36 protein-coding genes and 2 pseudogenes (1 of these 38 cut by a window edge) are annotated in these 41462 nt (G+C 65.1%); 29 read left to right on the top strand and 9 right to left on the bottom strand.

Going from position 1 to position 41462, the window contains the following annotated elements; translation table 11 throughout:
- Positions 1-24: 24 nt before the first annotated feature.
- Positions 25-417: a carboxymuconolactone decarboxylase family protein gene (locus tag GCT19_RS19345; RefSeq protein ID WP_152852821.1), complete on the top strand. Its 393-nt coding sequence runs from the start codon at positions 25-27 to the stop codon at positions 415-417.
- A gap of 251 nt (positions 418-668) precedes the next feature.
- On the opposite strand, the gene GCT19_RS19340 is transcribed toward GCT19_RS19345, so the two are convergent.
- The 3 genes from GCT19_RS19340 to GCT19_RS19330 form a co-directional block, all read right to left on the bottom strand.
- Positions 669-1355: an HAD family hydrolase gene (locus GCT19_RS19340; RefSeq protein WP_152852820.1), complete on the bottom strand. Its 687-nt coding sequence runs from the start codon at positions 1353-1355 to the stop codon at positions 669-671.
- Between the two features lie 93 nt (positions 1356-1448).
- Positions 1449-2891 carry a cytochrome-c peroxidase gene (locus tag GCT19_RS19335; protein ID WP_152852819.1) on the bottom strand — a complete coding sequence of 481 codons (1443 nt, stop codon included), beginning with the start codon at positions 2889-2891 and terminating at the stop codon, positions 1449-1451.
- A gap of 90 nt (positions 2892-2981) precedes the next feature.
- Positions 2982-4778 (bottom strand): phospholipase C, encoded by a 1797-nt coding sequence (locus GCT19_RS19330; protein WP_152852818.1) that lies wholly within the window; start codon positions 4776-4778, stop codon positions 2982-2984.
- Positions 4779-5130: 352 nt separating this feature from the next.
- On the opposite strand from GCT19_RS19330, the gene GCT19_RS19325 reads away from it, so the two are divergent.
- The 6 genes and pseudogenes from GCT19_RS19325 to GCT19_RS19300 all read left to right on the top strand — a co-directional run bounded on the left by GCT19_RS19325 (position 5131) and on the right by GCT19_RS19300 (position 9958).
- Complete coding sequence (locus GCT19_RS19325; RefSeq protein WP_152852817.1) at positions 5131-5445, top strand: YXWGXW repeat-containing protein; 315 nt, start codon at positions 5131-5133, stop codon at positions 5443-5445.
- 242 nt (positions 5446-5687) lie between these two features.
- Positions 5688-6281 (top strand): annotated as a pseudogene (locus tag GCT19_RS19320) (RNA polymerase sigma factor); the annotation flags it as partial.
- Positions 6278-6694 (top strand): hypothetical protein, encoded by a 417-nt coding sequence (locus tag GCT19_RS19315; RefSeq protein ID WP_152852816.1) that lies wholly within the window; start codon positions 6278-6280, stop codon positions 6692-6694. The pseudogene GCT19_RS19320 and the gene GCT19_RS19315, both read left to right, overlap by 4 nt.
- Positions 6691-7200: a periplasmic heavy metal sensor gene (locus GCT19_RS19310; RefSeq protein ID WP_152852815.1), complete on the top strand. Its 510-nt coding sequence runs from the start codon at positions 6691-6693 to the stop codon at positions 7198-7200. The genes GCT19_RS19315 and GCT19_RS19310 overlap by 4 nt, the downstream gene beginning before the upstream one ends.
- A gap of 83 nt (positions 7201-7283) precedes the next feature.
- Positions 7284-8804, top strand: a complete 1521-nt coding sequence (locus GCT19_RS19305) for a DUF1800 domain-containing protein (protein WP_152852814.1) — start codon at positions 7284-7286, stop codon at positions 8802-8804.
- A gap of 5 nt (positions 8805-8809) precedes the next feature.
- Entirely contained in the window at positions 8810-9958 is a 1149-nt protein-coding gene (locus GCT19_RS19300; RefSeq protein WP_152852813.1) for a DUF1501 domain-containing protein, read from the top strand.
- A gap of 116 nt (positions 9959-10074) precedes the next feature.
- Here GCT19_RS19300 and GCT19_RS19295 read toward each other — a convergent pair whose 3' ends face one another.
- A complete protein-coding gene (locus tag GCT19_RS19295) occupies positions 10075-10260 on the bottom strand; it encodes a flavin reductase family protein (protein WP_018437989.1) in 186 nt (61 codons plus the stop codon).
- 86 nt (positions 10261-10346) lie between these two features.
- Between GCT19_RS19295 and GCT19_RS42825 the strand changes: the two genes are divergently transcribed.
- A complete protein-coding gene (locus tag GCT19_RS42825) occupies positions 10347-10511 on the top strand; it encodes a hypothetical protein (protein WP_176136064.1) in 165 nt (54 codons plus the stop codon).
- A pseudogene (locus GCT19_RS19290) lies at positions 10484-11057 on the top strand (helix-turn-helix domain-containing protein). Before GCT19_RS42825 ends, GCT19_RS19290 begins: the two are co-directional and overlap by 28 nt.
- A 117-nt stretch (positions 11058-11174) precedes the next feature.
- On the opposite strand, the gene GCT19_RS19285 reads toward GCT19_RS19290, so the two are convergent.
- On the bottom strand, positions 11175-11552 hold the full coding sequence (locus GCT19_RS19285) for a BON domain-containing protein (RefSeq protein ID WP_184128050.1): 378 nt from the start codon (positions 11550-11552) through the stop codon (positions 11175-11177).
- A 615-nt stretch (positions 11553-12167) separates the two neighbouring features.
- The gene (locus GCT19_RS19280; protein ID WP_152852812.1) at positions 12168-13373 is read right to left on the bottom strand and encodes a DUF6402 family protein; all 1206 of its coding nucleotides are present in this window, start codon (positions 13371-13373) and stop codon (positions 12168-12170) included.
- Between the two features lie 480 nt (positions 13374-13853).
- On the opposite strand from GCT19_RS19280, the gene GCT19_RS19275 reads away from it, so the two are divergent.
- The 5 genes from GCT19_RS19275 to GCT19_RS19255 all read left to right on the top strand — a co-directional run bounded on the left by GCT19_RS19275 (position 13854) and on the right by GCT19_RS19255 (position 18756).
- Positions 13854-14165 (top strand): hypothetical protein, encoded by a 312-nt coding sequence (locus GCT19_RS19275; RefSeq protein WP_026229180.1) that lies wholly within the window; start codon positions 13854-13856, stop codon positions 14163-14165.
- Between the two features lie 115 nt (positions 14166-14280).
- Positions 14281-15408 (top strand): VIT1/CCC1 transporter family protein, encoded by a 1128-nt coding sequence (locus GCT19_RS19270; protein ID WP_018437994.1) that lies wholly within the window; start codon positions 14281-14283, stop codon positions 15406-15408.
- Between the two features lie 261 nt (positions 15409-15669).
- Entirely contained in the window at positions 15670-16845 is a 1176-nt protein-coding gene (locus GCT19_RS19265; RefSeq protein ID WP_152852811.1) for a quaternary amine ABC transporter ATP-binding protein, read from the top strand.
- Entirely contained in the window at positions 16838-17740 is a 903-nt protein-coding gene (gene choW, locus GCT19_RS19260; protein ID WP_018437997.1) for a choline ABC transporter permease subunit, read from the top strand. The genes GCT19_RS19265 and choW overlap by 8 nt, the downstream gene beginning before the upstream one ends.
- Before the next feature lie 20 nt (positions 17741-17760).
- The gene (locus GCT19_RS19255; protein WP_152852810.1) at positions 17761-18756 is read left to right on the top strand and encodes a GlxA family transcriptional regulator; all 996 of its coding nucleotides are present in this window, start codon (positions 17761-17763) and stop codon (positions 18754-18756) included.
- Positions 18757-18772: 16 nt separating this feature from the next.
- Here GCT19_RS19255 and GCT19_RS19250 read toward each other — a convergent pair whose 3' ends face one another.
- Positions 18773-19855 (bottom strand): GlxA family transcriptional regulator, encoded by a 1083-nt coding sequence (locus GCT19_RS19250; RefSeq protein WP_152852809.1) that lies wholly within the window; start codon positions 19853-19855, stop codon positions 18773-18775.
- Between the two features lie 326 nt (positions 19856-20181).
- Here GCT19_RS19250 and GCT19_RS19245 point away from each other — a divergent pair, with 326 nt between their 5' ends.
- From GCT19_RS19245 to GCT19_RS19215, 7 genes are all read left to right on the top strand, one after another.
- Positions 20182-21576: an L-serine ammonia-lyase gene (locus GCT19_RS19245; protein ID WP_018438000.1), complete on the top strand. Its 1395-nt coding sequence runs from the start codon at positions 20182-20184 to the stop codon at positions 21574-21576.
- Positions 21577-21616: 40 nt separating this feature from the next.
- On the top strand, positions 21617-22861 hold the full coding sequence (locus GCT19_RS19240) for a sarcosine oxidase subunit beta family protein (protein ID WP_013091654.1): 1245 nt from the start codon (positions 21617-21619) through the stop codon (positions 22859-22861).
- Positions 22862-22878: 17 nt separating this feature from the next.
- Complete coding sequence (locus GCT19_RS19235) at positions 22879-23214, top strand: sarcosine oxidase subunit delta (RefSeq protein ID WP_152852808.1); 336 nt, start codon at positions 22879-22881, stop codon at positions 23212-23214.
- Complete coding sequence (locus tag GCT19_RS19230; protein ID WP_152852807.1) at positions 23211-26213, top strand: sarcosine oxidase subunit alpha family protein; 3003 nt, start codon at positions 23211-23213, stop codon at positions 26211-26213. Before GCT19_RS19235 ends, GCT19_RS19230 begins: the two co-directional genes overlap by 4 nt.
- Positions 26203-26859: a sarcosine oxidase subunit gamma gene (locus tag GCT19_RS19225; RefSeq protein WP_152852806.1), complete on the top strand. Its 657-nt coding sequence runs from the start codon at positions 26203-26205 to the stop codon at positions 26857-26859. The genes GCT19_RS19230 and GCT19_RS19225 overlap by 11 nt, the downstream gene beginning before the upstream one ends.
- 75 nt (positions 26860-26934) lie before the next feature.
- Positions 26935-27198, top strand: a complete 264-nt coding sequence (locus GCT19_RS19220) for a hypothetical protein (RefSeq protein WP_152852805.1) — start codon at positions 26935-26937, stop codon at positions 27196-27198.
- Positions 27199-27362: 164 nt separating this feature from the next.
- Positions 27363-28781 carry an MFS transporter gene (locus GCT19_RS19215; protein WP_152852804.1) on the top strand — a complete coding sequence of 473 codons (1419 nt, stop codon included), beginning with the start codon at positions 27363-27365 and terminating at the stop codon, positions 28779-28781.
- A gap of 59 nt (positions 28782-28840) precedes the next feature.
- Here GCT19_RS19215 and ampC read toward each other — a convergent pair whose 3' ends face one another.
- Positions 28841-30022 carry a class C beta-lactamase gene (gene ampC / locus GCT19_RS19210; RefSeq protein ID WP_152852803.1) on the bottom strand — a complete coding sequence of 394 codons (1182 nt, stop codon included), beginning with the start codon at positions 30020-30022 and terminating at the stop codon, positions 28841-28843.
- 277 nt (positions 30023-30299) lie between these two features.
- On the opposite strand from ampC, the gene fdhA reads away from it, so the two are divergent.
- Positions 30300-31499, top strand: a complete 1200-nt coding sequence (gene fdhA, locus GCT19_RS19205; RefSeq protein WP_152852802.1) for a formaldehyde dehydrogenase, glutathione-independent — start codon at positions 30300-30302, stop codon at positions 31497-31499.
- 110 nt (positions 31500-31609) lie between these two features.
- Here fdhA and GCT19_RS19200 read toward each other — a convergent pair whose 3' ends face one another.
- A complete protein-coding gene (locus tag GCT19_RS19200; RefSeq protein WP_018438008.1) occupies positions 31610-32605 on the bottom strand; it encodes a GlxA family transcriptional regulator in 996 nt (331 codons plus the stop codon).
- A 419-nt stretch (positions 32606-33024) separates the two neighbouring features.
- On the opposite strand from GCT19_RS19200, the gene GCT19_RS19195 reads away from it, so the two are divergent.
- The 7 genes in view from GCT19_RS19195 to GCT19_RS19165 are tightly spaced (at most 34 nt apart) and all read left to right on the top strand, a layout consistent with a single transcriptional unit that may run on beyond the window.
- Entirely contained in the window at positions 33025-34299 is a 1275-nt protein-coding gene (locus tag GCT19_RS19195; RefSeq protein WP_152852801.1) for a serine hydroxymethyltransferase, read from the top strand.
- 18 nt (positions 34300-34317) lie between these two features.
- The gene (locus tag GCT19_RS19190) at positions 34318-35289 is read left to right on the top strand and encodes a dipeptidase (protein WP_018438010.1); all 972 of its coding nucleotides are present in this window, start codon (positions 34318-34320) and stop codon (positions 35287-35289) included.
- A gap of 34 nt (positions 35290-35323) precedes the next feature.
- Positions 35324-35863 (top strand): DUF5943 domain-containing protein, encoded by a 540-nt coding sequence (locus tag GCT19_RS19185; protein ID WP_018438011.1) that lies wholly within the window; start codon positions 35324-35326, stop codon positions 35861-35863.
- A gap of 25 nt (positions 35864-35888) precedes the next feature.
- A complete protein-coding gene (locus GCT19_RS19180) occupies positions 35889-37952 on the top strand; it encodes an NADH:flavin oxidoreductase (RefSeq protein WP_152852800.1) in 2064 nt (687 codons plus the stop codon).
- A gap of 2 nt (positions 37953-37954) precedes the next feature.
- Positions 37955-39880, top strand: a complete 1926-nt coding sequence (locus tag GCT19_RS19175) for a (Fe-S)-binding protein (RefSeq protein ID WP_152852799.1) — start codon at positions 37955-37957, stop codon at positions 39878-39880.
- A gap of 7 nt (positions 39881-39887) precedes the next feature.
- Complete coding sequence (locus GCT19_RS19170) at positions 39888-41075, top strand: electron transfer flavoprotein subunit alpha/FixB family protein (RefSeq protein WP_193727422.1); 1188 nt, start codon at positions 39888-39890, stop codon at positions 41073-41075.
- Positions 41072-41462: the 5' portion of an electron transfer flavoprotein subunit beta/FixA family protein gene (locus tag GCT19_RS19165; RefSeq protein ID WP_152852797.1), read on the top strand. Its footprint extends 389 nt past the window's final position; 391 of the gene's 780 nt are visible here — the first part of the coding sequence; the start codon lies at positions 41072-41074; the stop codon falls past the right edge of the window. Before GCT19_RS19170 ends, GCT19_RS19165 begins: the two co-directional genes overlap by 4 nt.

Raw genomic sequence — 41462 nt, 5'->3', positions numbered from 1 at the left:
CCCCTCCGAAGCCAAGGAGTCCCCATGCCCCACCTCAAACCCATCGAATACGCCGACGCCTCCCCCGAAGTCCGCGCCGTCTACGACGACATCAAAGCGACCCGCCAGGTCGACGACGTCAACAACTTCTGGAAGTACATCGCGCAGCATCCGCCGACCCTCGCGCGCACGTGGGACAGCCTGAAGGAAGTGATGGCGCCCGGCGCGCTCGATCCGCTGGTCAAGGAGCTGCTATACGTCGCAGTCAGCGTAACGAACAACTGCGGCTATTGCGTCGCGAGCCACACGGCGGCGGCGCGTCGCGCCGGCATGACCGACGAGATGTTCGGCGAGCTGCAGGCGATCGTCGGAATGGCTAACGAAACGAACCGGCTTGCGGTCGGCTATCGCGTGCCGATCGATCCGGCCTTCGAATAAGAGCATGAAGCGCATGGTGCGGCCCGATCGTACCGACCCGGGCCGCAACCCATGCATGCTTGTGGATGGGTATCGAGCGCGCAAATGCCTTACGCTCGGGCGTTCCAGTTCCACGCACCATGCCCTGCGGCGGGATTCAACTTCTGTACTGGCGCGAGCGCCGATCGACCGCATCTGCGCACCCGAAAACTGATCGCCGTCGGCCGACTTGCGGCAGACCGGTGTCGTTCAGCCGCCGACACGTCGGCCGATCAGCGCATACTCCATCCCGCGAGTAACGCCGGTAGCTCGGCCATCTCCCTGAACACGTGCACCGCTCCCGCGCCATGCAACGCGGTCGCGCTGCTATGGCCGAGCTGCGTCGGGCAATAGCCGAATACCGTCGCGCCGGCCGCGACACCCGCGGTCGCGCCCGTCACCGTGTCCTCGATTACCGCGCAGCGTGCCGGCTCGACGCCGAGGGCCGCGGCCGCGGCGAGGTAGACGTCGGGAAACGGTTTGCTGCGCGGCATTTCGTGGCCGCTGAAGATGCGTCCGTCGAAGCAGTCGAGCAGGCCGGCCTTCACGAGCTGCAGTTCGATCTTGATGCGATCCGCGCCCGACGCCACCGCAATGCGTCCATTCAAGGTTTGGTGCAGCGCGTGCACCGCGAAAGACGCGCCGTCGATCGCACGCAACTCATTGTCGAGCGCCACGTTGCGACGCGCGCGGAACTGCGCCAGCCACTCGGCAGTGAGGGCAAAGCCGGTGTGCGCTTCGATCAGTTCGGCTTCGTCCTTGACCATCTTGCCGACGAAAATGCGCATCGTCTCTTCGACGCTCAAATGCCAGCCCAGCTCGCCGAGCATCTCGGTGAGCACGCGGTTCGTGATGGGTTCGGAATCGACGAGCACGCCGTCGCAGTCGAAGAGCACGGCGTCGAAAGGAAAATCGGCCATCGGGGAGGGTACGGATGAGGTTCGCTAAAGCGGCAAGCATACCTCACCGGCCTGCGGGCCGCAGCGCGATGGCCACCCGTCAAACGCGCGCAATCATTCGCTGTACCCGTCGCTCAGCGTCTTCAGGAACGCGATGATGTCCTGAATGTCCTGATCGTTCATTGCGGGTTGATCGCCGAACTTGCGGTCGAACGGCGCGTCGGCAACATCGATGTTCGCGTGATACCGCGGCGGCAGATCGTCGTACTTGATCGCCTTGCCCGACGCATCGCGCGGATAGATCTTGTCCGGCGCCGTGTCGCGCAGGTTGTAAAAGTCCATCACGTGCCTCAGGTCGTGATACACGCCGTTGTGAAAGAACACCTTGCGTTCGGCGACGTTGCGCAGCGTCGGCGTGAGGAACATGCCACAGTACTGGGTCTGCTTCGCGAGGTCGTCGCGAAACGGTCCGCATACGCCCATGTCGAAGAACTTCGGGTCCTTGTTCATCGGAATCGCCGGATTGCGCGGCACACCCAAGGCTTCGTATTGCGTATCGGTGAAAAGCGGCGGGAGGCCGTCGCGGCTCGGCTGGCTGAGGTGACAGCCCGCGCAATTCGCCTTGTCCTTGTCGTTGAACAGTTGCAGACCGTGCAGTTCGGCACGCGTGAGCCGCGCCTTGCCTTCGAGCCAGTAGTCGTATTTGCTCGTGAACGCATGAAACGACGGATCTTCGGTCTGATAGCGGCCCACCGCGAACATCGCTTCGGCAATCAGCAGGCTCGGGTTGTTGACGATGCCAACTCCAAAGATCCGTTTGAACTGGTCGAGGTAGCGCGTTTGCAGCAGCTTTCGCGCGACGTCGGCTTCGCTCGTGTTGGCCATCTCGACCGGATTGGTCAGCGGGCCAATTGCCTGGTTCTGCAAGGTATCGGCGCGGCCATCCCAGAACAGGCCACCTTGCGGCACCATCGCCGGAGCCGCGGGCGCGGCGAGCGCGGTCTTCTGCGCGCGTTGCATGCCGGCGGCCTGCGAGGCGAGCCGCGTGATGTCGACGGGAGCGTCGGTATCGCCCTGATCGGGGCCGATGCTGAACGGCGCCTGCCGGTACAGATACGCGAGCGACGGCGGAGGACGATAGCCCGCCTGGTCCAGATGCAAACCGCCCATCTGCACGGACAACGCGTTATCCGGTCCATACGAATGCTTTGGCGAGTGACATGTCGCGCACGACTGCTGACCCGACGCGGACAGCGTCTTGTCGAAGAAGATCTGTTTGCCGAGCAGCGCAACCGCACTGAGCGGCGCTTGCTGCGGACGCATCAGATGCACCGGATGCGGATTCGCGCCGGTGAACTCCTCGACGATCCCGCCGACCGCGGCCGGCATCCGCTCCGGATACACCAGTGCAAACGCCGCGAACGCGGCAAAGCCGGGCACGACAGTCGCCGCGCTTCCCGCGAGCAGCCGCAACCACGCGCGGCGGGTGCTCGCAGAGTGCGGTTCATCCGCGGCTGGCGGCGGCGCTGGCGCGAATGCGTCTGACGGTCGGCTCATGGCGTTGACGAATAGATCGATCGGATACGTGAAAAACGACGTAGACGGAGACGTCACCGGCTCGATCGAGCCAGCGCGCACCGCGCCCGCTCAGGTCGACGGCGGCGAAGACAGCTTGGTGCCGAGGTTTTCGTCGAGATACAGCGGCGCGGTGTTGCCCGTACCCGAAAAATTGAACATGTTGATGATGCTGCCGGCCGTCGCATCGAACGAGCCGCCGCCGAGGCGCTGGCCGCCGAGCCAGTTGTCCTCGATGAAGCGCACCACCGACGCCTGCGTGATCGGCGTGTCGTCGACGAAATTGACCTTCGCCCACGGCGACACGACGATGAACGGCGTGCGCGTCCCCGGCCCGCAGCGGCCGTTCACCACGCCGCCGTTGACGCCTTGCGGCTGCACCGCGCCCGCGGCAGTGCACTGACCCGCCGCGCTGAGGTTGTCGCTGCCGGCCACCGTAGCACCGCCGGCCAATTGCGCGCTCGTCGAGTCGAACGACGCGCTCGTCGGCGCCTTGTAGCGGTGGTCGTACCAGCCGTCCGAATCGTCGTACGCAATGATCACGGCGGTGTTCTTCCAGTCAGGCTGCTGTTCGAGGAAGTTGATCACCTTGGTGACGAACGCCTGCTCGTCGAGCGGGTCCGAGTTGCCCGGGTGGCCGTCGCTGATGGCCGGCGCCTTCAGGAAGTTGACCGATGGGTAGTTGCCGGCCTTCACTGCGGTGAAGAAATCGTCGGTGTCGTACTGGTGGTGCACCGGGGTCGCGGAGTTATCGAGCGGATCGGTCGTACCGATCACCGCCGTCGACGAAGGCCGCGTATGCGCGAGGTTCGCCGTGCTCGCGTAGTACTGGAACCACGCGTGGTGCTGCACGTAGTCGGCCTTGCTCGCGTTGAGCACTTGCGAGAACGTCGAGCGTGCGCAGCCGGTCGTGCCGTTCGGATTGACGGTCTGCAGATTGAAGCCGCCCATGAAGCCGCCCCACGTGATGTTCTTCGCGTTCAGCAGGTCGCCGATGTTCCTGTTTTTCGAGGACATCGCGCCGGTCACCGTGCTGCCCGCCGCGATCGTGCAGGCGTCGCCGGTCGGGTCGAGGTCGCCGATCATCGTGTTGCCGCCGGCCGAGTCGGGGATCACGTTGGCCGACACGCCGCCCGTCAGGATCACGCCGTTGTTCTGGCCGGACACGACTGCGAGTGCGCCGGGCGTCGACGGTCCGTAGGTATCCGTATACGCGTTCTGGTTCATCGCGAAGTTCTGCGCGTAGTTCCACATCGCCGTGACCGTGTTGCCGTCGAAGTAGCCGAGCACCTGGCCTTTCGTCGCGAACGCGCCGGTGCTGCCGGCGATCGTCGTGCCGGCCGCCGTGAACAGCGGGAACGAATCCATCGCGCCGTTGTTGTACGCGAGTTGCTCGGCCGCGTACGCGTGATTCTGGCTCGACGTATTCGCTTGCGAGCGATCGAGGCGGAATGGGAGCAGGTCCGCGGCCGGCAGCCCGAGACCCGCGATCGCCACCGTGCCGACCGTGCGGCCCGCCGTGTTCGGCGAGCTCGCCAGCGCGTTGGGGTTCGACGTCAGCAGGTTGTTGCTGCTGAGGTTGTTGACTGTCGGCGTGCCCGCGGCCGCGGCGAATTGCGGTTCGCCGACCGGGTTGGTCGCTTGCGGATAGGTGCCGAAGTAGTGATCGAACGACACGTTCTCACCGAAGATCACAACGACGTGCTTGATCGGCGTCGCGGTCGTCAGCGCGTCCTGCGCGGACACCGAAGCGGCCGGCGACGATGCGCCCGTAGTCGACGCCGCGGGCGTGCTGATGCTGTTGTTGCCGCAGGCGGGGAGCAGCAGCATCGCGGCGAACGGAATGGGTAACAAAGCTCTACGGAACATGTGACTGACTCCAGATTCGACTTGGCCGAGCAGCGTTTCCATCGACAGGCATGGAGATTCGCCGCGGAATATGGGTAGAAATGCCGTTGCTGTTACTGTCGTTGCCGCAATCAAGCTGCCGACGATTTCAGCAGTCCGCGATTAAAGATTCGAGTCGCGGACATTACGCTGGCTATCGGTTTCCATTCATATCGCTGACTTCCGGTTCGCGTCGTGCTAACCGTGAAGCGCTTTCTTTCCGCCGCACGCTTTTTTTTGCAGGCAGAGCGACGGATTTCCCCCGCTGACCCGTTGAAGAAGAAACGGGGCCACTCTGGCTCCGGCTCTTTTCGGTCCCTGGGGAGAAAACGACATGATCTCGAACCGCATGAGTCGCCTGCTCGGTTCCACGCTGACCGCCGCGCTGTGCTGCGCGGCCACGCTGACGGCCGCGCCCGCCTCCGCACAAGTGGTGATCGCGCCGATGGCGCCGCCGCCGCGCGTCGAAGTCGTGCCCGCGCCTCGGGACGGCTATGTGTGGGATCAGGGCCGCTGGCGCTGGGAGCACGGCCGCTATGTGTGGGCGCCGGGCCACTGGCAGCCGGTGCGCGTCGGCTATCACTGGGTGCCCGGGCATTGGGCGCAACGTGGGCCGCACTGGCGCTGGATCGACGGACATTGGGCTTGAGCGAGGCTTGCGATGAAAACACTCGTGATGATTCTGCTGGCGGCCTCGCTCGCCGGCTGTGTGGTCTATCCGGCCCGTCCGGCCTATTACCGGCCGGCGGTCGTCGTATATTGACCGCGTACGTGATACCCGGCCGGATAGCGGCGTAGCGGCACGAAAACCATAACAACACGACAGTCGAAGGAGCGGCGGCAAGTGAACGACGTTGATCCCGTGTTGCGGCCCGCACGCGAACGCGCGCGCGTGCTGTCGCGACGGAGCCGCACGCCTTGAGCGACGCGCCGCCCGATCCGGACGCCGAGCTGCTCGCGCGGGTGGGCCGCGAGGAGCCCGGCGCGGTCCGCTCGCTGGTCGCGCGCAAGCTGCCGCGGCTGCTCGCGCTCGCCACGCGGATGCTCGGCGATCGCATGGAAGCGGAGGACGTCGCGCAGGAGGTCTTCGTGCGAATCTGGAAACAGGCGGCTCGCTGGCGTGAAGGCGAAGCGAGGTTCGACACCTGGATGCATCGGGTCGCACTCAATCTTTGCTATGACCGTTTACGCGGCCAGCGCGAAGACCCGAGCGACGAACTGCCCGACACGGCCGATCCCGCCGCGCTACCCGACGCGCGGCTCGAAGCACGCGCCGACCACGCGCGCGTGCGCGCGGCGCTCGCCGCGCTGCCGGCGCGACAGCGCGAAGCGCTCGTGCTGAGCTATTACCAGGAAATGTCGAACGTCGACGCTGCCGCCTTGATGGGCGTCAGCGTCGATGCGCTGGAGAGTCTGCTGAGCCGCGCGCGCCGCGGTTTGCGCGCTCACCTGGCCGGCAGCGGCCTTAGCAAGGACAAGTCATGACGCCCGAAAGATTCCATCAGATCGTTGCAGCGTACGGCGCCGACGCGCGTCGCTGGCCGGAGCGCGAACGCGAGGCCGCGCAGGAGTGGGCGCGCGCGCATCGCGACGAAGCCGACGCCGTGTTGAGCGATGCGGCCGGCCTCGACGCATGGCTCGCCGCGGACCGGATCGAGCCGCCGAGCCTCGAACTGCAGCGTCGCATCATCGATGGCGCGCCAGCGCGACGCCCCGCCGCGCGCTGGCGTTTGTGGTGGTCGGGCGCGGCGGTGGCAGGCGTCGGGCTGCTCGGTGGCGTGGCCGGCGCGCTCGCGGTGTCGTTCTTCGTGCTGACCGAGAACGCGCCGGCCGTGCATGAGTCCTCGTATCTGACTTCGAGCTTCGGCGGCAGCTCCGCCGATTGGAGCGGCGAATGAACGGGCGCTCGTGGAAATTTGCGCTGCTGGGTTCCGCGGTGCTCAACGTGTTCCTGCTCGGCGCGATCGCCGGCGGCGCGTATCAGTGGTTCGCCGTGCACGGTGCGAATCAGCCGGTGGCGCAGGACCAGCGCGCGCTGCGATTCGCCGCCGAGCCGCTGTCGGCGCAGCAGCGGCAGGCGTTTATCGACGGCCTGAGAAACGCGCGGCGCGACGGGCGCGAGTATGCGCGCGACGCTCGCGAAGGGCGTCGCGAGGTATTGCGTCTGCTGGCCGCGCCGCAGTTCGATCGCGCCGCGCTGGATGCCGCGCTCGCGCGCACCCGCGCGGCCGACAGCAGCCTGCGCGCGATGGTCGAAGCGAGCGTCGCCGATTTCGCGGCGACGCTGACGCCTGAGGAGCGCATCCGATTCGCCGAGAGTCTGAAGCTGCGCGGGCAATGGCGCGAAGCGCAGCCGGCGCTGAACGAGAAGAAGCCGGCGTCGAATGCCGCATCGGGCGAATAGAAAAATGCGTGCGATGGCGACGGATTTCGGCATATCGGCCGTTTAACGGGCATGCAGGCGTGTCACCTGCCGACGAGGATCGTATGGGCCACTCACCGAACCTGAATGCCGCGGCGATCGCACTGAACCGCTTCGGTCTCGGCGCGCGCGCCGACGATACGCCGCCAGCCGATCCGAAGGGATGGCTGCTCGCGCAGTTCGAGCAGTACCAGCCGCTGCCGGACGCGTGGGCGAAGCAGCCCGATTCGATCGCGTTGTCGAGGGAGCTATTGCAGCAGCGCATGCAGATCGCGCAGCAGGCGAAACAGAAGGTGGGCGAGGAGGACAACCCAAACCGGAACGCGAGCAACATCAAAACCAACATCGCCAGCAACGCGGCGGCGGCCAGCCAGACCGACGCGCAAGCTGCGATGCAATCCGAACGAAAGGCGTTTCGCGCCGAAATCCTCGACATGTACCGCTCGTCGGTCAATGCGCGCGTCGCGAGCGCACTGAGCACACAGACACCGTTCATCGAACGCCTCGTGCATTTCTGGGCGAATCACTTTGCGGTGTCGGCCGAAAAGCCCGGCGTCGCGGCGCTCGCCGGGTCGTTCGAAGCGGAGGCGATTCGCCCGCACGTGCTCGGCCGTTTCGAGGACATGCTGGTGGCCGTCGAGCGTCACCCGGCCATGCAACTGTTCCTCGATCAGACGCGCTCGGTCGGTCCCGACAGCATGGCCGCGCTGCGCGCCGCGCAGCGCAATCCGGACAACAGACGCGGACTGAACGAGAACCTCGCGCGCGAGATCATGGAGTTGCATACGCTCGGCGTGCGCAGCGGCTATAGCCAGGACGACGTGACCGAGTTTGCGCGTGCGCTGACCGGCTGGAGTCTGGCAGGCAATCCGGGGAACGGCGGCGCCAATGCAAACCGCCGCGCGCAGGAGCCAAGCGGCGAACCCGGCAGCTTCGTGTTTCGCCAGGCGCTGCACGAACCGGGCTCGCGCACGATCATGGGACGCCGCTACGACGAAGCCGGCGAACAGCAGGCGCTCGCAATCCTGCACGACCTCGCGCATGCGCCGGCCACCGCGCAGCATATCGGCGCGAAGCTCGCGCGCCATTTCGTCGCCGACAATCCGCCGGCTGGCGTCAGCGAAAGTCTGGCCGATGCGTTCACTCGCAGCGACGGCGATCTGCCGACCGTCTATCGCGCGTTGATCGATACGCCACAAGCGTGGTCACCGGGCGCGGTGAAGTTCAAGACGCCGTGGGAGTGGACCATTTCGTCGATGCGTGGACTCGGCTGGCACGACCTCGGCAATCTGCAGTGCGCGCCGATCCTGACGCAGCTAGGCCAGCCGGTGTGGCGGCCGGGATCGCCCGCCGGCTACGACGATATCGCCGCGAGCTGGGCTGCACCCGATGCGCTCCTACGCCGTGTCGAAGTCGCGCAACGTTTCGCCGCGCGCGTCGGTGACCGGCTCGATGCGCGCTCGCTCGGCCAGACCTTGCTGGCTGGCTCGCTCAGCGAGCCGACGGCGACGGCGGTGTCGCGCGCGGAAAGCGCTTCGACGGCGATCGCGCTGCTGCTCGTCTCGCCCGATTTTCAACGGAGGTGAACGCCATGCTGTCACGCCGCCAGTTTCTGAGCGTCGCCGCCGCTAGTGCCGGCGCACTGCTCGTGTCGCCGCGGATTGCGTTCGCGCATGTCGCGACCGACCGCCGCTTCGTGTTCGTGGTCCAGCGTGGCGCGGCCGATGGCCTGAACATCGTCGTGCCGTACGCGGACCCCGCGTATGCGAGTTTGCGCGGACCGCTCGCGATCGATGCGTCGAACGCGCCGCATCTGGATGGCACGTTCGCACTGCATCCGGCGCTCGCGCAGATCGCGAAGCTGTACGCGCAGCGCGAGGCGCTGTTCGTGCACGCGGTCGCTTCGCCGTATCGCGACCGCTCGCACTTCGACGGACAGAACGTGCTGGAGACCGGCGGCACATCGCCGTATCAGACCAAGGACGGCTGGCTCAACCGGCTCGCCGCGCAATTGCCCGCGACCCGCGAAACCGCGATCGCGTTCGCGCCGACCGTGCCGATGGCGCTGCGCGGTCCCGCTTCGGTGACGTCGTATGCGCCGTCGGGGTTGCCGCAGGCGCCCGACGATCTGCTCGCGCGCGTGTCGCAGCTGTACGAGCAGGACGCGCAGTTGCGTCCGCTGTGGGAATCGGCGATGGCGGCGCGCGGCCTCGCGGGCGATGCCGGCGCACGTCAGGACCCGGCGAGCCTCGGCAAGCTCGCGGCCAGTTTTCTGGCGCGCGACGACGGTCCGCGCATCGCGATGATCGAGACCGGCGGTTGGGACACGCACAGCGCGCAGAACGCGCGCCTCGCGAATCAGCTGAAGGCGCTCGACGCGATGCTCGCGGCGTTGCGCGACGGCATGGGACCAGCGTGGAGCAAGACCACGGTGCTGGTCGCGACGGAGTTCGGCAGGACCGCGGCCGCGAACGGCACGGGCGGCACCGATCACGGCACCGGGTCGGTCGCGATGGTGCTGGGCGGCTCGGTGCAGGGCGGACGCGTGATAGCGGATTGGCCGGGGCTCGCGCCGCATCAGTTGTATCAGTCGCGCGACCTGAGGCCGACCACGTCGCTCGATGCGTTGATCGCCGGCACCGCGAGTGAAAGTCTCGGGCTCGATCCGGAACGGACGGCGGCAGCGCTGTTTGGCCGGACCATCGCGGGCAGACCGGTGACGGGCGTCGTGCGGGCGTGACGCGTTGATCGCCGGCGCGGCAAGCGAAAGTATTCCGCTCGATCCGGAGCGCACCGCGGCCGCGCTATTCGGCCGGACGATCGCGGCGGTCCGCCGATCCAACGAGCAGTGCGAACTCATCGCGCGCAGGCGGACGCTTCGCATTGATTCGCCGCGACCTGATGCGTCGCGTGCACCGAGCGCTCGCCGACGCGATGATAGCGGCGGCCGTAGTAGATCAGCGCATCACCCGCGCCCCGCGTGCGCGTGGCCTTCACCGCGCAGAAGAACACCGTGTGCGTGCCGAGTGGGACACCGTGCAAACGGCGCTACCGGAGCTACTCAAACCACTGCCTGCTGCGTGCCGGGATGCCGAAGATGAAGACCGCAAGGACGATGGAATGAAGCAATGACCGAGCGGATGGACTTACCGGAACTGAAGGCAACTATCTCGGCCGCCGGCGGCAACGAACTCGTCAATGGGCACTGTCACGCCACGATGATCGGCGATGCCCGTACCCCCACCTCCGCACCGACAACCCCGCCATGTCCGAAACTTCCGCGATCGATCTGACCCAGGCGATCTCTGCGCGCGTAAAGACCGAACGCGAGGCGCGCAACTGGTCGCTCGCCGAACTGGCTGAGCGCTCGGGTGTGTCGAAGGCGACGATCAGCAAAGATCGAGCGTGGCGAGGCGAGTCCGACCGCGACGGTGCACGGGCGGCTGTCGGGCGCGTTCGGGCTCACGCTGTCGACATTGCTCGCACTCGCAGAGCAGACCGGCGAGCGGCTCGTGCGTCATGCGGACCAGTCGCTGTGGGAAGACCCCGAAACCGGCTATACGCGGCGGCGAATCTTACCGCCTACCGGCGGCGTGCTGGAGTTGCTCGAAATCGAATTGCCGATTGGGGTGAGGGCGCCTTATCCGTCGGATGCGTTCGTGTTTCAGCATCAGCAGATCTGGGTCACGCACGGGGTGCTGACGTTTCGCGAGGGCTCGCTGACGTACCGGCTCGAAGCGGGGGACTGCCTGCAACTCAGTGCGCCGGTCGAATGCGAGTTCTTCAATTCTGGCACTGAGGTGTGCAGATATGTGGTGGGCCTGGTGCGGCGGCGCTGAGCTGTGCCGGATGGTGCACAGCAGTCCAGATAGCAGGACGACGACCGGGGATTAGCGGGAGGCACCGCAAGCATCGCAGGTTCGCGGCGCTCCCGTTCGCGAGTCGAATGCCGACGCTCAGCTTCCACCACCTCCGCGGGACGGGAAATTCAGCGTGAGCTTATTGGTCACCGAGGTCACGCCCGGAACACCTTTCGCGATGTCGGCAGCCTGCTGGATCATGCCGGCCTCAGGTACCGAGCCGGTCAACGTCACCGCGCCGCTACGCGCCCGCACGAACACGTTCGACACGTTGAAGCCCTGAGCTCTCGAGAGCGCGCGCCGCACGTCGCGGCCGAGCTTGCGATCCGCCGCACGCGTCGATTGGGTGGTCGTGGCCGGCGCGGCTGCGGTGGCCGCAGGCGCCTGAGCGTCGCTTGCCTGCGCGTAGGCGCTGGATGCGGTTGCCACGCACAATGCAATTCCGAGCACCTTCAAAAAATTGACTGTTTTCACGGTTTCACCATCCTCGATAAGTTGATGTCGCTTCGTTGCATGTTAGAAACGTCGCGCTTTTGTCGAGCTGGTCTGGGCTCTGGGAAGTGCCTGTCTTGTAGAGGAGTGGTGGTTTCGGCGCTTCCGGCGCGGTTAAACGATACTCCTGGCGGGGCTGGCATGCCAAAAAAACCGTACCGCGAAGAGGTGCGACCAGCTATAAGCGCGGGCGGGCGGCGGCCAGTTTGTCCCAGAACGACGGGGGTAACGAAATCCTCGAGTCTCCTTTACCGGCATCTCCGCGGGAAAACTCGACGGACGGACCGAGATAGCGGGGCGGCGAATACGGATTCAGCGAGTATCGCAGGCCCGTTGACCAGAAAAGATCGGGGACAGGCGTGCTGAAAGTGCGCTGTGCAAGCAGCCTCCCGCTCTTTGCATCGAATAGTCGGCCGACATATTCAGGGCTCCCGCTGCGGCCCGGAGCCCATCGCAACAGGCAAAGCTCTGCTCTGTAGATGCCGTCGACAGGTGCCGAATGACGACACTCGCGTCCATGCGGAGTATGGTCAATGAGCCCAAAATAAAGCCCTGCGCTAAGACCAGCCAATAATGCAGCACGCTTAAAGATGCGCTTCATAGGTAGAGCACGATCGGCGGGAAAAGCGGAACGTAGCGACGGTCCGAGTAGATGATGAAATCGCCGCCGCGCTGATGTCTGATTGCCCACTGCCGAAAATCGCTGTTATGGATCGGGTAATAAACCTGTCCTTTGATAACTGGATCGCCAAGCGTCACTGGCGACTCCACGTAAGGAATATAACGGGACGTAGCCGCCACGCCAGCAAGCGGCATCACGATAACACCGTTACTGCTCCAGTGCCCCAAATACTGGGATCGCTCCCCGGGCTCATCGGTAAACGTGAAGTTGTCTTTTACGTACACCCATGCGCCCGTTACTTCGGCAGTCGTCCTTTGCGTGCCAAATGGGTCCCTTGACAGTCGAACATGACCTATAGCGGCATAGATTACGAACGATCCAAGCGCGGCGGTCAAATCGTCGGGGACTCCTGTTCGCGCAGCATGCGCCATTAGCTTTAGTTTGATTTTTTCCGCAAACGTACCGTCAACTTCGACGTGTTGAAATTGAAAAAACTGATGCAGATGTTGGGGATCATTTCGACAGATATCGTGCGTAGATAGCTCACTCCTGTGCCTGTAGAAACGGAGCTTCTTATGAAGCACTTGAAGTGCCGCTGGAGAGCGTATTGCGTCGTTGACTAGGAAGTCGTATTTCCGTTTAGCGCGAGCGAACTCCAGTACCCACTCCATCTTTATCGTGGTTGTATCGTACATGTCAGGCGGGTACGGCTTGCCTTCCTGATTGATTTCCTTGAGCTCGTCGCTGGGGACTGCGGAGTAGTTCAATCGGCCGGCAAACCATCGTTCCATTAACTTCGCTCCGATGGGCATCATTTCTTTGCGCAGAGCGTTCGGAATCTCCTGGATATCGAATGGCGGTACCGTCTTTTTCGGGGCGACGATCTTCGTCGCTTCGGATGGTTTTGGCGGCACAGGTGTGTTCAACCATGTTCTGAAGCGCGAAACCGAATCGGCTACCTTGAGAAGATCGGTGATCATTTTTACGGTTGGATCAGGTTTGCGAGACTTGGCTGGGCTAGGCACGGCATTCGGCTTCGCGACTGGCGAGGCCGGAAACGGCGGCGGTGGGTTGTCCGTCGAAAGCGAGACCTCATGCACGATCCGAGCACCGTCTTGTTTCTTCCAACGCCAAAACAGCTTGTCGATCCTGTAGTACGAGTATTTGTCGTCGAGGTTCATAATCGCTTACCGATCTGATGCACAAATGAGGGGAACCGGATCGCCTGAAACGTTCGAATTCGACTATTGGAGTCGAGCATGGCCGTGACGTTATGATCCGCGTCCCTATTGTTCGCGAGTTGGTCCGTGGCAAAACGCGGAGAATTCTGAAAGTGAGGCCGCACCGGCACGCCGCTGCCCCGATGCCAGTGCTGGATGGCCTGCTGATCAGACTATGGTTCCACATCCCGGAACATCTCGATCCACTCCCCCAGATCGCACCATCGGCACCAGGCGGCCGTTTCACGGCAAAGGATTTCGCCCACGGATACCCGTCGACGAACCGACGAACGCGCTCGTCGACCGTTCCAGCGCGCATCCCGCCATTTGCCTGTAAGCTTCCCTGACGGGTTCGCGCCAAGGCTGCGCGCCCCGCTGTGGTGCATCACGATTCGCAGACGGACTCGCACGTTATTGCCAATCAACAAAGGGATATCAGTCATGAAGAGCTTCGCCATTAAACGAATCATGCTTGGGGTTTCGGCCGTCGCACTGGTGGCCGGCACCATTCCGCTCGCGGTCGCACAGGGCTCGACGGATGCCGCGGCCCAGCAAGGCGCGACGACGACCACCCCGAAGCCAACGAAGGCCGAGCGCAAGGCCGAGCGCAAACAGGCTCGCGCGAAAAAGAACGCCGAGCTGAAGAAACTCGAAGACGCGGGCTACCAGCCGGCGCAAAACGATCCGAACTATCCGGACAAGCTGCAGGCGGCGCAGAAGAAGGCCGGCGTCGGTGCGCCGGCCAGCCAGTAACGGACAAGCGGACAAGCCCACGCCCGGCGCAGTATTCAGCGCTGATGAGACGCCGGGCGGCTTCGACTTCGGGTACGCTTTGCCGTCAGCAACGCGACCGGCAGGGCAGGTGATCATGGCCACGAAACACGAAGTCAGGCGCTACAAGGCGAATCTCTCCGACGAACTGCACAGCGCCGCCCTCTATGAGACGCTCGCGCGCGTCGAGAAAGACGAGACCCGCAAGCAGGTCTATCAGGATCTCGCACAATCCGAACACAGTCACGCGCAAGTGTGGGCCGACAAGCTCCGAGCCAACGGCATCGAACCGAAGGGCCGCGGCCATGCGGTCAAAACGCGTCTGATGAAGGGGCTCGTGCGCGTGTGCGGCGCGGACTTCGTGCTGCCCACTCTTGCCGCCGCCGAATACGCGGACCGCAACAAATATCGAGGCCAACGCGACGCAGGCCACATGTCGGCCGATGAACATCACCACGCGGCGGTCGTGCAGACGCTCGCCGGCACCAGCAATACCGACCTTTCGCCCGGCGCGCGCATTGCCGCGGCCGAGTCGTGGCACAAGGGCGCCGCGTCGGGCAACGATCTGCGCGCGGCCGTCCTCGGCGCGAACGACGGCCTCGTGTCGAATTTCTGCCTGATCATGGGCGTCGCCGGCGCGGGCACCGGCAACAAGGCGATCCTGTTGACCGGCCTCGCCGGGCTGATCGCCGGTGCCTGTTCGATGGCGCTCGGCGAATGGCTGTCGGTCACCAATGCGCGCGAACTCGCGAGCACGCAGATCGCCAAGGAAGCCGAGGAGATCGAGGAACAGCCCGAAGCGGAGGAGCACGAGCTCGCGCTGATCTACCGCGCGAAAGGGCTCGACGCGAACGAGGCGAAACGCGTCGCCTCGCAGATGATGCGCGACAAGGACAAAGCGCTCGACACCTTGACGCGCGAGGAGCTCGGTCTCGATCCGGCGGAACTGGGCGGCAATCCGTGGTCGGCGGCGGGCGTATCGTTCTGTCTGTTCTCGCTGGGCGCGATTTTTCCGGTGATGCCTTTTCTGTGGTCGCACGGCGTCAGCGCGATCGTGCAATGTGTCGTGCTGAGCATGCTGGCGCTCGCGTCGATCGGGGTGTTTACGTCGCTATTCAACGGCCGCAGCGCGGGGTTTTCGGCGCTGCGCCAGATCATCATCGGGCTGATCGCGGCGGGATTTACGTTCGGCGTCGGACGTTTGCTGGGCGTGTCGATTTCCTGAGCGGTTCACCCCGCATGCACCGTCTCGCGCACGCCGCCGTCCGGGAGCACCGTTTGCTCTGTCGCGACATCCTCCGCGCGCGGCCCAACCCGCGCCAATCCCTTCTCCCACAAGGCTTTCGCCGCCGCGTCGAGCGCTCGCGGCGCGGCCGGGTGTCGCATTTCCTCATGTGCTTGTCGGAATTAGTCGGCTAGCCGCACTTTTTTCTAGCAACTATGTAGGCACAGCGCGGGCGACGTCCGCAAGCGAGGAGAGCATTCGATGAATTCCCCCAAGGTCGTGGTCGAAGGGCTGTGCAAGGTGTTCGGCACCAACCCTAAACAGGCGCTCGCAATGCTGGCCAGCGGCGCCACCAAAGAGGAGGTGTTTGCCCGCACCGGTCAGATCGTCGGCGTGCACAACGCGTCGTTCGAGGTTCGCGAGGGCGAGATCTTCGTGCTGATGGGCCTGTCCGGCTCCGGCAAGTCGACGCTGATTCGCCTGATCAATCGGCTCGTCGAGCCCAGCGCCGGCAAGGTGCTGATCGACGGCCGCGATGTCGCGAGCGTGCCGCGCGCCGAGCTGACGGCGCTTCGCCGCAAGGACATGAGCATGGTGTTCCAGTCCTTCGCGCTGATGCCGCAGCGCACCGTGCTGTCCAACGCGGCGTTCGGCCTCGAGGTCGCGGGCGTCGGCCGCAAGGAGCGCGAGTCGCGGGCGCTGACGGTGCTCGAACAGGTCGGCCTCGCGCCGTTCGCGCAGAAGCTGCCCGCCGAGCTGTCGGGCGGCATGCAGCAGCGCGTCGGGCTCGCGCGGGCGCTCACGGTCAACCCGTCGCTGATGATCATGGACGAGGCGTTCTCCGCGCTCGATCCGCTCAAACGCAAGGAAATGCAGAACGTGCTGCTCGATCTGCAGCGCGAGCAGCAGCGCACGATCCTGTTCGTATCGCACGATCTGGAGGAGGCGATGCGCATCGGCACGCGCATCGCGATCATGGAAGGCGGGCGCGTCGTGCAGATCGGCACGCCGCAGGAAATCATCAAGAATCCGGCCGACGACTACGTGCGCGCGTTCTTCGAAGGCATCGACACGAGCCGCTATCTGACGGCCGGCGATCTGATGCAAACCGACGACGTGCCGCTGATGCACGCGCCGCAGATCGACGCGTCGAGCGTCGCCGCCACGCTGAACGGCAGCGCCGACTACGCGTTCGTGCTCGACAGCGAGCGCAGGATACGCGGGTTCGTGTGCCGCGACGAGACGGGCAGCGCGTCGCCCCGGCTCAACCAGATCGAATGCATCCATCGCAGCGCGCCGCTCAACGACGTGGTCGAGCGCGTGGTGGCGAGCCGTGCGCCGCTGCCGGTCGTCGAAGCGGACGGCTCCTACTGTGGCTCGGTCAACAAGACGAACGTGCTGAGCGTTCTCACGCATCATCGAGGTTCCCATGTCTGAAATCATTCCGCTTGGCGCCTGGGTCGATCACGGCGTTCACTACCTGCTCGATCATGATGCGAAGACCTTCGACACGATCGGCAAGGTCATCGAGAGTTTCGCCGCGGCGGTCGAGCACAGCCTGCAGGCCGTGCCGATGTGGGCGCTGATGGCGTTCTTCGTCGGCATCGGCTTGTGGCGCGTCGGCTGGCGCTTCGCGTTGTTCACGCTGGCGGCGCTGCTATTGATCTACGGCACCGGCTTCTGGGATCAGATGGTGATCACGCTCGGCCTCACGCTGTCGTCGACGGTGATCAGTCTCGTGCTCGGTGTGCCGCTCGGCATCTGGATGGCGAAGAGCCGCACCGTCGAAATGATCGTGCGCCCCGTGCTCGATCTGATGCAGACGATGCCCGCGTTCGTCTACCTGATTCCGGCCGCGATGCTGTTCGGCCTCGGCCGCGTGCCCGGCATCCTGTCGACGGTGATCTTCGCGATGCCGCCCGCGGTGCGTCTGACCGCGCTCGGCATCAAGCACGTGAATCACGAAATCGTCGAAGCGGGGCAGGCGTTCGGCTGCACGCCGTGGCAGTTGCTGTACAAGGTGCAGTTTCCGAACGCGCTGCCATCGATCATGACCGGCGTGAACCAGACCATCATGATGGCGCTGTCGATGGTGATCATCGCGTCGATGGTCGGCGCTGGCGGCCTCGGCAACGACGTGCTCGCGAGCATCCAGCGGCTCGATATCGGGCTCGGCTTCGAAAGCGGCATGTCGGTCGTGATGCTGGCGATCATTCTGGACCGCATCACCGAGAGCTTCGGCCGGGCGCCGGGCAAGGCACGCGCACCGTTGTTCGCCGGATTGCGCCAGGCGATGAAAGTGCGCCGCGAGCCGGCGGCGCAACACGGTTGATGGCCTGATCCGATACGTCCATGAAGCGCGACGCAATCGCCACCGCCGAAGAAGCCGATGCACGGCTGTCCGCCGTCGCGCACGTCGGCTTCCTGACGCTGCCGAACTTCTCGATGATCGCGTTCACCAGCGCGGTCGAGGTGCTGCGCATGGCGAACTACGTGGGCCGCGCGCAGCACTACCGGTGGTCGGTGGTCACACCGGATGGCGAGCCGGCGCGCGCGAGCAACGGCATCACGGTGAAGCCGACCACCACGCTCGCGGAGGCCGGCATGCCGGACCTGCTGTTCGTGTGCGCGGGCTGGCACGTGCGCGAGTATGTGAACGACGCGGTGATCGCCCTGCTGCGCGAGGCGGCCGCGCACCGCGTGCCGCTCGGCGGCATCTGCACGGGCCCGTATGCGCTGCTCGCGGCAGGGCTGCTCGACGGCTATCGCGCGACCGTGCATTGGGAGGACATGTCGCCGCTGCACCAGCGCTATCCGCACGTGCATTTCGACGACGAGCTGTTCGTGATCGACCGCGACCGGCTGACCTGTACCGGCGGCACCGCGCCGCTCGATCTGATGCTGCATCTGGTCGGCATGCGGCTCGGGCCCGCGGTGGCCGCGCAGGTGTCCGAGCAGTTCATCGTCGAGCGGATTCGCGGCTCCACCGATTACCAGCACATTCCGGTCGACGCGCGGGTCGGCCTGTCGCGCGCCGAACTGATCGAAGTGGTGCGGCTGATGGAAGCGAACATCGAGGAGCCGCTATCGCTCGATGAACTCGCGCGGCTCGTGAACCTGTCGCAGCGCCATTTGCAGCGGATGTTCAAGCTGTTCCTGAACGTATCGCCGACGCACTACTACCTGAGCCTGCGGCTGCGCCGCGCGCGCGAACTGCTGCGCAATACCGATGCATCGATCGCACGCGTGACCACGGTGTGCGGTTTTCATTCGCCATGTCATTTCAGCAAGGCGTATCGCGCACAGTTCGGGCATGCGCCGAGCGTCGAGCGGCGCATGCCGGAGTAGCGCACGCCGTGTCAAATCAGATCGCCTGCGCGCGGCCCGGAAACGTTTCGTCGTAGCACGAGCCGTCGTCGGCTTGTTCCGGCGTGCCGCGTTGCTCGCGATACATCATCGGCGGCACGCCGAACTGTTTGCGAAATTCCCGTCCCAGGTGCGACGCGTCCGAAAAGCCGCAGCTCGACGCGATATCCGCGACGGTCTTGTCCGAACTCGTCAGCAGCCACGCGGCGGTGCGCAGGCGCACCTGCTTCGCGTAGGCCTGCGGTGCCTTGCCGGTTTGCGCCTTGAAGAGCCGTTCCAATTGACGCGGCGACAGATCGAGCTTGCCCGCCAGTTCGTCGAGCGACAGCGCGCGGCCAACGTGCTGCTCCATCAGCAGGATCGCGCGCTTGACCTTCGGATGCGACGCCGGCGCGAGACCGGGCGGATGCGGCTGCGGTGCGTTGCCCTTTTGCAGGTCATCGACGAGCAGGATGCGCAGCGCCTTCTGCACCGTGGCGGTTTCGAAGTGACGCAGCAGGATCGCGGCGGCGACGTCGATCGACGCGCGCCCGCCCGAACACGTGATGCGCCGCCGGTCGATCACGAACAGCCGGTCGGCGACCAGCATCTGTTCGTCGACCGACGGAAAGCGCTCGATGAAATCCCAGTAGTGAAACCAGCTCACGCAGATCCGATGGCCGTCGAGCACGCCCGCGCGCATCAGCGAGAACACGCCCGTGCACATGCCGACCAGCGTCGCGTCGCGCGCGGCGGCGCGGCGGATGAACGCGAGCGTCGCCTCGCTCGCGGCCGGCCCCGAGTGCAGCAGTCCGCCGACCACCACCACATAGTCGAACTTTTCGGCGGTCTCGAAGGTTTCCCACGGCGTGATCTGGATGCCGCAACTCGCGCGCACCGGAGCAAGGGTTTCCCCGATCACGCTCCACGAACAGCGCACCGGCTTGCTGAAGTCGCCTTCATCGGCGGACAGGCGCAGCAGGTCGACGAAACCCGAGAACGCGGTCAGCGTGAAGTTCGGCAGCAGGATGATGCCGAAGCGGATGCGCTGCTTCGTGGCTGTGTCGAGTGAGGAAGGGGCAAGCGTTTCAGCGGAATTCATGCGCGCGGCGGGTCGGTGAAAAGAACTGCGAAAGAGGGAAGAACGTTGACCGAAAAGGGTATAGGCAAGCATAGCACCACGGACCTTCAGCATTGCCTGCCGCAATCGGGCCGCCTGTCGCGAATGCGTCGCAAGTCATCGCAAATCCGCCGTGAGGCCCGCCTGGCGGGTCATTTGACGACGCCATCCCATTGCGATGCCGTTTTTATTCTATCGATCGGAGCCGCCGTGCGGTGCAATAGACGCACTTTCCATCCGGGCGTATCAGTCGAGTCGAAGCGCTTCCGGCCATCGCAACTCGCAAGACTCAACGCACAAGGCACGCCATGAACGTCAGCGTCTTCGATCTGTTCAAGATCGGCATCGGTCCATCGAGCTCACACACGGTTGGGCCGATGATCGCCGCATGCCGCTTCGCATCGCATGTCGAGGACGCGAATCTGCTCGGCTTCGTGCGGCGCGTCAGAGCCGAGCTGTTCGGCTCGCTCGGCGCGACCGGCAAGGGCCACGGCACCGATAAGGCGGTGCTGCTCGGCCTCGAAGGCAATCTGCCCGACCAGATCGATCCCGACCTGATCGAGCCGAGACTGCGGGCGATCCGCGAGACCAGGCAGCTCGTGCTGCTCGGCAAGCATCCAGTCGCGTTCGACGAGCGCGAACATGTCGGCTTTTACCGCAAGCTGATGCCGGGCGCACCGGGCTCGGGCGTCGTGCATCCGAACGGCATGCGCTTTCAGGCCTTCGACGAGAACGGCCAGTTGCTGGTCGAGAAAGAGTATTTCTCGATCGGCGGCGGCTTCGTCGTCAATCGCGACGGCGATCGCGTGAATGGCCGGCGCGCCAGCGCGGAGGTGCCGTATCCGTTCCGCACCGGCGACGATCTGATGCGCGTGTGCCGCGAAAGCGGCCTGTCGATCGCCGAAGTGACGTTGCGCAACGAATGTGCGAGCCGGCCCGAACACGAAGTGCGCGAGGGTCTGCTGGCGATCTGGCGCACGATGGCCGCGTGTGTCGAGCGCGGCTGCAAGGTGCGCGGCGAACTGCCCGGCCCGATGCACGTGAAGCGCCGCGCGGCCGAGCTGTGCGAGCGCTTGCGCGCACGCTCGGAGGAATCGCTGCGCGACCCGCTGTCGATGCTCGACTGGGTCAACCTGTACGCGATGGCCGTCAACGAGGAAAACGCCGCCGGCGGCCGGGTCGTCACCGCGCCGACCAACGGCGCGGCCGGCGTGATTCCGGCGGTGCTGCACTACTACGTGAAGTTCATGCATGCGGCGAACGACGCCGGCATCGTCGACTTCCTGCTGACCGCCGCGGCAATCGGCATCATCTACAAGGAAACCGCGTCGATCTCCGGCGCCGAAGTGGGCTGCCAGGGCGAAGTGGGGGTGGCCTGCTCGATGGCCGCCGCGGCGCTCGCGGCCGTGATGGGCGGCACGCCCGCGCAGGTCGAGAACGCCGCGGAAATCGGCATGGAACACAACCTCGGCATGACCTGCGACCCGGTCGGCGGGCTCGTGCAGATTCCGTGCATCGAGCGCAACGCGATGGGCGCGATCAAGGCGATCAACGCCGCGCGCATCGCGATGAAGGGCGACGGCAAGCACGTGGTATCGCTCGACAGCGTGATCCGCACGATGCGCGAAACCGGCGCCGACATGAAGACGAAATACAAGGAGACGTCGCGCGGCGGGCTAGCCGTGAACGTCATCGAGTGTTGAACCCGCTACACCGTATCTGCAAAACCGCAAAGGACCCACGATGAGCCGCTATTCGATATTCAGCCTGCTGCGCAACGGGATGTCGTATCACGAGAACTGGGAGCGGCAATGGCGCAGCCCCGAGCCCAAACGTGAGTACGACGTCGTGATCGTCGGCGGCGGCGGGCATGGTCTCGCGACCGCGTACTACCTCGCGAAGGAACACGGCGTGCGCAACGTCGCGGTGCTCGAGAAGGGCTGGATCGGCGGCGGCAATACCGCGCGCAATACGACGATCGTGCGCTCGAACTATCTGTGGGACGAATCCGCCGGGCTCTACGAGAAGGCGATGAAGCTGTGGGAAGGGCTCTCGCAGGATCTTAACTACAACGTGATGTTCAGCCAGCGCGGCGTGATGAATCTCGCGCATACGCTGCAGGACGTGCGCGACACCGAACGCCGCGTCAACGCGAACCGGCTGAACGGCGTCGACGCCGAATTTCTGACGCCCGCGCAGATCAAGGAACTCGAGCCGACCATCAATCTGAATAGCCGCTACCCGGTGCTCGGCGCGTCGATTCAACGGCGCGGCGGCGTGGCCCGGCACGATGCGGTGGCCTGGGGCTTCGCGCGCGGCGCGGATCAGGCCGGCGTCGATATCGTGCAGAACTGCCAGGTGGTCGGGATTCGCCGCAACGGCAGCCAGGTGACGGGTGTCGATACGACGAAGGGCTTCATCAAGGCGAAGAAGGTCGCGGTGGTCACGGCCGGCAACACGTCGACGCTCGCCGACATGGCCGGCGTGCGCCTGCCGCTCGAAAGCCATCCATTGCAGGCGCTGGTGTCGGAGCCGATCAAGCCGGTCGTCAACACGGTCGTGATGTCGAATGCGGTGCACGCGTACATCAGCCAGTCGGACAAGGGCGATCTGGTGATCGGCGCGGGCGTCGATCAGTACACCGGGTTTGGGCAGCGCGGCAGCTTTCACATCATCGAGGGCACGCTCGAGGCGATCGTCGAAATGTTCCCGGTGTTTTCCCGCGTGCGGATGAACCGGCAGTGGGGCGGCATCGTCGACGTGTCGCCGGACGCGTGCCCGATCATCAGCAAGACCGATGTGAAGGGGCTGTATTTCAACTGCGGCTGGGGCACGGGCGGCTTCAAGGCGACGCCCGGCTCGGGATGGGTCTTCGCGCACACGATCGCGAAGGACGAGCCGCATCCGTTGAACGCGCCGTTTTCGCTGGACCGGTTCTATACCGGTCATCTGATCGATGAGCACGGCGCTGCCGCCGTGGCCCACTAGTCGACGAGGAGACACAGATGTTGCTGATCGAATGCCCGTGGTGCGGTCCCCGCGCCGAAACCGAATTCTCCTGCGGCGGCGAGGCGGACATCGCCCGCCCGCTCGACACCGAATCGCTGACCGACGAGGAATGGGGCGACTACCTGTTCATGCGCAAGAACCCGCGCGGCGTGCATCGCGAGCAATGGTTCCACACCCAGGGCTGCCGCCGCTGGTTCAAGGCGCAGCGCGACACCGTCAGCTATGCGTTCCAGGGCTATCAGACGTTCGAGCGTCCGTTGCTGGCGCTCGACAGTAGCGATCCACAGGCAGCCAACGCACAGGCAAAGTCACAAGAGGGCAAAGCATCATGAGCCAGAAAGACCGACTCCCGACCGGCGGCCGCATCAATCGTGCGATCGCGCTGAGCTTCACGTTCAACGGCGTCGAATACCAGGGCTATCAGGGCGATACGCTTGCGTCCGCACTGCTCGCCAACGGCATGCATTTCGTCGCGCGCAGCTGGAAATATCATCGGCCGCGCGGCATCGTGACCGCGGGCGTCGAGGAGCCGAACGCGGTCGTGCAACTGGAGACCGGCGCCTACACGGTGCCGAACGCGCGGGCCACCGAGGTCGAGCTGTACCAGGGGCTCGTCGCGAGCAGCGTGAACGCGAAGCCCAGCATCGAGAAGGACCGCATGGCGATCAATCAGAAGATTGCGCGCTTCATTCCAGCGGGCTTCTACTACAAGACCTTCATGTGGCCGCGCAAACTCTGGCCGAAGTACGAGGAGGCGATTCGAGACGCGGCCGGCCTCGGCACCGCACCGAAACAGCGCGACGCGGACCGCTACGACAAATGCTTCGCGCATTGCGACGTGCTGGTGGTCGGCGGCGGCCCGACCGGGCTCGCGGCCGCGCACGCGGCGGCGTTGTCGGGCGCGCGCGTGACGCTGGTCGACGATCAGCCCGAACTCGGCGGCTCGCTGCTGTCGTGTGCCGCGGAGATCGACGGCAAGCCGGCGCTGCAATGGGTTCAGAAGATCGAAGACGAATTGCGGCAGATGCCCGACGTGAAGATCCTGAGCCGCAGCACCGCATTCGGCTACCAGGATCACAATCTCGTCACGGTCACGCAGCGACTGACCGATCATCTGCCTGTGTCCCAACGCAAGGGCACGCGCGAACTGCTGTGGAAGATCCGCGCGAAACGCGTGATTCTGGCGACCGGCGCGCATGAACGGCCGATCGTGTTCGGCAACAACGATCTGCCTGGCGTGATGCTCGCTTCGGCGGTGTCGACCTATCTGCATCGCTATGCGGTGCTGCCGGGTCGCAACGCGGTCGTGTTCACCAATAACGACGACGGCTATCAATGCGCGCTCGATCTGAAAGCGGCCGGCGCGCAGGTGAGCATCATCGATCCGCGCGCGGGTGACTCGAAGGGCACGCTGCCCGCGCTCGCGCGCCGCCACGGCATCAAGGTGCTGAACGGTACGGTCGTCACGGCGGCCCATGGCAAGCTGCGCGTCGCGTCGGTGTCGATCGCGTCGTATGCGAAAGGGCAGATCACCGCTCAGCAGGGCCAACTGCCGTGCGACCTGCTCGCGATGTCGGGCGGCTGGAGCCCGGTGCTGCATCTATTCGCACAGTCGGGCGGCAAGGCCCACTGGCATGACGACAAGGCCTGCTTCGTGCCGGGCAAGGCGGTCCAGCCGGAAACCAGCATTGGCGCCTGCGCCGGCGACTTCACGCTCGGCCAGGGCATCCGCTTCGCGGTCGATGCCGGCGTCGAAGCGGCGCGCGCGGCCGGGCACATCGTCGCGCGGCCCAAGCCGGTGCAGGTTGCCGAACTGAGCGAAACGAAGCTGGAGCCGCTGTGGCTCGTCGGCGGACGCGAACTGGCCACACGCGGGCCCAAGCAGTTCGTCGATTTCCAGAACGACGTCTCGGCCGCCGATATCTTCCTCGCCGCGCGCGAAGGCTTCGAATCGGTCGAACACGTGAAGCGCTACACCGCGATGGGCTTCGGCACCGACCAGGGCAAGCTCGGCAACATCAACGGCATGGCGATTCTCGCGCAGGCGCTCGGCAAGACCATCCCCGAGACCGGCACGACGACGTTCCGGCCGAACTACACGCCGGTCACGTTCGGCACGTTCGCCGGCCGCGAGCTGGGCGAATTGCTCGACCCGGTGCGCAAGACCGCGATCCATGAATGGCACGTCGAACATGGCGCGGCGTTCGAGGACGTCGGCAACTGGAAGCGTCCGTGGTTCTACCCGAAGAAGGGCGAAGACATGCACGCGGCGGTTGCGCGGGAATCGCTCGCGGTGCGCACCAGCGTCGGCATTCTCGATGCGTCGACGCTCGGCAAGATCGACATTCAGGGCCCGGACTCCGCGAAGCTGCTGAACTGGGTGTACACGAACCCGTGGACCAAGCTCGAAGTCGGCAAGTGCCGCTACGGCCTGATGCTCGACGAAAACGGCATGATCTTCGACGACGGCGTGACCGTGCGCCTCGCCGAGCAGCACTACATGATGACGACCACCACCGGCGGCGCGGCGCGCGTGCTCACGTGGCTCGAACGCTGGCTGCAAACCGAATGGCCCGACCTGCGCGTGCGGCTCGCGTCGGTCACCGATCACTGGGCGACGTTCGCGGTGGTCGGACCGCAGAGCCGCAAGGTGCTGCAAAAAGTCTGCGACGACATCGACTTCGCGAACGCGGCGTTCCCGTTCATGACGTATCGCGAAGGCACCGTTGCGGGTGCGGCGGCGCGCGTGATGCGCATCAGCTTCTCCGGCGAACTCGCTTATGAAGTCAACGTGCCGGCCAACGTCGGACGCGCGGTGTGGGAAGCGTTGATGGCCGCGGGCGCGGAGTTCGACATCACGCCGTACGGCACCGAAACGATGCACGTGCTGCGCGCGGAGAAGGGCTACATCATCGTCGGCCAGGATACCGACGGTTCGATGACGCCGCACGACCTCGGCATGGGCGGGCTCGTCGCGAAGTCGAAGGACTTTCTCGGCAAGCGCTCGCTCTCCCGCTCGGACACCGCGAAGGCGGGGCGCAAGCAACTGGTCGGGCTGTTATCGGAAGATGCATCGTTCGTGATACCCGAAGGCTCGCAGATCGTCGCCGGGCCGTTCCAGGGCGAAACCGCGCCGATGCTCGGGCACGTCACGTCGAGCTATTACAGCCCGATTTTGCAGCGCTCGATCGCGATGGCGGTCGTCAAGGGTGGTCTCGACAAGATCGGCACCACCGTCACGATTCCGCTTTCGAGCGGCAAACAGATCGCGGCGAAAATCGCGAGTCCGGTGTTCTACGACAGCGAAGGAGCACGTCAACATGTGGAATGAAACAGGCGGAACGGTATCGGTCGTGGATCGTGCGGTCGGTCGGCAAAACGGCGTGTGGCAGGAGTCGCCGCTGGCCGGTGTGGGTGGCCTGCTGAAACAGCATCAGGCCAACGCGACTGCCGCGTTCCGGCTCGGCGAGCGGCCGTTTCTCGAACTGGTGAACGTGCGCGGCGATACGCGCGACGCGGCGTTCATTCGCGCGGTGGAACAGGTGATTGGCTGCAAGCCGCCGGAGCAGGCAAACACCGTCGCGCGCGGCAATGGCTACGACATGATGTGGCTCGGTCCGGACGAATGGCTCGTCCGTTCGGCGGCCGCGCATGATGCGACGCGCACGGCGCCGTTGCTGGCGTTGCTCGGCGCGGCGTTCGCAGGCGTGTTCGCCTCGGCGGTCGATGTCGGCAGCGGCTATACGGTGCTCGAAATAAAAGGCACCCGGACGCGCGATGTGCTCGCGCGCGGCTGCCCGCTCGATTTGCATCCGAAACTATTCGGCGTGGGGCAGTGCGCGCAGAGCCATTATTTCAAGGCGTCGATCACGTTGCTGCCCACCAGCGCCGACAGTTTCGACATCGTCGTGCGCCGCAGCTTCGCGGATTACTTCGTCAGGATCATGCTCGACGCCGCCGAGCCGTTGATGTCCTGAGTGGTTGATACACGGCGGGCGGTGCATGTTCTGGCACCGCCCGCCGCATTCTTCGCTTCTTCCTCATCTTTCGCCATGACGTCGACACGTGTCGCCACCGCGCGCCTTACGGCGCTTGCGTGCGATGAGCGCGATGCCGGCGCCGCGCTCGCGCTGCTCGACCAAAGTATCGCGCTGCGTCATCGGCGCATTGCGCTGATCCGCTATCTGCTCGCGCGGGAGCTAGGCGCGCCGCTCGAAGCGCGGCATCACGCGTACGTCGAAAAAGTCGCGGCCCGTCTGAGCGCAGAGGCGCTTGCGCGGATCGCCAGCGCCGCGCATGCGCGGCTGCGCACGTAGCGCCGAAACCTGGCGGCATGGCGGACGCGTCACGACGCCTCTGTTCCATCCCGACGACGCATTTCTTCTATGTGGCCGATTTATGTCGGCATCTACTGAGGACACAGTTTGCCCCATCCACGCGGAAGTCACCGCGTCAACCGCCGTATCCACGAGGGGATCACATGTCCACTGCTTTCCCGCTTCGCGCCACCGCAGCCGCCCGGCTCGAACGCTTGCCGTTCTCCCGCTATCACCGAACCCTCTTCATCATCGTCGCGATCGCGTTCTTCTTCGATTCGGTCGACCTCGCCACGATGACCTTTGTGCTCGGTTCGATCAAGAACGAGTTCCATCTGTCGACCGCGACGACGGGGCTCGTCGCCAGTGCGAGTTTCTTCGGCATGGTGCTCGGCGCGGCCGTGGCGGGTCTGCTGGCGGATCGCTTCGGACGCCGGCCCGTGTTTCAATGGAGCATGGTGCTGTGGGGGCTGGCGTCGTATCTGTGTTCGACCGCGCAGAGCGTCGATGTGCTGATCCTGTATCGCGTGCTGCTCGGCGTCGGCATGGGGATGGAGTTTCCGATCGCGCAGACCTTGCTGTCGGAGTTCGTGCCCGCCGCATCGCGCGGCCGCCTGATTGCGCTGATGGATGGTTTCTGGCCGCTCGGCTTCATCACGTCGGGCGTGGTGTCGTATTTCGTGCTGCCGAACTTCGGCTGGCGCAGCGAGTTCGCGCTGCTCGCGATTCCGGCGGTGTTCGTGCTGATCGTCCGCCGTGTGGTGCCCGAGTCGCCGCGTTGGCTCGAACATCGTGGCCGTCATGAGGAAGCCGATCGTATTCTCGCCGGCATCGAGGCCAAGGTGATGCGCTCGGCGAACGTGAGCCAGTTGCCAGCACCGGTGATGCTGGCGGAACCCGCGGCGGCGAAGGGCACTGGCGCGTTACGCGAAATCTGGAGCCTGGCGTACCGGCGTCGCACGATCATGGTCTGGACGCTGTGGTTCTTCGCATTGCTCGGCTTTTATGGGCTGACGTCGTGGCTCGGCGCGTTGATGCAGCAGGCTGGCTTCGCGGTGACGAAGTCCGTGCTGTACACGGTGCTGATTTCCCTGGGCGGCGTGCCCGGCTTCATCTGCGCGGCGTGGCTCGTCGAGCGCTGGGGCCGCAAGCCGACCTGTATCGCGTCGCTCGCGGGCAGCGCGGTGATGGCCTACGTCTACGGGCAAACGGCGCTGCATGTGCAGACGCCGGGGCTGCTGATCTGTGCCGGACTCGCGATGCAGTTCTTCATGTTCTCGATGTGGGCGGTGCTGTACACGTACACCCCCGAGCTTTACGGCACCGGCGCGCGGGCGACCGGATCGGGCTTCGCGTCCGCGGTCGGCCGGGTCGGCTCGCTCATCGGTCCTTATGTCGTGGGCGTCGTGCTGCCGGTCTTCGGACAGGGCGGTGTGTTCTCGCTGGGCGCGATGTGCTTCGTGGTCGCCGCGGCGGCGGTGTGGATACTCGGGATCGAAACGCGTGGCATGGCGCTGGAAACACTCATGTCCGAAGCGGTCGAAGCCGATGCGCGCAGCGCGTTGACCCCTGTGCGGGAATGAAAGTCACGGGACGGAGCGCGCCGCACGCGACCGTACCCCGTCCCGTCGTACTCAATCCATCAATTCTCGCCGCCATCCAGCGCCGTGAGGATCTGATGCGCGGCGCTCACGCGCGCCTCGTTCGGGAAATTGCGGTTGGCGAGCAGCACGATGCCGATGCGCTTTTGCGGCACGAAGGCGACATACGCGCCGAAGCCATTGGTCGAACCGGTCTTGTTGATCCAGACATTCTGCTGCGGCTGCAGCGGTGGTTTGATTTCGGTCGCCGGCTTGCCGTCGAGGACCATTTCCGCCGAATTGCCGGCCAGCAAGGTCGGCAGCGCGACTGGATACGGGTACTGCTCCCAGATCAGATCCTGGGTCAACACGCCCGCCTGGAAATAGCCGGTATGCGTGTCCGTGATCGCACGCTGGAGCTGGCTGTCGAGCGGAAGCAGGTTCATGTTCGCCTGCACGTAACGCAGCATATCGGCGGCGGTCGACTTCACCCCGTACGCTTCGGCGGCAATCACGCCGCCCGTCAGGCGGACGGGCGCACCATCTTTGGCATAGCCCTGCGCGTAGTCCGGCATCTTTGCCGCGGGGACGTCGATGTAGGTGCTCTTCATGCCGAGCGCCGGAAACACGCGTTGCTGCATTAGCACTGTGAAGTCCTGCCCCATGCTTTTCGCGGTGATCAGGCCCAGCGTGCCGATGCCGGGATTCGAGTAGGTGCGGAACGTGCCGGGCGGATGAGTGGGCTGCCAGTCGTGGAAGTACTGCAGCAATTGCGTGTCGTTATGGATTTCGTCGGGCACCTGGAGCGGCAGACCGCCAGGCGTGTGCGTGCCGAGGTTCAGCAGGCTGACTTTGCCGAACGGCCGGCCGCGCAGCGTCGGCAGATAGCGCTCCGTGCCGTCCGACAACGACAGCTTGCCGTCGAGCTGCGCGTACGACGCGAGCGTCGCCGTGAAGGTCTTGCTGACCGAGCCGAGTTCGAACAGCGTGTCGCGTGTGACCGGCTTGCCGGTTTGCGTCGATGCGACGCCGTAGTTGTACACGTAGGGCTTGCCGTCGTCGATCACGCCGACCGCCATGCCGGCGATATGGTACTTCGCCATCAGCGGCCGGACCGCCGCATCGACGGTGGATTGGAGTTGCGCGGCGGCGGGCTCGGCCGCGTGACCGGCGGGTGAGATCGCGGACAGCGTGAGCAGCGCGAACGTGGCGGTTGTTATCAGTTTGAGCGCTCGAGTCTTCATTGCAAACGGTCCTCGGTCGGGGAGTGTGAGTCGGCGGATCGGCGATTCGGCTGAGGCAGCACTATCGGGCTTTTGCGAAACGCTGGCAAACGAGGATATGTTGCGCGGGGGTAAAGAAAAAGTTGTGGGCCGCAACGCGAGCGTTGCTGGCGTTGTCGGTTGTAGCCAAACGCGTGTCGGGTTCGGCACAGGTGTCGCCGCGGACCGCCGCTACGCTGGTGGAACGGCGCGCCATGCAGCGTGCGGGCGCGTCGCTCACGAACATGGAGACGAGACAATGAGCAGCAATCGCGGCGTCGTGTATCTGGGGCAGGGCAAGGTCGAAGTGCAGTCGATCGACTATCCGAAGATGGTCGATCCACGTGGCCGTTCGATCGGCCATGGGGTGATCCTGAAGGTGGTGAGCACGAATATCTGCGGCTCCGATCAGCACATGGTGCGTGGCCGCACGACCGCCGAGGTCGGCCTGATACTCGGGCACGAGATTACCGGCGAAGTGATCGAGGTAGGGCGCGACGTCGAAACGCTGAGCGTCGGCGATCTGGTGTCGGTGCCGTTCAACGTGGCGTGCGGACGCTGCCCGACCTGCAAGGCGCAGCACACCGGCGTGTGCCTGAACGTGAATCCGTCGCGCGCGGGCGGCGCGTATGGCTACGTCGACATGGGCGGCTGGATAGGCGGCCAGGCCGAATACGTGATGGTGCCGTACGCGGACTTCAATCTGCTGAAATTCCCGGACCGCGCGCAGGCGATGTCGAAGATCCGCGACCTGACCTGCCTGTCCGACATTCTGCCGACCGGCTACCACGGCGCGGTGATGGCCGGAGCCAAGCCCGGCGCGACCGTCTATATCGCCGGCGCTGGACCGGTCGGCATGGCGGCGGCCGCGTCCGCGCGCCTGCTGGGGGCGGCCTGCACGATCGTCGGCGACATGAACGAGGCGCGCCTCGCGCACGCGCGCAAGATGGGCTTCCAGACCATCAATCTGTCGAAGGACGCGACGCTCGGCGAACAGATCGAGCAGATCCTCGGCAAGCCCGAAGTGGATTGCGCGGTGGACTGCGTCGGCTTCGAAGCGCACGGTCACGGCAGCAGCGGCTCGCACGAGGAAGCCCCGGCCACGGTGCTCAATTCGCTGATGGAAATCACCCGCGCGGCTGGCGCCATCGGCATTCCCGGACTCTACGTGACCGACGATCCAGGCTCGGCCGATGCCGCCGCGCGCAAGGGCAGCCTCAGTTTGCGGTTCGGACTGGGCTGGGCGAAGTCGCATTCGTTCCACACCGGGCAGACGCCGGTCATGAAGTACAACCGCGATCTGATGCAGGCGATCCTGTGGGATCGTTTGCCGATCGCCGATATCGTCAACGTGACGGTGGTATCGCTCGACGATGCGCCCGAGGGCTACCGGCAATTCGACGGCGGCGCGCCGAAGAAGTTTGTGATCGACCCGCATGGGCTATTGAAGGCGGCTTGAAGTTCGCTAGCCGCTAAATTGCCGCTAAGCGCTGCGTGGGCTGTTGGTCCACGCAGCGCGTCGTCTTAAGCACGCGCTGAACGGACCACGGTTCAGCGTATTTTCATTGATCAAGCAGCCAGCACTGGCGCACTGGACAGCGAAGGCGCCTGGTTGCGGCGTTCGCGCGTCGGCGCGGTGCCGAACGCGTCGCGATAGCTCTTCGAGAAGTGGCAGGCCGACTGGAAGCCGCACGCCATCGTGATGTGCATGATCGACATGTCGGTCTGCAACAGCAGCTCGCGCGCGCGCCGCAGGCGCAACGTCAGGTAGTAGTGCGTCGGCGTCATCCCCAGGTGCTCGCGGAACAGCCGTTGCAACTGCCGTTGCGACATGCCCGCCAGCCGCGCAAGTTCCTCGCGCGACAGCGGCTCCTCGATGTTGTTCTCCATCAGCGAGATCACTTCGAACAGCGACTTGTTGGCCGAGCCGAGCCGCGCGACCAGCGGCATCTTCTGCTGCGCGCTGGTGTCGCGCACGTGTTCGACGATGAACTGCTCGGCGATCTGCGTGACGCGCGCGGTACCGACGCGCGGCGAAATCAGATTCAGCATCATGTCGAGCGGCGCGACGCCGCCGGTGCAGGTCACCCGATCCCGATCGATCACGAACAGCTCTTTCAGAAAGCGCGTGTCGGGAAACTCTTCCTTCAGCGCCGACATGTTTTCCCAATGAATCGCGCACGCATAACCGGCCAGCAGGCCGGCGCGCGCGAGCGCATAGGTGCCCGTGCACAGACTGCCCAGCACGCAGCCCATGCGCGCGAAACGGCGCAGCGCGGACAGATGCTCGGCGGTGGTGGAGCGCTGCACATCGATGCCGCCGACCACGAACACGATATCGGGTTGCCCGACGCATTCGACCGGCCCCGTATCGACGGAAAGCCCGTTGCTCGCCATGACCGGCCCGCCGGCGGGACTCACGATCGACCAGCGGTAAAGCGGTTGGCCCGTCAGGTAGTTCGCCATGCGTAGCACTTCGATCGCGTTGGTGAACGCGATCATCGTGAAGTTGGGAACCGGCATAAATGCGAAATGCGACAACGATGCCGTGCGATCGGTGGACATGGGAACGGGGAATCCTGATGTAAATTTCGCGTCGCTGTGGGGAAGGCGACTATCTCAATTCTGAGTATCAGGGCAACAACCATGCCATCAGGCTAAACCCTTGGATGCTGCGCACACAGCCTGGAATGGCTAAGCAATCCGCTGACGAAATCGCTTCCACGCGGCACCAGAACGGCGCCGCGACGGCAATACGGCGCACCCGAACGGCGCAGCAAGACTGCCTTGTAGTGCAGCCCCACGCGGGCCGACTGCGCGACTTGTCGAAAAAGGACGCGCATGGCGGAAAAGGCAAAGAACGCGTCTGAATTCGTAAATTGACGCGCGGGCCGACCGTCAAGAATAGATCCAAGGCAAAGCGGCGGCGCGACCCCGCCGGCAACCCGCAACAGCCTTCCCGTCAACGTTCTTACGGACCTTCCATGTCGAACCCGAATCCCTTCTTCGAAGACTCGCTGCCGGCGCGCGATCCGGCGGTGCGCGGCGCCATTCTGAAAGAGCTCGAGCGTCAGCAGTCGCAAGTCGAGCTGATCGCGTCGGAAAACATCGTGTCGCGCGCGGTACTCGACGCGCAGGGCTCGGTGCTGACCAACAAATACGCGGAAGGGTATCCGGGCAAGCGCTACTACGGCGGTTGCGAATACGTCGACGAGATTGAGACGCTCGCGCTCGATCGCATCAAGCAGCTTTTCAATGCGAAGTTCGCGAACGTGCAGCCGCATTCCGGCGCGCAAGCGAACGGCGCGGTGATGCTCGCACTGACGAAGCCGGGCGATACGGTGCTCGGCATGTCGCTCGACGCGGGCGGGCATCTGACGCACGGCGCGAAGCCCGCGTTGTCGGGCAAGTGGTTCAACGCGGTGCAGTACGGCGTGCGGCGCGACACGATGCTGATCGACTACGAGCAGATCGAGGAACTGGCGCAACAGCACAAACCGACGCTGCTGATCGCGGGCTTCTCCGCCTATCCGCGCGCGCTCGACTTCGCACGGCTGCGCGCAATCGCCGACGGCGTCGGTGCGAAGCTGATGGTGGACATGGCCCATATCGCGGGCGTGATCGCGGCCGGCCGTCATGACAATCCGGTCCCGCATGCGCACGTGGTCACGTCGACCACCCACAAGACCCTGCGCGGTCCGCGCGGCGGCTTTGTGTTGACCAACGACGAAGAGATCGCGAAGAAGATCAACTCCGCCGTGTTCCCCGGCTTGCAGGGCGGACCGCTGATGCATGTGATCGCCGGCAAGGCGGTCGCGTTCGGCGAGGCGCTGCAGCCGGGCTTCAAAACCTATATCGACAGCGTGCTCGCGAACGCGCGGGCGCTCGGCGACGTGCTGAAAGCGGGCGGCGTCGATCTGGTGACGGGCGGCACCGACAACCATCTGCTGCTGGTCGATCTGCGGCCGAAGGGGCTCAAGGGCAATCAGGTCGAGCAGGCGCTGGAGCGCGCGGGCATCACCTGCAACAAGAACGGCATTCCGTTCGATACGGAAAAGCCGACCGTCACCTCCGGAATTCGCCTCGGCACGCCGGCCGGCACGACGCGCGGCTTCGGCGTCAGCGAGTTTCGCGAGGTGGGGCGTCTGATCGTCGAGGTGCTCGATGCGCTGCGGACGTCCCCCGAAGGCGACGCCGCAACCGAACAACGCGTGCGCCGCGAGATTTTCGCGCTGTGCGACCGCTTTCCCATTTACTGATTACGCGCGGAGCAAACGATGAGTCAACTGCACGAGAACAGCATCATCATCGACGGGCTGAACATTTCGAAGTTCGAGCGCTCGGTGTTCGAAGACATGCGCAAGGGCGGCGTCACCGCGGTGAACTGCACGGTATCGGTCTGGGAAAGCTTTCAGAAGACCGTCGACAACATCGCCGAAATGAAGCAGCAGATCCGCGAATACAGCGAAATTCTCACGCTGGTGCGCACCACCGACGACATCTTCCGCGCGAAGAAAGAGAACAAGACCGGCATCATCTTCGGCTTCCAGAACGCGCATGCATTCGAGGACAACCTCGGCTATATCGAAGCGTTCAAGGATCTCGGCGTCAACGTGGTGCAGCTTTGTTACAACACGCAGAACCTCGTCGGCACCGGCTGCTACGAGCGCGACGGCGGTCTGTCCGGCTACGGGCGCGAGGTGATTCAGGAGATGAACCGCGTCGGCATCATGGTCGACCTGTCGCATGTGGGCGGCAAGACCTCGTCGGAGGCGATCGCGGCGTCGAAGAAGCCGGTCTGCTATTCGCATTGCTGCCCGTCCGGGCTCAAGGAGCATCCGCGCAACAAGACCGACGAGCAGCTGAAGGAAATCGCGGACGCGGGCGGCTTCGTCGGCGTGACGATGTTCGCGCCGTTCCTGAAGCGCGGCCCCGATGCGACCGTCGAAGATTACATCGAGGCGATCGAGTACGTGGTGAACCTGATCGGCGAAGACCAGGTGGGAATCGGCACGGATTTCACGCAGGGCTACAGCACCGAATTTTTCGACTGGATCACGCACGACAAGGGCCGTTATCGCCAGTTGACGAACTTCGGCAAGGTCGTGAATCCGGAAGGCATTCGCACGATCGGCGAGTTTCCGAACCTGACCGCCGCGATGGAACGTGCCGGCTGGAGCGAGACGCGCATCCGCAAGATCATGGGCGAGAACTGGGTACGGGTGTTCGGCGAAGTCTGGAAGGTGTGAGCCTTTTTACAGCGGATCAAAACGGAGTTCCCACATGCAACCTCAATTGCCCATCGATGTAAATCCGGACACCGGCGTCTGGACCACGGACGCGCTGCCGATGCTCTACGTGCCGCGTCATTTCTTCACCAACAACCACGTCGCCGTCGAGGAAGCGCTCGGCCGCGACACGTACGCCGAGATTCTCTACAAGGCCGGCTACAAATCCGCGTACTTCTGGTGCGAGAAGGAAGCGAAACAGCACGGCCTCACCGGCATGGCGGTATTCGAGCACTACCTGAACCGTCTGTCCCAGCGCGGCTGGGGCCTGTTCAGGATCATCGAAGCCGATCCGGCGAGCTCGCATGCGCGGATCGAATTACGGCACTCGTCGTTCGTGCTCGCGCAACCGGGCAAGACCGGCAAGCTCTGCTACATGTTCGCCGGCTGGTTCGCGGGCGCGATGGACTGGGTCAACGATACGGCGCCAGACGGCGCGCGCAAGGGCCCGCCGTCGCAATCGAAAGAAGCACGCTGCGCGGCGGAAGGACACGAGCACTGTGTGTTCGAAGTGTCGCCGCTGGCATCAATCTAATCCGAGCATTCCGAGGTCGACCGCGATGCGTTACCCGAACCTTTTCAAGCCGCTCACGTTGAACAAGCTGACGCTGCGCAACCGCATCGTCAGTACCGCGCACGCGGAGGTCTATGCGGAACCGGGTGGCCTGCCCGGCGACCGTTACATCCGCTACTACGAGGAAAAGGCCAAGGGCGGCGTCGGACTCGCCGTGTGCGGCGGGTCGAGCCCGGTGTCGATCGACAGCCCGCAAGGCTGGTGGAAGTCGGTGAATCTCGCCACCGACCGAATCGTCGATCCGCTCGCACGGCTCGCCGAAGCGATGCACGCGCATGGCGCGAAGATCATGATTCAGGCCACTCACATGGGACGCCGTTCGGCGTTTCACGGCGAGCACTGGCCGCATCTGATGTCGCCGTCGGGAGTACGCGAGCCGGTGCATCGCGGCAATGCGAAGATCATCGAGGTCGAGGAGATCCGCCGCATCATCGGCGATTTCGCGGCGGCCGCGAAGCGCGTGAAGGATGCGGGCATGGACGGCATCGAAATCTCGGCCGCGCACCAGCATCTGATCGATCAGTTCTGGAGCCCGCGTACCAACTTCCGCACCGACGAATGGGGCGGCTCGCTCGAAAACCGCCTGCGTTTCGGCGTCGAAGTGTTGCAGGCGGTGCGTGCAGCGGTCGGCGCCGACTTCTGCGTCGGCCTGCGCATGTGCGGCGACGAATTCCATGAAGACGGGCTCGATCACGAACAGCTGAAGGAAATCGCTCAGGCAATGAGCGAGAGCGGCCTGATCGATTATCTCGGCGTGATCGGTTCCGGCGCGGACACCCACAACACGCTCGCCAACTGCATGCCGCCGATGGCGCTGCCGCCCGAGCCGTTCGTGCATCTAGCGGCCGGCATCAAGCAGGTCGTCAAGGTGCCGGTGATGCACGCGCAAAGCATCCGCGACGCGGGCCAGGCCGAGCGGCTGCTCGCGAGCGGCATGGTCGATCTGGTCGGCATGACGCGCGCACAGATCGCCGATCCGCATATGGTGATCAAGATCCGCGATGGCCGCGAGGACGAAATCAAGCAGTGCGTCGGCGCGAACTACTGCATCGACCGTCAATACAACGGCCTCGACGTGCTGTGCGTGCAGAACGCCGCGACCTCGCGCGAAGCGACGATGCCGCACGTGATCGTCAAGTCGCGTGGGCCGAAGCGCAAAGTCGTCGTGGTCGGCGCGGGGCCCGCGGGGCTCGAAGCGGCGCGCGTCGCGAAGTCGCGCGGTCACGACGTGGTGCTGTTCGAAAAGAACGATTACGTGGGCGGCCAGATCATGCTGGCGGCGAAAGCGCCGCAGCGCGAGCAGATGGCCGGCATCGTGCGCTGGTTCGACATGGAGACGAAGCGCCTCGGCGTGGATCGACGCCTCGGTGTCGCCGCCGACGAGCGGACCATCATGGCCGAGAAGCCCGACATCGTCGTGCTCGCCACCGGCGGTTCGGCGTTCACGTCGCAGGTCGCGGCGTGGGGTGTCGACGCGGGGCTCGCGGTCAGTTCGTGGGACGTGCTGGCCGGCAAGGTCGAGCCGGGCCAAAACGTGCTCGTGTACGACGGCGTCAGCACGCATGCGGGCGCGGGCGTCGCGGATTTCATCGCGAGCCGCGGCGGCAACGTGGAGATCGTCACGCCCGACGTGAAGGTTGCCGACGACGTCGGCGGCACCACATTCCCGATCTTCTATCGCCGTCTGTACGCGCAAGGCGTGATCCATACGCCCAACTACTGGCTCGACAAGGTGTACGAGGAAGACGGCAAGAAGATCGCCGTGATCCGCAACGAGTACACCGAGGAGCAGGAAGAACGCGCGGTCGATCAGGTGGTGATCGAAAACGGCAGTACGCCGAACGACCAGCTTTACTGGAAGCTGAAGCCGGAATCGGTCAATCGCGGCCAGGTCGACGTGCACAAGCTGTTCGCGTCCGAACCGCAACCGTGTCTGGACGAGCAACTCGGCAATGGACGCTTCCTGCTGTTCCGCGTCGGCGACTGCATCTCGATGCACAACATTCACGGCGCGATCTACGACGCGCTGCGCCTTTGCAAGGATTTCTGACGATGAGCCCCGTGTTTGTCATCACCGTCCTGCTGTGGGTGTCGGTGGCCGGTCTCGCGTTCGCGCTGGCACGCCGCGCCGCCTACTGGCGCGAGGGCCGCGCGACCGTCGCGGGCGCCTACGGCTGGACCAATCTGCTCGCGATCCCGAAACGCTACTTCGTCGACCTGCATCATGTAGTTGCGCGCGATCCGTACATCGCACGCACGCACGTTGCGACGGCGGGCGGAGCGATCCTCGCGATGGCGCTCGTGTTCGTCAACTACGGCTTGGCGATCTATTCGCCGTGGCTCGACAAGCTGATCTTCGTTGCCGCGCTGGCGATGCTGATCGGCACGGTGTTCGTCTGGCGCCGCCGGCATGGCGCGAAGACGGTGTCGGCGCGGCTCTCGCGTGGGCCTTGGGATCAGTTGCCGCTGCTGCTGGGTTCGTTCGCGCTCGGTCTGGCCTTGTTCATCGCGTTGCCCGCGACGGCGATGTCCGGTGCGCTCGCCGTGATCGTCGCGCTGCTGATCGCGGCGGGGGCGTTCACGATGACGTTCGGCGCGGCGCGCGGCGGTCCGATGAAACATGCGTTGGCGGGTCTGCTGCACCTCGCGTTTCATCCGCGTCAGGAGCGCTTTGCCGATGCCGCCGCGGCGCGTAACGCTCCCGACGCCGTGCCGCCCACGGCACTGAAAATGCCGCTGCTCGACGCGAAGGAATACGGCGTCGGCAAGCCGGTCGAATTCCGCTGGAACCAGTTGTTGAGCTTCGACGCCTGCGTGCAATGCGGCAAATGCGAAGCGGCGTGCCCCGCGTTCGCGGCGGGTCAGCCGCTGAACCCGAAAAAGCTGATTCAGGATCTGGTGACCGGCATGGTCGGCGGCACCGATGCGCAATACGCTGGCAGTCCGACGCCGGGCATTCCGGTCGGCAAGCATGCGGGCGCGCCGGGTAAGCCACTGATCTCGACGCTGATCGAGGCCGACACGCTGTGGTCCTGCACGACCTGCCGCGCCTGCGTGCAGGAGTGCCCGATGCTGATCGAGCACGTCGACGCAATCGTGGACATGCGCCGCAACCAGACGCTCGTCGAAGGCAGCGTGCCCGGCAAGGGGCCGGCGACGCTCGCGAATCTGCGCGAAACCGGCAGCATCAACGGCTACGACATCGGCGCGCGTTACGACTGGGCCGTCGATCTGCAGGTGCAGGTCGCGCAGCCGGGCCGTCATGTGGACGTACTGCTGATCGCCGGCGAGGGCGCGTTCGACATGCGCTATCAGCGCACACTGCGCGCGCTCGTCAAGGTGCTGAACCGCGCGGGCGTCGATTACGCGGTGCTGGGCGGCGCCGAAACCGATACCGGCGACACCGCGCGGCGTCTCGGCGACGAAGCGACGTTCCAGCAACTGGCTCGTACGCTGATCGGCACGCTCTCGCAATACTCGTTCGCGCGCATCGTTACCGCCGATCCGCATGTGCTGCATAGCCTGCGCAACGAGTATCGCGCGCTCGGCGGCTTCTATCAGGTGCAGCATCACACGGCGTTGATCGACGAACTGATCGCGAGCGGCAAACTGTCGCCGCGCGCGGCCGCCGCCGTCGCGGAGCGCAATATTACCTATCACGACCCGTGCTATCTGGGCCGCTACAACGGCGAGACGGAAGCGCCGCGCCGTGTGCTGAAGAGCATCGGCATCAAGGTGGTCGAGATGGAGCGACACGGGATGCGCGGACGCTGCTGCGGTGGTGGCGGCGGCGCACCGTTGACCGATATCCCCGGCAAACGGCGGATTCCCGATATCCGTATCGACGACGCGCGCGCGAGCGGCGCGGAGATCGTCGCGGTCGGCTGCCCGAATTGCACGGCGATGCTCGAAGGGGTAGTGGGGCCGCGTCCGGAAGTGCTGGACGTGGCCGAACTTGTCGCCGCGGCGCTGGAGTAACGCGATGATGAATACGCTCAAACGAATCGATCCGCGCCGGCCTTTCACGGTGACGGCGCAGGGGCTCCGGCGCATCACGCTCGGCGTGGTTGGCATGGCGGGGGCAGCGGGCAGTGCGTCGCTAGCCGACGCGCGTCATGCCGGGCATCGCGAACAGCCGAAGCCGCGCCGCACGACCGCCACGCCGCACCGTGTGCTGCTGGTCGCGGCGCACGCGGATCGTGGCGCGCTCGATGAACATGCGCGCCAGACGCTCGCCGCCGCCGCGCTGATCGCCGACGCGCAAACCGAAGTCGTGTTGCTGGTGTTCGGCGAATTCACCGGCGATGCCGCCGCGCTCGGCGCCGACAAGCTGATCGAATTGCCGATGTTCGATCGCCGCACGTACGCACCGAACGATGAGTTGAATGCGCTGGCGGCCTGCGTCGCAGCCTACGCGCCGGCCCATGTCTTCCTGCCCGACAACGCGACGGGCGACGGCGACCTCGGCCGCCGTTATGCGTCGGTGGCGGATGCAAGCGTCGCGACTCACGTCGTCGAGATCGATGCCGGGCACGTGTCCACCTATATCCGAGCGAGTACGGCGCTCGCCAGCCGCGCGCTGCCCGAAGTCGTGCTGCTCGAGCCGAACGCGGTCGATCCGAAGCTGCCGTTCGTCGGCGCGGGCGAGCAGGTCGCATGGCGCTTCGACCGCGAGGCAGAAGCAACGAACGCGCAACGCGCGATACGCGATCTCGGCATCGACGAGATCGACGCGGCGCAGGTTGCGCTGGAAGAAGCGGACTTCATCGTATCGGCGGGCAACGGCGTCAGCGACGTACCCGCGTTCGAGCGGCTCGCGACGACTCTCGGCGCGGCGATCGGCGCGAGCCGGGTCGCCGTCGACGACGGCAAGTTCACGCGCGACAAGCAGATCGGCGCGACCGGCAAGACCGTCGAGGCGAGCGTGTATATCGCGTTCGGCATCTCCGGCGCGGTGCAGCATCTGCAGGGCATCAAGGATTGCCGCCATGTGATCGCAGTCAATCTCGACGCGAGCGCGCCGATCGCGAAGCGCGCGAATCTGACCGTGATCGCGGACGCGCAGGAAACCATCGCGGCGCTCAACGAAGCGGCGGCCGCGGCGCGCGGCGCGCGTGCGACTTCGGCCGCACTGTTGCAGCCGGGCAAGCTAGCCGAAGGAGTGCTCGCATGAAGATCGCCGTGTTGGTTTCGGTCGGACGTCATCCGGTTAGCGGCGCCGCGCGCTATAGCCGCAACGATGCGGCAGCGTTGACGCTGGCGCTGTCACTCGCGAAAACGCATGGCGCGACGCTCGACGTGCTGCATGCGGGCGATCCGTCGAACGCTGCGTTGAACGAGTATCTGGCGCTCGGCGCGCGTTCGGTCGAAGTGCTCGACATGCCACTCGACGCCGATCCGGCGCCGCAACTCGCCGCGCGTTTGCGTGGCTACGAACTGGTGCTGACCGGCACGCGCGCCGAAGGCGGCTTCGATAGCGGCATGCTGCCGTATCGCGTCGCGCATGCGCTGGGGGTACCGCTCGTCGGCGCTGCCGTCGATCTGGCTGTGCGCGATGGTT

Source organism: Paraburkholderia atlantica (assembly GCF_009362785.1).
Classification (GTDB): Bacteria; Pseudomonadota; Gammaproteobacteria; order Burkholderiales; family Burkholderiaceae; genus Paraburkholderia; species Paraburkholderia atlantica.
Note: the sequence above shows the minus strand (reverse complement) of the source record. Positions and strands in the feature narration are given on the sequence as shown.

Coding starts and splice junctions, on each gene's coding strand:
- GCT19_RS19345 (WP_152852821.1), top strand. CDS start 25: ATGCCCCACCTCAAACCCATCGAATACGCCGACGCCTCCCCCGAAGTC.
- GCT19_RS19340 (WP_152852820.1), bottom strand. CDS start 1,355: ATGGCCGATTTTCCTTTCGACGCCGTGCTCTTCGACTGCGACGGCGTG.
- GCT19_RS19335 (WP_152852819.1), bottom strand. CDS start 2,891: ATGAGCCGACCGTCAGACGCATTCGCGCCAGCGCCGCCGCCAGCCGCG.
- GCT19_RS19330 (WP_152852818.1), bottom strand. CDS start 4,778: ATGTTCCGTAGAGCTTTGTTACCCATTCCGTTCGCCGCGATGCTGCTG.
- GCT19_RS19325 (WP_152852817.1), top strand. CDS start 5,131: ATGATCTCGAACCGCATGAGTCGCCTGCTCGGTTCCACGCTGACCGCC.
- GCT19_RS19315 (WP_152852816.1), top strand. CDS start 6,278: ATGACGCCCGAAAGATTCCATCAGATCGTTGCAGCGTACGGCGCCGAC.
- GCT19_RS19310 (WP_152852815.1), top strand. CDS start 6,691: ATGAACGGGCGCTCGTGGAAATTTGCGCTGCTGGGTTCCGCGGTGCTC.
- GCT19_RS19305 (WP_152852814.1), top strand. CDS start 7,284: ATGGGCCACTCACCGAACCTGAATGCCGCGGCGATCGCACTGAACCGC.
- GCT19_RS19300 (WP_152852813.1), top strand. CDS start 8,810: ATGCTGTCACGCCGCCAGTTTCTGAGCGTCGCCGCCGCTAGTGCCGGC.
- GCT19_RS42825 (WP_176136064.1), top strand. CDS start 10,347: ATGACCGAGCGGATGGACTTACCGGAACTGAAGGCAACTATCTCGGCC.
- GCT19_RS19280 (WP_152852812.1), bottom strand. CDS start 13,373: ATGAACCTCGACGACAAATACTCGTACTACAGGATCGACAAGCTGTTT.
- GCT19_RS19275 (WP_026229180.1), top strand. CDS start 13,854: ATGAAGAGCTTCGCCATTAAACGAATCATGCTTGGGGTTTCGGCCGTC.
- GCT19_RS19270 (WP_018437994.1), top strand. CDS start 14,281: ATGGCCACGAAACACGAAGTCAGGCGCTACAAGGCGAATCTCTCCGAC.
- GCT19_RS19265 (WP_152852811.1), top strand. CDS start 15,670: ATGAATTCCCCCAAGGTCGTGGTCGAAGGGCTGTGCAAGGTGTTCGGC.
- choW (WP_018437997.1), top strand. CDS start 16,838: ATGTCTGAAATCATTCCGCTTGGCGCCTGGGTCGATCACGGCGTTCAC.
- GCT19_RS19255 (WP_152852810.1), top strand. CDS start 17,761: ATGAAGCGCGACGCAATCGCCACCGCCGAAGAAGCCGATGCACGGCTG.
- GCT19_RS19250 (WP_152852809.1), bottom strand. CDS start 19,855: ATGAATTCCGCTGAAACGCTTGCCCCTTCCTCACTCGACACAGCCACG.
- GCT19_RS19245 (WP_018438000.1), top strand. CDS start 20,182: ATGAACGTCAGCGTCTTCGATCTGTTCAAGATCGGCATCGGTCCATCG.
- GCT19_RS19240 (WP_013091654.1), top strand. CDS start 21,617: ATGAGCCGCTATTCGATATTCAGCCTGCTGCGCAACGGGATGTCGTAT.
- GCT19_RS19235 (WP_152852808.1), top strand. CDS start 22,879: ATGTTGCTGATCGAATGCCCGTGGTGCGGTCCCCGCGCCGAAACCGAA.
- GCT19_RS19230 (WP_152852807.1), top strand. CDS start 23,211: ATGAGCCAGAAAGACCGACTCCCGACCGGCGGCCGCATCAATCGTGCG.
- GCT19_RS19225 (WP_152852806.1), top strand. CDS start 26,203: ATGTGGAATGAAACAGGCGGAACGGTATCGGTCGTGGATCGTGCGGTC.
- GCT19_RS19220 (WP_152852805.1), top strand. CDS start 26,935: ATGACGTCGACACGTGTCGCCACCGCGCGCCTTACGGCGCTTGCGTGC.
- GCT19_RS19215 (WP_152852804.1), top strand. CDS start 27,363: ATGTCCACTGCTTTCCCGCTTCGCGCCACCGCAGCCGCCCGGCTCGAA.
- ampC (WP_152852803.1), bottom strand. CDS start 30,022: ATGAAGACTCGAGCGCTCAAACTGATAACAACCGCCACGTTCGCGCTG.
- fdhA (WP_152852802.1), top strand. CDS start 30,300: ATGAGCAGCAATCGCGGCGTCGTGTATCTGGGGCAGGGCAAGGTCGAA.
- GCT19_RS19200 (WP_018438008.1), bottom strand. CDS start 32,605: ATGTCCACCGATCGCACGGCATCGTTGTCGCATTTCGCATTTATGCCG.
- GCT19_RS19195 (WP_152852801.1), top strand. CDS start 33,025: ATGTCGAACCCGAATCCCTTCTTCGAAGACTCGCTGCCGGCGCGCGAT.
- GCT19_RS19190 (WP_018438010.1), top strand. CDS start 34,318: ATGAGTCAACTGCACGAGAACAGCATCATCATCGACGGGCTGAACATT.
- GCT19_RS19185 (WP_018438011.1), top strand. CDS start 35,324: ATGCAACCTCAATTGCCCATCGATGTAAATCCGGACACCGGCGTCTGG.
- GCT19_RS19180 (WP_152852800.1), top strand. CDS start 35,889: ATGCGTTACCCGAACCTTTTCAAGCCGCTCACGTTGAACAAGCTGACG.
- GCT19_RS19175 (WP_152852799.1), top strand. CDS start 37,955: ATGAGCCCCGTGTTTGTCATCACCGTCCTGCTGTGGGTGTCGGTGGCC.
- GCT19_RS19170 (WP_193727422.1), top strand. CDS start 39,888: ATGAATACGCTCAAACGAATCGATCCGCGCCGGCCTTTCACGGTGACG.